Source organism: Gilliamella sp. W8136, assembly GCF_016101285.1.
Classification (GTDB): Bacteria; Pseudomonadota; Gammaproteobacteria; order Enterobacterales; family Orbaceae; genus Gilliamella; species Gilliamella apicola_N.
Genome location: NZ_JACFQU010000006.1, coordinates 115,344 through 173,014, shown reverse-complemented (window position 1 = coordinate 173,014; position 57,671 = coordinate 115,344). Strand labels below are relative to the sequence as shown.

At 34.3% G+C, this 57,671-nt stretch carries 47 protein-coding genes and 2 tRNA genes (2 of these 49 cut by a window edge); 37 read left to right on the top strand and 12 right to left on the bottom strand.

Features of this window, described 5'->3' with window-relative positions:
- On the bottom strand, positions 1–548 hold the 5' portion of the coding sequence (gene znuC, locus H3T96_RS05445) for a zinc ABC transporter ATP-binding protein ZnuC (RefSeq protein WP_086327307.1). It extends 199 nt beyond the left edge of the window; 548 of the gene's 747 nt are visible here — the first part of the coding sequence; it begins with the start codon at positions 546–548; its stop codon lies off the left edge, out of view.
- A gap of 93 nt (positions 549–641) precedes the next feature.
- Between znuC and znuA the strand changes: the two genes are divergently transcribed.
- The 9 genes from znuA to H3T96_RS05400 all read left to right on the top strand — a co-directional run bounded on the left by znuA (position 642) and on the right by H3T96_RS05400 (position 12,212).
- Positions 642–1,601 (top strand): zinc ABC transporter substrate-binding protein ZnuA, encoded by a 960-nt coding sequence (gene znuA, locus H3T96_RS05440; protein ID WP_198248612.1) that lies wholly within the window; start codon positions 642–644, stop codon positions 1,599–1,601.
- 28 nt (positions 1,602–1,629) lie between these two features.
- Positions 1,630–2,991: a murein DD-endopeptidase MepM gene (gene mepM / locus H3T96_RS05435; protein WP_144091717.1), complete on the top strand. Its 1,362-nt coding sequence runs from the start codon at positions 1,630–1,632 to the stop codon at positions 2,989–2,991.
- A 135-nt stretch (positions 2,992–3,126) separates the two neighbouring features.
- The gene (gene mrcB, locus H3T96_RS05430) at positions 3,127–5,460 is read left to right on the top strand and encodes a bifunctional glycosyl transferase/transpeptidase (protein WP_198248611.1); all 2,334 of its coding nucleotides are present in this window, start codon (positions 3,127–3,129) and stop codon (positions 5,458–5,460) included.
- 10 nt (positions 5,461–5,470) lie between these two features.
- A complete protein-coding gene (mutM, locus tag H3T96_RS05425; protein WP_144091719.1) occupies positions 5,471–6,280 on the top strand; it encodes a bifunctional DNA-formamidopyrimidine glycosylase/DNA-(apurinic or apyrimidinic site) lyase in 810 nt (269 codons plus the stop codon).
- 436 nt (positions 6,281–6,716) lie between these two features.
- A complete protein-coding gene (tolB, locus tag H3T96_RS05420) occupies positions 6,717–8,012 on the top strand; it encodes a Tol-Pal system beta propeller repeat protein TolB (protein WP_186279239.1) in 1,296 nt (431 codons plus the stop codon).
- Between the two features lie 167 nt (positions 8,013–8,179).
- The gene (gene pal / locus H3T96_RS05415) at positions 8,180–8,665 is read left to right on the top strand and encodes a peptidoglycan-associated lipoprotein Pal (RefSeq protein ID WP_086327393.1); all 486 of its coding nucleotides are present in this window, start codon (positions 8,180–8,182) and stop codon (positions 8,663–8,665) included.
- Between the two features lie 64 nt (positions 8,666–8,729).
- Positions 8,730–9,461 (top strand): tol-pal system protein YbgF, encoded by a 732-nt coding sequence (ybgF, locus tag H3T96_RS05410; protein ID WP_172398381.1) that lies wholly within the window; start codon positions 8,730–8,732, stop codon positions 9,459–9,461.
- A 131-nt stretch (positions 9,462–9,592) separates the two neighbouring features.
- Positions 9,593–9,668: transfer RNA gene (locus tag H3T96_RS05405), tRNA-Lys, on the top strand.
- Positions 9,669–10,094: 426 nt separating this feature from the next.
- Positions 10,095–12,212 carry a TonB-dependent siderophore receptor gene (locus H3T96_RS05400; protein ID WP_144091721.1) on the top strand — a complete coding sequence of 706 codons (2,118 nt, stop codon included), beginning with the start codon at positions 10,095–10,097 and terminating at the stop codon, positions 12,210–12,212.
- Between the two features lie 126 nt (positions 12,213–12,338).
- On the opposite strand, the gene pepT is transcribed toward H3T96_RS05400, so the two are convergent.
- Positions 12,339–13,568, bottom strand: a complete 1,230-nt coding sequence (gene pepT / locus H3T96_RS05395; RefSeq protein WP_144091722.1) for a peptidase T — start codon at positions 13,566–13,568, stop codon at positions 12,339–12,341.
- Between the two features lie 24 nt (positions 13,569–13,592).
- Entirely contained in the window at positions 13,593–15,152 is a 1,560-nt protein-coding gene (locus H3T96_RS05390; RefSeq protein WP_144091723.1) for an AbgT family transporter, read from the bottom strand.
- Positions 15,153–15,529: 377 nt separating this feature from the next.
- Here H3T96_RS05390 and H3T96_RS05385 point away from each other — a divergent pair, with 377 nt between their 5' ends.
- The 4 genes from H3T96_RS05385 (at position 15,530) to murJ (ending at position 22,124) form a co-directional block, all read left to right on the top strand.
- Positions 15,530–17,806, top strand: a complete 2,277-nt coding sequence (locus H3T96_RS05385) for an aconitate hydratase (protein WP_144091724.1) — start codon at positions 15,530–15,532, stop codon at positions 17,804–17,806.
- Positions 17,807–17,818: 12 nt separating this feature from the next.
- Positions 17,819–19,081 carry an NADP-dependent isocitrate dehydrogenase gene (gene icd / locus H3T96_RS05380; protein ID WP_144091725.1) on the top strand — a complete coding sequence of 421 codons (1,263 nt, stop codon included), beginning with the start codon at positions 17,819–17,821 and terminating at the stop codon, positions 19,079–19,081.
- 19 nt (positions 19,082–19,100) lie between these two features.
- Positions 19,101–20,456, top strand: coding sequence for a citrate/2-methylcitrate synthase (locus H3T96_RS05375; RefSeq protein ID WP_039128066.1), 1,356 nt, complete (start codon positions 19,101–19,103; stop codon positions 20,454–20,456).
- Between the two features lie 129 nt (positions 20,457–20,585).
- A complete protein-coding gene (murJ, locus tag H3T96_RS05370; RefSeq protein ID WP_144091726.1) occupies positions 20,586–22,124 on the top strand; it encodes a murein biosynthesis integral membrane protein MurJ in 1,539 nt (512 codons plus the stop codon).
- A 296-nt stretch (positions 22,125–22,420) separates the two neighbouring features.
- Here murJ and ulaG read toward each other — a convergent pair whose 3' ends face one another.
- Together ulaG and ulaR are read right to left on the bottom strand one after the other, a co-directional pair.
- Positions 22,421–23,488 carry an L-ascorbate 6-phosphate lactonase gene (gene ulaG / locus H3T96_RS05365; protein ID WP_039128071.1) on the bottom strand — a complete coding sequence of 356 codons (1,068 nt, stop codon included), beginning with the start codon at positions 23,486–23,488 and terminating at the stop codon, positions 22,421–22,423.
- 26 nt (positions 23,489–23,514) lie between these two features.
- A complete protein-coding gene (gene ulaR, locus H3T96_RS05360; RefSeq protein WP_144091727.1) occupies positions 23,515–24,276 on the bottom strand; it encodes an HTH-type transcriptional regulator UlaR in 762 nt (253 codons plus the stop codon).
- Positions 24,277–24,720: 444 nt separating this feature from the next.
- On the opposite strand from ulaR, the gene H3T96_RS05355 reads away from it, so the two are divergent.
- The 6 genes from H3T96_RS05355 (at position 24,721) to H3T96_RS05330 (ending at position 30,603) form a co-directional block, all read left to right on the top strand.
- Complete coding sequence (locus H3T96_RS05355; protein WP_144091728.1) at positions 24,721–26,487, top strand: PTS ascorbate-specific subunit IIBC; 1,767 nt, start codon at positions 24,721–24,723, stop codon at positions 26,485–26,487.
- Between the two features lie 27 nt (positions 26,488–26,514).
- Complete coding sequence (locus tag H3T96_RS05350; RefSeq protein WP_039128080.1) at positions 26,515–26,988, top strand: PTS sugar transporter subunit IIA; 474 nt, start codon at positions 26,515–26,517, stop codon at positions 26,986–26,988.
- Between the two features lie 4 nt (positions 26,989–26,992).
- The gene (locus tag H3T96_RS05345; RefSeq protein WP_086308816.1) at positions 26,993–27,685 is read left to right on the top strand and encodes an L-ribulose-5-phosphate 4-epimerase; all 693 of its coding nucleotides are present in this window, start codon (positions 26,993–26,995) and stop codon (positions 27,683–27,685) included.
- Between the two features lie 21 nt (positions 27,686–27,706).
- Positions 27,707–28,351 (top strand): 3-keto-L-gulonate-6-phosphate decarboxylase UlaD, encoded by a 645-nt coding sequence (locus H3T96_RS05340; RefSeq protein WP_025316471.1) that lies wholly within the window; start codon positions 27,707–27,709, stop codon positions 28,349–28,351.
- A 66-nt stretch (positions 28,352–28,417) separates the two neighbouring features.
- Positions 28,418–29,311, top strand: a complete 894-nt coding sequence (locus H3T96_RS05335) for an L-ribulose-5-phosphate 3-epimerase (RefSeq protein WP_144091729.1) — start codon at positions 28,418–28,420, stop codon at positions 29,309–29,311.
- Between the two features lie 329 nt (positions 29,312–29,640).
- Positions 29,641–30,603, top strand: a complete 963-nt coding sequence (locus H3T96_RS05330; protein ID WP_144091730.1) for a hypothetical protein — start codon at positions 29,641–29,643, stop codon at positions 30,601–30,603.
- Here H3T96_RS05330 and dusC read toward each other — a convergent pair.
- The 6 genes from dusC to H3T96_RS05300 form a co-directional block, all read right to left on the bottom strand.
- The gene (gene dusC, locus H3T96_RS05325) at positions 30,598–31,563 is read right to left on the bottom strand and encodes a tRNA dihydrouridine(16) synthase DusC (RefSeq protein ID WP_086308819.1); all 966 of its coding nucleotides are present in this window, start codon (positions 31,561–31,563) and stop codon (positions 30,598–30,600) included. The genes H3T96_RS05330 and dusC overlap by 6 nt on opposite strands.
- Before the next feature lie 5 nt (positions 31,564–31,568).
- The gene (locus H3T96_RS05320; protein WP_086327181.1) at positions 31,569–32,333 is read right to left on the bottom strand and encodes a molybdopterin-synthase adenylyltransferase MoeB; all 765 of its coding nucleotides are present in this window, start codon (positions 32,331–32,333) and stop codon (positions 31,569–31,571) included.
- A 79-nt stretch (positions 32,334–32,412) separates the two neighbouring features.
- A complete protein-coding gene (locus H3T96_RS05315; RefSeq protein ID WP_144091731.1) occupies positions 32,413–33,732 on the bottom strand; it encodes an amidohydrolase in 1,320 nt (439 codons plus the stop codon).
- A gap of 20 nt (positions 33,733–33,752) precedes the next feature.
- Positions 33,753–34,202, bottom strand: coding sequence for a hypothetical protein (locus H3T96_RS05310; RefSeq protein WP_039128093.1), 450 nt, complete (start codon positions 34,200–34,202; stop codon positions 33,753–33,755).
- 10 nt (positions 34,203–34,212) lie between these two features.
- A complete protein-coding gene (locus tag H3T96_RS05305) occupies positions 34,213–34,989 on the bottom strand; it encodes a DUF3100 domain-containing protein (RefSeq protein WP_039128096.1) in 777 nt (258 codons plus the stop codon).
- A gap of 29 nt (positions 34,990–35,018) precedes the next feature.
- Positions 35,019–35,564: a cysteine hydrolase family protein gene (locus H3T96_RS05300; protein WP_086308821.1), complete on the bottom strand. Its 546-nt coding sequence runs from the start codon at positions 35,562–35,564 to the stop codon at positions 35,019–35,021.
- A 285-nt stretch (positions 35,565–35,849) separates the two neighbouring features.
- On the opposite strand from H3T96_RS05300, the gene aspS reads away from it, so the two are divergent.
- From aspS to H3T96_RS05275, 5 genes are all read left to right on the top strand, one after another.
- Positions 35,850–37,607, top strand: coding sequence for an aspartate--tRNA ligase (gene aspS / locus H3T96_RS05295; protein WP_144091732.1), 1,758 nt, complete (start codon positions 35,850–35,852; stop codon positions 37,605–37,607).
- A gap of 10 nt (positions 37,608–37,617) precedes the next feature.
- On the top strand, positions 37,618–38,070 hold the full coding sequence (gene nudB / locus H3T96_RS05290; protein WP_086308823.1) for a dihydroneopterin triphosphate diphosphatase: 453 nt from the start codon (positions 37,618–37,620) through the stop codon (positions 38,068–38,070).
- Between the two features lie 10 nt (positions 38,071–38,080).
- Positions 38,081–38,497 carry a hypothetical protein gene (locus H3T96_RS05285; RefSeq protein ID WP_144091733.1) on the top strand — a complete coding sequence of 139 codons (417 nt, stop codon included), beginning with the start codon at positions 38,081–38,083 and terminating at the stop codon, positions 38,495–38,497.
- A gap of 90 nt (positions 38,498–38,587) precedes the next feature.
- Positions 38,588–40,054: a 4-hydroxy-3-polyprenylbenzoate decarboxylase gene (gene ubiD / locus H3T96_RS05280; RefSeq protein ID WP_222102794.1), complete on the top strand. Its 1,467-nt coding sequence runs from the start codon at positions 38,588–38,590 to the stop codon at positions 40,052–40,054.
- A 133-nt stretch (positions 40,055–40,187) separates the two neighbouring features.
- The gene (locus tag H3T96_RS05275; RefSeq protein ID WP_039129480.1) at positions 40,188–41,246 is read left to right on the top strand and encodes an SEL1-like repeat protein; all 1,059 of its coding nucleotides are present in this window, start codon (positions 40,188–40,190) and stop codon (positions 41,244–41,246) included.
- A 38-nt stretch (positions 41,247–41,284) separates the two neighbouring features.
- Here the strand turns inward: H3T96_RS05275 and ppc are convergent, their stop codons facing one another.
- Complete coding sequence (ppc, locus tag H3T96_RS05270; protein ID WP_144091735.1) at positions 41,285–43,930, bottom strand: phosphoenolpyruvate carboxylase; 2,646 nt, start codon at positions 43,928–43,930, stop codon at positions 41,285–41,287.
- A 351-nt stretch (positions 43,931–44,281) separates the two neighbouring features.
- On the opposite strand from ppc, the gene H3T96_RS05265 reads away from it, so the two are divergent.
- The 13 genes from H3T96_RS05265 to H3T96_RS05205 form a co-directional block, all read left to right on the top strand.
- Complete coding sequence (locus H3T96_RS05265; protein ID WP_086326673.1) at positions 44,282–44,773, top strand: NADH-quinone oxidoreductase subunit J; 492 nt, start codon at positions 44,282–44,284, stop codon at positions 44,771–44,773.
- A gap of 1 nt (position 44,774) precedes the next feature.
- The gene (gene nuoK, locus H3T96_RS05260; protein ID WP_065737828.1) at positions 44,775–45,077 is read left to right on the top strand and encodes an NADH-quinone oxidoreductase subunit NuoK; all 303 of its coding nucleotides are present in this window, start codon (positions 44,775–44,777) and stop codon (positions 45,075–45,077) included.
- Positions 45,078–45,184: 107 nt separating this feature from the next.
- Positions 45,185–46,921, top strand: coding sequence for an NADH-quinone oxidoreductase subunit L (locus H3T96_RS05255; RefSeq protein ID WP_186279234.1), 1,737 nt, complete (start codon positions 45,185–45,187; stop codon positions 46,919–46,921).
- A gap of 17 nt (positions 46,922–46,938) precedes the next feature.
- On the top strand, positions 46,939–48,483 hold the full coding sequence (locus H3T96_RS05250; RefSeq protein ID WP_144091737.1) for a NuoM family protein: 1,545 nt from the start codon (positions 46,939–46,941) through the stop codon (positions 48,481–48,483).
- 6 nt (positions 48,484–48,489) lie between these two features.
- The gene (gene nuoN / locus H3T96_RS05245) at positions 48,490–50,544 is read left to right on the top strand and encodes an NADH-quinone oxidoreductase subunit NuoN (protein ID WP_144091738.1); all 2,055 of its coding nucleotides are present in this window, start codon (positions 48,490–48,492) and stop codon (positions 50,542–50,544) included.
- 186 nt (positions 50,545–50,730) lie between these two features.
- On the top strand, positions 50,731–51,063 hold the full coding sequence (gene yajC, locus H3T96_RS05240; protein WP_065737824.1) for a preprotein translocase subunit YajC: 333 nt from the start codon (positions 50,731–50,733) through the stop codon (positions 51,061–51,063).
- 60 nt (positions 51,064–51,123) lie between these two features.
- Positions 51,124–52,980 carry a protein translocase subunit SecD gene (gene secD, locus H3T96_RS05235; protein WP_144091739.1) on the top strand — a complete coding sequence of 619 codons (1,857 nt, stop codon included), beginning with the start codon at positions 51,124–51,126 and terminating at the stop codon, positions 52,978–52,980.
- 48 nt (positions 52,981–53,028) lie between these two features.
- On the top strand, positions 53,029–53,991 hold the full coding sequence (gene secF, locus H3T96_RS05230; RefSeq protein WP_144091794.1) for a protein translocase subunit SecF: 963 nt from the start codon (positions 53,029–53,031) through the stop codon (positions 53,989–53,991).
- A gap of 125 nt (positions 53,992–54,116) precedes the next feature.
- A tRNA-Ala gene (locus H3T96_RS05225) sits at positions 54,117–54,192 on the top strand.
- Between the two features lie 552 nt (positions 54,193–54,744).
- Positions 54,745–55,059 carry a chorismate mutase gene (locus H3T96_RS05220; RefSeq protein ID WP_086327731.1) on the top strand — a complete coding sequence of 105 codons (315 nt, stop codon included), beginning with the start codon at positions 54,745–54,747 and terminating at the stop codon, positions 55,057–55,059.
- 13 nt (positions 55,060–55,072) lie between these two features.
- Entirely contained in the window at positions 55,073–55,588 is a 516-nt protein-coding gene (locus H3T96_RS05215; RefSeq protein ID WP_144091741.1) for a ClbS/DfsB family four-helix bundle protein, read from the top strand.
- A gap of 46 nt (positions 55,589–55,634) precedes the next feature.
- On the top strand, positions 55,635–55,868 hold the full coding sequence (locus tag H3T96_RS05210) for a Pathogenicity locus (RefSeq protein ID WP_086336860.1): 234 nt from the start codon (positions 55,635–55,637) through the stop codon (positions 55,866–55,868).
- A gap of 1,061 nt (positions 55,869–56,929) precedes the next feature.
- Positions 56,930–57,671: the 5' end (the start) of a type VI secretion system Vgr family protein gene (locus tag H3T96_RS05205; protein ID WP_186279235.1), read on the top strand. The gene runs 1,982 nt beyond the window's last position; the window shows 742 of its 2,724 coding nt (coding positions 1–742); its start codon is at positions 56,930–56,932; its stop codon lies beyond the right edge, outside the window.

The following is a 57,671-nucleotide window of genomic DNA, read 5'->3' as shown; positions in this document are numbered from 1 at the left end:
AAATGTAGATCATGTGAAACCATTAAAACACCACAATTAAACTGTGTTTTCGCATTACTAATTAAATCATATAATAAAACCTGTCCATTAACATCTACCCCCTGCGTCGGTTCATCTAGGATTAATAATTGGGGGCGTTTAGCTAACGCCTGAGCAAGTAGAACTCTTTGCAGTTCACCGCCAGACAGTTGGTGCATTGATTTATCAATTAAATATTCTGCTTTTACCAAAGATAGGATGTTTAGAACATTTTTACTGTTTAATTGTTTATTCAAACACATAAAACGCTTTACAGTAATGGGTAAGGTCGGATTAAGTTTGATGGATTGTGGAACATAACCAATTGTTAAGTTAGTTAAACGGGTGATTTTTCCTGATGTATAAGGCATTAATCCCAAAATGACTTTAACTAATGTTGATTTACCTGCACCATTTGGGCCAAGTAACGTTACAATTTGATTTGTGCTAATTGATAACGAAACATTATGTATTATTTTTTGATGTTTTATTTCAACCGAAACATTATCTAGCGAAATTAGCTGAGTCATATTAACGTAAGTCCTTGCTCACCTATATGTTATGTTATACTATAACAATAATGTGATCTATTCTACCATAATTTATAACTATAGGATAATAATGTGAAAAAAAATGCACAAATTAAATCTAATCGATTATTGCGATTCTTAAAAATGCTAAGTCCATTGCTTATTATTAATGGTTTTATTTTAGATGCTAATGCAGACATTATTTCCTCTGTTAAACCCATTGCTTTTATAGCTCAAGCGGTTTCTGATGGTGTAACAAATACTGATATTTTATTGCCTGATGGAGCTTCTCCGCACACATATTCTTTAAAACCATCGGATTTAGCTAAAATAAAAACAGCAGAATTGATTATTTGGGTTGGTGAGGACTTAGAAACATTTATGCCTACAGTTTTAAAAAGTATTGATAAAAACAAACAGATTGAATTAATGGATATACCCACCATTAAAAGTTTACTACGAACCAGTACAAATAATCATGATCAACAAGAAACCCATTCTCATAACAACGATTCTGATCATGATCATCATGGTGAATACGATGAGCATATTTGGCTTTCCCCAAAAATAGCCAAAGAGATTGCTCAAGCCGTACATGATAAACTTATTACTATATATCCCGACAAAAAAGATATTATTGACGAAAATTTAAACGGATTCACCGTTAAACTAGCTGAAACAGAACAAAACATTGCAAAAAAACTCATTAACGTACAAAATAACGGATATTTTGTTTTTCATGATGCCTATGGGTATTTTGAATCACAGTTCGGATTAAAAAATCTAGGTAGTTTTACCATAAATCCAGCAGTACAGCCCGGTGTTCAAACCGTTTATGCTATCAAACGAGAATTAAAAGAACATCAAGCAGTATGTATATTTAGAGAGCCACAGTTTAGCCCTGCAGTTATTGAAAAAATAGTGAATGGAACAGATGTTCGTATTGGCGAATTGAATCCCTTAGGTACAGATATTACTTTATCCAAAAATGCCTATTCACAATTTTTATTAAGATTAACACAGCAACTGTTGGATTGTTTAGATAAAAAGTAATTTAGATAATAAATAGTTAAGGTTAATTTTGGCAAGTAAGATTAAATCCCCTGATATTGAAAAGAATAAATCAAATTTTCCCTATTTTTCACTATTAGGTGTTCTTCTTGTGGTTATCTTATTTACCGTATTATGGCGGCCTCTTAATTTGGATCGCACGGTATATGTTCCTTTGACTCCTCAAGTTGAAACGACAGTAACAGATAATATTAATTCTCCAGTTGTTGTTGGAGATGGTCGAATTGAAGTTGTTGGCGGTAAGTCAAAAACAGATCAAGTTACTGAATCATCAGATGTTCCTGAGGATGAAATAGTTAAAGATGAGCTAGATGACATTATTGAAGATAAGGGTAATACTGTGCAATATACTGTTGCACGGGGTGATACTTTACATGATATTTTACTGAGATATAACATAAATAGAAGGGATGTTTACCAATTAACAACTAACTTTAAACAGCTAGCCAATTTAAGAATCGGTCAACAAGTTAGTTGGACTACTGATGATTCCCATAATTTACAAAGTTTTAGTTGGATAATATCCAGTAACAATATCAGAATTTACGAAAAATCAGGCAATAAATTTATTGAAAGTTCTGAAACTATAGAAGTAGTACCTCAGGATGTAGTTATAAAAGGGGATATAAAAACCAGTTTCGTTGCTGATGCGCGTAAAAGTGGATTAACAAGTAGTGAAATTGGAGTTATCACTCGAGCTTTACAATGGCGCTTAGATTTTCGTCGTTTAAAAGTTGGTGATAAATTCTCGGTAATTTTATCGCGCGAAATGCATGGTAAGCGCTTGTCTAATAGTCAATTAATCGGTGTTCGCATTAAAAATGGTAGCAAAGATTATTATGCTATTTTAGCTGATGATGGTCAATATTATGATATTAACGGCGGCAGCTTATCACAAAGTTTTTTCCGATATCCTCTTGAAAAACAAGCTCGTGTATCATCAGGATTTAACCCACGTCGATTAAATCCTGTTACTGGTATTGTTACACCTCACAATGGCGTTGACTTTGCCGTATCACGAGGAACACCTGTTTTATCAGTAGGTAATGGTGAAGTGGTTATTGCCAAGTATAGTGGTTCTGCGGGTAACTATATTGCTATTCGTCATGGTCGTCAGTATATGACAACATATATGCATCTGGATAAAATATTGGTAAAACCTGGTCAGCAAGTTAAGCAAGGTGATAAGATTGGCCTATCAGGCAATACAGGGCGATCGACAGGTCCTCATCTACACTTTGAGTTACATATTAATAATAAACCTGTTAATCCGTTAACAGCAAGTTTACCTATTTCAGAAGGGTTAACGGGTAAATCAAAAAAAGCATTTTTGTCAAAAGTTAAAGATATTCGTCCGCAGCTAAATTTTTAAAAAATTAAAGGTTAATTTTATACTGAAACGTACCCATTTCCTGAAACTTTTTAACGAAAAGAAGGTCAAGGTATCCTTAAGAAATTATGTTATTATAAGGTTAATTTTGATTGAATAATAAATGTTAGGTGTAGCTTGAATAAATCAACAAAAACAGCCAAAACAAACAAAAAACGATCCGCTAAAAAGGTTAAGAAAAAAACTTTATGGCGACGGCTTTGGTCGTTTCTGTTTAAAGTCTTTCTAGTTTTTGCTGCTGTAGCTATAATTTATGGTATCTATCTTGACCAGCAAATCAAAGAACGTATTGATGGTAATGTTTGGGAACTGCCAGCTGCAGTTTATGGTCAAATTATTGATCTTGAACCAGATAGTGAATACAGTTTAAGTGATGTAGTCACTATGCTAGTTGGGGCTCAATATCGACAGCAAGACACCAAAGCAACGCGCCCAGGCGAATTTATTGTTACTAACGATACAGTACAAATTTATCGTCGACCTTTTACTTTCCCTGATGGTGAAGAAAAAGCGTTTCGTGTCAAAATTTCATTTTATGAAAATCATATTGATCGTATCACTAATTTAGATACAGGTCGTGATTTTGGATTACTACGCATTGATCCTAAATTAATTACTATGCTGCATTCTCCTAATGGTGAGCAGCGATTATTTGTGCCGTTAAAAGAATTTCCTGATTCACTCATACAAACATTAATAGCCACTGAAGATAAACGTTTTTATAATCATTATGGAGTGAGTTTATACTCTATTGGGCGTGCGATTTTTGTTAATTTAACGACAGGTCGTACGGAAGGTGGTAGTACCTTAACGCAACAAACAGTAAAAAATCTTTTTTTGACTAATGAACGTAGCTTAAGTAGAAAGATCCGCGAAGCTTATATGGCTTTGATTTTAGATGCCCGATATAGCAAAGAAAGAATCTTAGAATTATATCTAAATGAAGTCTATTTTGGACAAGCAGGTAGTGAAGAAATTCATGGTTTTCCACTCGCTAGCCTGTATTATTTTGGACGTCCTGTCAATGAGCTTACATTAGATCAGCAAGCAGTTTTAGTTGGAATGGTAAAAGGCGCATCACTTTATAATCCTTGGACACAACCAAAACAAGTTCTTGATCGTCGTAATGTTGTTTTAAAACTTACTCAACAACAAGGTATTATTGATGAAGAGTTATATAACTTATTAAGTCAGCGCCCACTCTCTGTATTACCTAAAGGGGGGGTCATTTCTCCTCAACCTGCATTTATGCAAGTTGTACGCAGTGAACTGAGAAAGCAGTTAGGAGATAAAGCTGATCATCTGTCAGGAATGAAGATCTTCACTACTTTTGATCCAGTTGCTCAGGCAGCTGCCGAACAAGCAGTAACCAATCAAATAGAATCATTACGTAAATCTACGAACAAAGATTTACAAACTGCAATGGTCATTGTTAGTCGGGAAACGGGTGAAATAAGGTCAATTATAGGTAGTGCTGAACCACGTTATCCTGGTTACAATCGAGCATGGTTAACAAGACGGTCAATTGGGTCTTTAGCTAAACCTTCAACCTATTTGACTGCGTTAGGGCAACCAGATAATTATCAACTAAATAGTTGGCTTAATGATAATCCATTGTCAATTAAAGTCGATAATGGAAGCTATTGGCAACCGAAAAATTTTGACCGGAAATATCGTGATCGTGTTATGTTGGTGGATGCTTTAGCGCTCTCACTTAATGTACCGACTGTTAATCTAGGAATGGAATTAGGACTTGATGCGAGTAAAAATACTTTAGAAGCATTAGGTGTACCAGCAGATCGCATACCTAATTTACCATCAAGATTACTTGGAGCTTTAGAATTAACGCCATTAGAAACAGCACAGATGTTTCAAACTATTACTAATAATGGCCAACGTTCGCCATTAACTATTCTCCGATATGTATTAACGGATAAAGGAAAGTTGGTTTATCAAAGTTATCCACAGCAACTACAAGCTGTGTCAGCACAGTCCGCTTATTTAACAACTTATGCAATGCAGCAGGTTGTTGAATCAGGTACATCGCGTTCGTTAAAAGCCAAATATGGACCATTTAAACTCGCTGCTAAAACTGGGACAAGTAACGATTCAAGAGATAGTTGGTTTACAGGAATTGATGGTAAAAATGTTGCTGTCATCTGGATTGGGCTTGATGACCATTCTCCTATGAAATTAACAGGAGCAACGGGAGCGCTAAAAATTTATAGTGAATATTTACAAAATAATCCACCTAAGAAATTAGTTTTGCCTATGCCACAAAATATTTTTATGATGCCAATTGATAGCAATGGTCAGTGGCAATGTGGTGGAAGTGGTGTACGTACTTTGCCTGTATGGACCGCTAATCCACAAGGTTTGTGTTCTGGCAGTAACCAATCGGTGTCAGATAAATCGGCACCATCTTGGGTATCTGAAATGTTAAATAACTAAGTAGGACTCTATGCCTGAATTACCAGAAGTCGAAACAAGTCGTCGTGGTATTTTACCTTATTTGAAAGGTCAGACTATTAAACAAATAATTGTTCGACAGCCTAAATTGCGTTGGCCAGTTGATGATGCAATTAAGAATGCTCAAGGACAAGTTATTTTAGATATTCAAAGACGTGCGAAATATCTGTTGTTACAATTGTCTTATAACTGGATAGTAATTCATTTAGGAATGTCAGGTAGTTTACGCATTTTAAAAAATCATCAAGAAGCTGAAAAACATGACCATATTGATTTGGTTTTAGAAAATGGTGTGATTTTACGTTACACAGACCCAAGACGTTTTGGGTCTTGGCTTTGGGCTAATTCACTCGATGATGTATTCCAATTGCAACATTTGGGACCAGAACCTTTGAGTGATGAGTTTTCAGCAAACTATTTATTTGAAAAAGCAAAAAACCGACAAATACCCATTAAAAGTTGGATTATGGATAATCATATTGTGGTTGGCGTTGGCAATATTTATGCTTCAGAATCATTGTTCATGGCAAAAATTAATCCCAATCGAAAAGTGAATTCTATACAATTAGTGGAATTTGAGAGATTAGTTAATGCTATTAAGCAAGTACTTACTAAATCAATTACACAAGGTGGTACCACGCTTAAAGATTTTCTGCAATCAGATGGAAAACCAGGCTATTTCGCTCAAGAACTTCAAGTTTACGGTAGAGTCGGTGAAAAATGCTATATTTGTAATGCAGAAATAAAATCACAAAAAATTGGGCAACGTAACACGTTCTATTGTGAACAATGCCAAAACTAATTGTCTATTTTTTATGTGACTAATTACTTAAAATAGTCGATGTAAGTTAACAATAATATCAATAACCTAATTGAGCTAAAAAACTAAAATTTATACAAATAACATCTATTTTGTTTCTTTAAACCATCATCAACGCAGATAAGTATACATACCAATTTTTCAATTAATTAGTGTTTACTAACTGAAATGCTAATTATTGGAATGCAGCAAAGAAGTAAATATTCGAAATGTTTTTGCTTTGAAGTGGCTAGACTTGTTACGCGATATCGGATATCTTTTAAGAGTATAAAAGTATTTGTCTTTTATAAAGTTTATTATGTAGCGCTAATTAATTAGTGATAAAATATTAAACTTCAAAGATGTTTCAATCGCGTTATTTCTAATTTGCATTGATTTTAATGTAATTTATTTCGCTTTTATTAAGGAATTTAAGATGATCAAATTTGCTTGTCGCTTTTTGATAACTTTATTTGTTTTATTTTATACGATGATTGCTAATGCAGATGTTCGCATTATTATCACCGATGGCGTTAGTTCAGCTAAACCGATAGCAGTTGTACCTTTTAAGTGGACGGGATCGGGTGTGCCTCCACAAAATATTGAAGATATTATTGCTTCAGATTTACGCAATAGTGGTAAATTTAATCCTATTGATGTTAATAATATGCCACAAAAGCCAGCCACTGCTTCAGAAGTTACCCCTGCTGTTTGGGATCAACTTGGTGTTTCAGCAGTGGTTGTTGGTTCTATTCAACCTGATGCTTCCGGAAAATATTTAATTAATTATCAATTAATTGATACCGTTACTCGTCCAGGTGCAGTTTTAGCACAAAATCAATATTCTATTGATAACCGTTGGATTCGTTATGCAGCTCATACGGCAAGTGATGAAATTTTTGAGTCACTAACAGGTATAAAAGGCGCTTTTAGAACACGTATTGCTTATGTGGTTAAAACTACCAGAGGACCTTTTTCTCACGAATTAAGAGTGTCTGATTACGATGGATATGATCAAATGACTGTTCACCGTTCTAAAGAACCATTAATGTCTCCTACATGGTCACCAGATGGTAAAAAACTTGCTTATGTAACTTTTGAAGGAGGTCGTTCATCATTAGTTGTTAAATCATTAGAAACTGGCGCTGTTCAAACAATTGCAGCTTTTCCTAAACATAATGGCGCACCTGCTTTTTCTCCTGATGGCAGTAAATTAGCTTTTGCATTATCCAAAGATGGAAGCCTAAATTTATATACTATGGATTTGAGTTCAAAAAAATTAACTCAAATTACATCAGGTCGTAGCAATGATACTGAGCCATCATGGATGCCAGATAGTCAAACAATTGTTTATACTTCAGACCAAGCAGGACGTCCTCAACTCTATACCATTAATATCAATGGTGGAACTCCGCAGCGTTTAACATGGGATAATACACAAAATCAAAATGCCCGTGTTGCTCCTGATGGTTCTTTTATTGCAATGATCTCGACAAATAACGGCGAACAACATATTACTCGATATGATATGGAAACAAATACTTATCAACGATTGACGGATTCATTTTTGGATGAAACTCCAAGCATAGCACCTAATGGAACTATGATTATTTATAGTTCAACACAAGGATTAGGCACAATTTTGAATCTTGTTTCAACCGATGGTAATTTTAAAGCTAAGTTACCTGCGACTGATGGACAAGTAAAATTTCCGGCTTGGTCGCCATATTTATGAATAAAGGACTGAAATTTATTCTATATTCTGAATATTAAAATTGTACAAAATGTAATAGCGTTATAATATATAGCGCTATTATTTCTAATTGATAAATTGTGTTATTTTTATAATTAGTAAGAGATATAATTAAGTAATATTTTTTAAAACACAAAGGAGTTAATACAATGCAATTTTCTAACTTTCTTAAAGTAGCTGCGGTTGCTTTACCATTAATGGCAGTTACTGCATGTTCTTCAAACAAAACCACTACTGACGAAGGTGGAACTACAACTGTTAATGCATCTCAAAAAATTTTAGAGCAAGTTCGTAAATTACAACAAATAAATATCGTATATTTTGATTTTGATAAATATAATGTTAAACAAGAATATGCAACATTATTAGATGCTCATGCAGTTTTCATGCGTGCAAATTCGGGTATTAAAGTTGTAATTGAAGGCCATGCTGATGAACGCGGTACGCCAGAATACAATATTGCATTAGGCGAACGTCGTGCGAATGCAGTTAAATCATATCTACAAGGTAATGGTGTTCCTGGTGGACAAATGGATGTCGTATCTTATGGTAAAGAAAAACCAGCTGTATTAGGACATGACGAAGAAGCTTATTCTAAAAACCGTCGTGCAGTAATAACATACTCTGGTTTCTAATTAGTTTATTTAACGGCTGCTTATGCGGCCGTTTATTTGTCAAGTTCACGCCGAGTATAATAATATGCATAAAAAAGCACTGATATCATTCTTATTTCTTCTATTAAATAGTTATAATTGTGCCGCAAGAAGTTCAGATTTAGAAAGAACGATTCAAGCACAAGGTCAATTACTAGTTGAAAGTCAACAGAAGATTAGTGAATTACAAGCAGATGTCGATACACTTCGTGGTCAATTAGAAGAAACCCAATACCAGCTTAATCAGACTATAGAACGTCAAAAAATAATTCTTCAGCAACTGATGAATGGTACAGGACTCTCTTCTAATACTAATCCATCCAAGGAGGGTATATCTTTACCTACATCTCATGCTGAAGACCAACCACCATCAGATTTATCAAGCTGGACAAATTCTGGTAATGATAAAACTGATTATGACTTCATTGTACAATTTATTAATGATGATAAACAAAATGCTGATACAATAGCTGCCTTTCAGAAGTTTATAAAGAATTACCCTAAATCAACTTATTTAGCCAATGCTAATTATTGGTTAGGTCAACTTTATTATAAGGAAGGAAAGAACGATGAAGCTTCATTTTATTATGCTACTGTTGTAAAAAATTATCCATCTTCTTCCAAAGCAGCTGATAGTCTTTATAAAGTGGGCGTTATCTTATTGGATAAAGGTGATAAAAAGAATGCTAAAAACGTTTTTCAACAAGTTATAAGTAAATATGCTAAAGATAAAAAGGTTGTTGATCTTGCGAAGCAAAAATTAGCATCGCTTAAATAAAATGTATAAATAACCAACTATTGAATTAAAATACTAATAAAAGGGTTGCGCTACTTAACAATTATAAGTATTATAGCAACCCGAAATCGCTTGTAGCGTTAGTTATTAAGCATAAAGATTTCATTCAATATGGGTTGTTAGCTCAGTCGGTAGAGCAGCGGACTTTTAATCCGTTTGTCGAGCGTTCGAATCGCTCACGACCCACCACTTTCTCTCTTCATCTTGAAATCATAAAAGCAGTCTTAAACTAATACACTTAACCTAATAAGAAACATTAATGTTAGTCAAAATTTATCTTTAACAAATTTAAATAACACGTATTCTTAATTCCAAATAGGTTAGGTACAAAAAGTGTCGAATAATCAAAATTAATTCCTATCATCTTCATTCACCCTTTCTTAATTTGACAAAATCACTTTGAATAGAAATATTTAACCGTTGTAAAAATATTGTTTAATAAAATCGCATTACTTATATTTAATAATATTAATATATTTCAACAATATATAATTAAAAACCTATTTTACAGAGCTAAAAAACATAAAATAAGTTGTGCGTGCGAATAATAATCATTATCATTATTATTGTTGTTTTAGCATTTATCAAATAACACAACAAATAATAGGAAAAATAATGAAATTAGTTAATCAAGTCTTCTTACCATGCTTATTGAGTTCTACCGCTTTTATCGCTTACGCTCAAGAAAAAGTCAATGATGATAATGATATTGAAACTATGAAAGTTGTCGCAACAATTAAGGATAATAATGATCTGCGAATAAAAAAATCATCAACAGCAACTAAAACATCCTTTGATATAAAGGATATTCCTCAAACTATTAATTCGGTTGATCTTCAACAAGAGAAAATTTATGGACAAAATGATCTGAGCATCATAGTAAATAAATTACCTGGGGTAGATGCAACTTATGATATGCGAGATGAAGGTATCAAAATCCGAGGTTTTTCCGCCAGCTCTGGCGATATTTATCGTGATGGTGTTCGCGCGAGTGGACAAGTTAGACAAAGCACCGCTAACATTGAACGAATTGAAGTGTTAAAAGGACCCGCCTCAGTACTTTATGGCAGAGGCTCAGGTGGCGGAATGATAAATATGATTAGTAAACAAGCAAACTTTGATTCACCCACTACGTTAAGTTTGAGAGGGGGATCTTGGGATAAATACGGCGGAATGGTAGATATAAATCATGTTTTACATGATAATATTGCTATACGCATGACAATTGATCATCAATCAGAAAAGAGTTTTCGTAAAGGAATAAAACAACGCGATACAATGGTTTCACCAAGTATATTGTATGATAATTTGGCTGGATTTAATTGGTTAGTACAATATACTCATGATAAATTATGGCGTAAGCCAGATAGGGCGCCAGCCTATTATAACCTACCTAAAGGTGTCTCAATTAAAACAGCTTATGCTCACCCTGATGACTATGTAAAAGATAATTTTAATTCATTACGTTCAGTTATGGGATATGAATTTAATCATGATTGGTCTATCAAGCTAACTAATCTATATCGTAAAGCTGATCAGAATTTCGATCACCTTTATGCAGGTAATTATTGTGATTTAAGTGGTAAACTTAGTAATCGCGCACCTTGCGACTACAAAGGTAAATTAAAATTCCGTCGAGCTTGGCAAGAAACATCGAATAAAACTTATAGTAATACCCTTGATTTAGTGGGTAAGTTTAATTCGGTGAGTATTTCTCATGATATGTTAATAGGGTTCGAATATAATATTGAAAAACGAGAACCTAGATTAGCTTTAACTAGCCAATATCCGGAAGCAGTTGATCCATATCATCCTCATTGGAACTCAAAAAAAACTCGATATAACAAATTAAGTACTAAGACTAATCATAAAGCTACATCCAAAGGGGTATATTGGCAAGACCTAATCAGTTTTACAGAGCAGTGGAAATTACTTGCAGGATTACGTTATGATAATTATGAGTTTGCATCGGATAATAAATTGAATCATCAAAATCGGTCATATGATGGACACTCTCTAAGTCCTCGGTTCGGATTAATTTGGCAGCCGATAGAATCCCAAAGTTTTTATGCTTCGTATAGTAAAAATTTTGCTCCATATGGGGGACGTGGTTTAATCACACTTGCGACAGACTCTAAGACTGTTTACGATGACAAACCTCAATATTCTCGTCAATATGAAGTTGGTGTCAAAAGCGATTGGCTTAATGACAAGCTTTCCTCTCAAATCGCGCTTTACGACCTTGAGCTTTATAATATTCGTTATCAACCTGATGCCGTTAACGATCCTTATAATTGGCAAGTTAGAGGCAGTGATAGAAGCCAAGGTATAGAATTAAGCGTAATAGGAAAATTGAGCAATAATTGGTACATCAATAGCGGTATTGGCTATCAGCAAGCAAAAGTTCATAAAGATAAAAAAACACCTGCTAACAAAGGCAAATATTTATCCAATACAGCCAAACATAGTGGTTATTTAAACGTACGTTATTTGCCTTATGAAAATTGGTTTACTGAACTGGAAGTTAATTATAAGGGCTCAATGTATAACGATGATAACAATCAGATTAAACGTCCTGGCTATGCATCATGGAATGCGGCAATTGGTTATCAAACTCAATCCGTTGATGTGACTTTAGCGATAACTAATTTATTCGGTAAAGAGTATTGGCGTTCAAGTAGTATGCCTGGTACACCTCGAGCCTTTTTATTAACTGCAAGTTATAAATTATGATACTTAATTAATGTTTTTAGGATTTAAAGATAATCGGTTAACTACTTATGTATTCGTAAAAAGTAAGCATAAATAATAAGTTGCTACAGTAAAGAGGGAATAGCATTCCCTCTTTTTTTATGATGTTTAAACTTTAGCTGCTAATTCAATAATTTTCATTGTTACTTCAAATGATTTTACAAATGATGATAATGGTAAAAATTCGAAACATGAATGAAAGTTATGTGCACCAGTAAAGTAGTTTGGTGTCGTCAGGCCTCTTGCCGATAGTGCTGAACCATCTGTTCCGCCACGCATAGCAATTGTATTTGCCTTAATATTCAATTGCTCAAATGATTGATAAATTAAATCAATTGAACGCTTATCTTCACTTAAATAATTAGCAATATTGCTATAAGTATCGGTTATTTGACATTCGATTTTAGCTCTTGGATATTTACGGCTTATAAAACTTATCACTTCTTGGATATAAGTTTTACGTGCTTCATATTTAGCTAAATCAAAATCTCGGATACTCATTTTTAACGTTGTCGTACTTTGGTTACCAATAATATCGTTAAACCAGAAATAACCTTCTTTACCTTCAGTATGTTCAGGCGTTTCGAAACTATCAAAACAGTTAATAATATCGTTAGCAATACCAATAGGGTTGATTAAAACATTTTTAGCTGACATTGGGTGTGCAGTTACACCTTCAATTTCAATAATTGCTGAACCTGCATTAAACGTTTCATAAACGACTTCACCTAATTCGCAACAGTCAATTGTGTAAGCAAAATCGGGTTTAAAACGATTCAAGTCAAGTTTTTTCGCGCCGTTTAAACCGACCTCTTCATCAGGTACGAAAGCAACATAAATATCACCATAGGTACAATTTTGCTTTTGTAATTGATCTAACATTGTCATAACAACAGCTATTGCAGCTTTATTATCGGCACCCAGCACACTTGTCCCATCAGTAACAATTAATTCTTCATTGATGTATTTATTCAATTCAGGATGCTCAGCAACTTTAAACCAGATATTTTTATCTTTATTTAATAAAATATCTTCACCGGTAAAAGTGACTCGTTGTGGGTTAATTTTATCCGATAAGGCGACATCAACCGTATCAAGATGAGCGACGTAACCAATTTTAGGCGCATTTGGATTATTTCCAGGTAACTTAGCAGTTACAATACTGTGTTCATCAAGATGAACTTCTTGTAGATTAAGATCAATTAACTCTTGTTTGAGTAAATTGGCTAATTGTGTTTGTCCTGACGTAGAGGGAACATGCGCACAACCCATCGCACTTTGACTTGGTATACTAACGTAACGTAAAAAACGTTCAACTAATTGTTCGGTAATATTCATATTGTCTTGACTCCTTATTGATGACTAATGATTTACGGGTGGATAAACATAACCACTATCAAAGCCAATAGGCAGTCCTAGGAACCAAAATAGCAGTAAATTAATTGTTAAAGCAATAAGTAAGCCCGCAGTATATGGGATCATCATAGAGCTTAAAGTACCCACTCCAGTATTTTTACAATACTGCTGACAATAGGCAATGATTAAAGGATAGAAAGCAAACATTGGTGTACTAACATTGACTGCTGAGCTAATACGATAGGCCGCTTGTGTTAGTTCTGGTGAGATACCAACAGACATGAGCATAGGAACAAAGATCGGCGCTAAAATAGCCCATTTTGACGAAGCAGAAGTAATTAATACATTTAACATGCTAGTTAAAATGATCACACCAAATATAGTGACAACCGATGGTAAATGTAAGGCTTTTAAAAATTCAGCACCACCAATGGCAATCAATGTCCCTATTTGGGAGTGTGAAAAAACATATAAAAACTGTGCACAAAAGAATGCAAAAACAATAAAAGGAATAAGAGATTGAGTAATCTTTTCCATTGATTTGACAATATCACGTGATGATTTAAATGTGCCAGTGATTACGCCATGGATTAAACCAGGAATAGCAAAAAAAACAAATAATAAAGGTACAATGATTTGCATAATCGGTGCTTGATTGCTGGTTAAACTACTATCAGGTGCACGCAGTAAAGAATTTTCAGGTAATAGTAACAATACTAATCCAATAGCAATAATCAAAAATACACAAGAAGCGATTTTAAAAGCACGATTTTCTAAAGGTGTAATAGCTGGTGAATTAGCCAAATTATTAAGTACAAGATCGTTATTTAGTGGCATCGTTGCTTTTAAGCGAGGTTCAACAATTTTATCTGTTATAAACCAACAAGCAATTAACACAAAGAATGTACCTCCAAAACTTAAAAAATAGTTACATAAAACATTAACTTGATAAGATGGATCGATAATTTGTGCCGCACTTTGGGTAAAACCTTGCATGATCGGATCGATGATTGATGGCGTATAACTTGAACTAAAACCACCTGCTAATCCTGCAAATGAGGCCGCTATCCCAGCCAGAGGATGACGACCTGTTGCATAAAACATCATTGCCGAAACGGGCATTAAAATAACATAAGCCGAATCAGCCGCAATATGACAAACCATACTGACAAAGATAACAGATGGCGTAACTAATTTTTTTGGGGTGATAGCCAATAACTTTTTAAGTAACACATGAATATAGCCACTGCTTTCGGCAATTCCTATACCTAATGTGGCAACAATAGTAATACCCAGTGGTGGAAAACTAACAAAATTGGGGACCATTTTAGTAAAAAATGTTACTAAATGATCAGGCGCTAGCATATTAACGACCGCCAGTTTTTCTTTAGTTACTGGATTTATAAAATCGAAGCTTACAAAGGAAAGTAATAATGAAGCAACAAAACAGATAATTAAAGCGAAGAAAAAAAGTGTAGTGACATCGGGGATTTTGTTTCCAATTCGTTCTATAGTATTTAAAAAGCCGCCGGTTCTGATCGGTGACGAATTTGTAGTTTGATTCATAAAAAAATAAGTATATATGTTGTTCGGACCGACAATTTAGCACATATCAATGCGGTAGGTAAACCAAGTGTTAGTTAAGTTTTATTCTGTTTCATTAAGTTAATTTGAACGCTCTCATCATTACTATAATTTATATAACTTGTTATTTTTAAAATATCTTTGATATGCATCTTAATTCATATTTCGTTAGTATAGCCTATATCACCGCTCATCTTTCATGCAAATTATGCTCAATTATTATTAACAACAATGTAATTGCATAAAAATTTTTTAGTGATATATTGATTGAATATTTAGTCATAAAAATAGCATAAATATTCAATTAGGTTAAACGTAATACTTTAGGAAATATTATAATACACGCAGTGGGGGTTATCATGGTTTTCGATATTGATTTAATTAAATATATCTATCAGCACTATCCACAAAAAATTGACCTCATTCGGCAAAGAATCGGAAAACCATTAACCTTAACAGAAAAAATTCTTTATGCACATCTAGCACCAGGAGAAGAGCTTAAAAATTATAAACGTGGTGAAGATTATGTTAATTTTGCGCCAGACCGAGTGGCTATGCAAGATGCAACGGCCCAAATGGCGCTCTTACAATTGATGAATTCTGGGAGAAATAGAGTTGCTGTACCATCAACAGTTCATTGCGATCACTTAATTCAAGCGTATAAAAATGCTCATGATGACTTAATTATTGCTGAAAGTAATAATCAAGAGGTCTATCAATTTCTACGAGATGTATCAAACAAGTATGGTATTGGGTTTTGGAAGCCTGATGCCGGCATTATTCACCAAGTTGTTCTTGAAAATTATGCTTTTCCGGGTGGGATGATGATAGGTACGGATTCACATACTCCAAATGCAGGAGGCCTTTCAATGATAGCTATTGGCGTCGGTGGAGCTGATGCTGTTGATGTCATGGCTGGTATGCCATGGGAATTAAAAATGCCTAAAATTATTGGGGTAAAATTGATTGGTAAATTATCTGGTTGGGTTTCACCTAAAGATGTTATTTTAAAACTTGCTGGTATTTTAACGGTTAAAGGTGCAACAAATTCAATTATTGAGTATTTTGGTGAGGGTGCTCAATCTTTATCAGCAACAGGAAAAGCAACAATATGTAATATGGGGGCAGAGGTTGGTGCTACAACATCCATATTTGCATATAGTAAAAAATCTGCCGATTACTTGGCGATAACTGGTCGCCAAGAGGTAGTTGATTTAGCGAATAAATTAGTTGACTGTTTTAATCCAGATTCTGCTGTTTTAGATCAACCAGAAAAATACTATGATCAAGTAATTGAAATTAACCTTTCCGAACTTGAGCCTTATGTAAATGGACCTTTTACGCCAGATTTGGCTTATCCAATCTCACAACTTGCAACAGCAGTTAAAGAACATAATTACCCAGATAATATGGAAGTTGGATTGATTGGTTCATGTACTAACTCTTCCTATGAAGATATGATGCGTGCCGCATCGGTGATTAATAATGCTAACCAATTAGGGCTCACCGTAAAAGCCAAATTAATTATTAATCCAGGATCCGAGCAAGTAAAATATACTTCCAAGCGAGATGGTATATTAAATCATTTTGAACAAGCTGGCGCTGCCATCATGGCAAATGCTTGCGGACCTTGTATAGGACAATGGCGCCGTGATGAAGTAGCCGATGAACATAAAAATTCGATAGTAACATCGTTCAATCGTAACTTTGCTAAACGTAATGACGGCAGCCCAAACACTTATGCTTTTGTGTGCTCTCCTGAAATTGTAGTGGCATTATCTATTGCTGGAAAATTAAGCTTTAACCCATTAACCGATAACCTAATTAACGACAAAGGACAAAAAGTCAAACTTCAAGAGCCAAGTGGTGATGAATTACCGAAACGTGGATTTGAGGTAGATGACGCAGGTTATGTTGCTCCAATTGCTGATGGCAGTTTAGTGGAAATCCATATTGCTACAAATTCTGAACGGCTACAGCAACTTGCACCTTTTTCACCTTGGGATGGAAAAGACATTATATCGCAACCGTTGTTAATTAAAGCGACGGGTAAATGTACCACAGATCATATTTCAATGGCAGGTAAATGGCTAAAATTTCGCGGTCATTTAGATAATATTTCAAATAATATGTTGATCGGCGCTATTAATGCTTTTAATCAAAAAAGCAACTCAGTGTTAGATACCCAAACAGGAGATTACATCGAAGTTCCAGCATTAGCTCGCAAATTGAAAGCACAAGGCATTGGTTCAATAGTAATTGCCGAAGAAAATTATGGTGAAGGTTCATCACGAGAACATGCTGCGATGGAGCCACGTTTCTTAAATGTTAAAGCGATAGTTGTTAAATCATTTGCTCGAATTCATGAAACCAATCTTAAAAAACAAGGAATGTTAGCTCTGACATTTGTTGATAAGTCTGATTATGACAAAATTCGTGAAGATGATCAGATTAGCATCACCGGTTTAACTGATTTTGTGCCTGAAAAACACCTAACATTAACGCTTCATCATCATGATGGTACAACTGACTCTTTTGCTGTTGCTCATACTTATAATCAATCTCAAATAGATTGGTTTAAAGCGGGTAGTGCTTTAAATAAAATGAAAGAACAACTTAATGAAGACCGAAAATAAGAGGAATATAAAATGAATCAGCAAGTTTTGATTGAAAATGGACAACTCATTGTACCTGATAACCCGATAATTCCTTTTATTGAAGGTGATGGTATTGGTAAAGAAATTTGGGCGGTAGCGAATAAGATCTTTGATAAAGCGATAGAAAAAGCCTATCAAGGTAAGCGTAAAGTTGAATGGCGCGAAGTACTTGCTGGTGAAAAGTCATTTAATTTGAATGGTAATTGGCTGCCCGATGAAACTATGAATGCTTTTAAAAAATATTTGATTGGTATAAAAGGGCCATTAACAACCCCCGTTGGTGGGGGCATTCGTTCTCTTAATGTTGCACTTCGCCAAGAGTTAGATCTCTATGTATGCTTACGACCCGTTCGCTGGTTTAAAGGTGTTGAATCACCTGTAAAATACCCAGAAAAAGTCAACATGACTATTTTTCGAGAAAATACTGAAGATATTTATGCAGGTATTGAATGGATGCAAGGAACACCAGAAGCCGAAAAATTTTATCAGTTTTTATCTGAACAAATGGGTGTAAAAAAAGTGCGTTTCCCTAAAACTTCATCTTTTGGTGTCAAACCCGTTTCAATTGAAGGATCTGAACGATTAATAAGATCCGCAATAAACTACGCATTACAACATAATCTGCCTTCAATTACCTTAGTTCATAAAGGGAATATTATGAAGTTTACCGAAGGAGGATTTAAACAATGGGGATATGAACTTGCTGAAAAAGAATTTACTGATGCGGTTTTTACAATGAATCAATATGCGAAGATACAAAAAGCAGATGGAAAGGCCACAGCAGATAAAGCTTTAAATGATGCTATATCAGCCTCTAAATTGATTGTAAAAGACGTGATTTGTGACGCATTTTTACAAAATACCTTATTAAATCCGCAAGACTATTCAGTCGTCGCTACATTAAATCTAAACGGTGATTATGTATCAGATCAACTGGCAGCCATGGTTGGTGGTATTGGTATAGCGCCTGGTGCAAACATTAATTATTTAACTGGACATGCCATTTTTGAAGCAACACATGGCACAGCCCCTAATATAGCGGGTCAGAACCAAGCAAATCCCTCATCGCTATTACTTTCTGGTGTTATGATGTTTGACTATCTTGGCTGGTATGAAGTTGGTCAACTGATTACTAAAGCTATGGAAACTTTATTTCAACAAGGAAAAGCTACAAATGATTTAGCTCGTTTTATGCAAAATGGACAATCCTTAACAACCACTCAATTTACTCAAGCAGTAATAGATAACTTATAAAATTAAGGAGCAATTACAAATGAAAGAAAAATTTTTAGTTTATAAGCTATCTGAAACTGTCAAAAACACCAGTAAGATTCAATCACAATTATTTGAAAAATTTAATGTAAAACGTGGATTACGCAATGCCGATCACACTGGCGTCCTAGTCGGCTTAACTAAAATTGGTGATGTATTGGGTTATCAACATTTGGATGATGGCACATTAGAACCAATACCAGGGAAATTATTATATCGAGGCATAGATATTGAAGATCTGGTTCACAATGCTCAAGAAGAACAACGCACAGGTTTTGAAGAAACCATCTATCTACTTTTATCAGGACGGTTACCGGATACAGAAGAACTCTGTGACTTTTCTAGATTACTTGGTGAATCAATGGCATTGGAAAAACAGACAAAGATAGCCATTATGGAACTCGAAGGCCACGATATAATGAATATTTTGGCCAGAACGGTTCTAGAAATGTACACCTATGATTCACAAGCGGATGATACTTCGCGTGATAATCTTATGCGTCAATCTATCGACCTTATTGCTAAATTCCCTGCAATTATTGCTTATGCTTACAATATGTTGAGCCATAGTGCTAAAGGTAAATCATTGCACATCCGCCATCCTCATGAACATTTTTCAATAGCAGAAAACTTTTTATATATGATGAAAGGCTCGGATGGATATACTGATCTAGATGTGCGTGTGCTTGATTTAGCTATGATTATTCATGCTGAACATGGCGGTGGTAATAATTCAACATTTACCGTTCGTGTCACGAGTTCAACAGGTACTGATACCTATTCATCAATTGCAGCAGGTATTGGCTCATTAAAAGGACCGTTACATGGCGGCGCTAATTTGCAAGTTGGTAAAATGTTAAAACATCTCGCAGAACAAATAAAAAACTGGGCGGATGTAAACGAAATTGACAACTATCTACAGCGGATATTGAATAAAGAAGTATTCGATAAAAAAGGGTTGATTTATGGTATCGGCCACGCAGTTTATACTGTATCGGATCCTCGTGCCGTATTACTTAAAGAGATGGCACATGAACTAGCAAAAGAAAAAGGACGAGAAAAAGAATATAACTTCTTAAATCTGCTTGAAGAAAGGGCAATTAATGCTGTTGTTAATCGAAAAAATGCCAGAACAAAAAAACTAGTATGTGCCAATGTTGATTTTTATTCAGGCTTTGTTTATGACATGATTGGTTTACCTAGAGAAGTTTATACACCACTATTTGCTATGTCTCGAATCGTTGGATGGTGTGCACATCGAATTGAAGAACTTAATTTTGATGATCGACGCATAATTCGACCGGCCTATAAAAATATTGGTGAGCTTATGCCGTTTATTCCATTAAAAGATCGTTAAAATTATCATCCGTCAGTTTGATTCTGACGGTTTGCACAAAAGCTTATTTTATTAAAAAAAGCATGGTGATTTAAAGCAATAGTTTGTAGACTATCCCACATTGTCGGTTTTTGACTCTGTATTATATAAATGAATCTTTTAAAATCTTTAGCTACAGTAAGTTCCATGACCATGGTATCTCGCGTATTAGGTTTTGTGCGTGATGCTGTCATTGCTCGCTTTTTTGGTGCCGGTATGGCTACCGATGCCTTTTTTGTTGCCTTTAAACTCCCTAATTTATTGCGGCGTATTTTTGCTGAGGGCGCATTTTCACAAGCCTTTGTACCAATTTTAGCTGAATATAAGAATCAACAAGGAATAGAAGCAACGCGGACTTTTGTTGCTTATGTCGCTGGTTTATTAACTTTAGTATTAGCCATTGTTACCTTAATTGGCGTAGTGTGTGCTCCTTTTATTATTATGATAACCGCGCCTGGATTTATGCAAGAATCTAGTGATAAATTTGATCTTGCCACAACGATGTTGCGTATTACCTTTCCTTATATCTTTTTTATTTCACTTGCATCATTGGTTGGAGCAATATTAAATACTTGGAATCGTTTTTCTGTCCCAGCTTTTGTTCCAACCTTGTTAAATATTAGCATGATTACGTTTACGCTATTTTTGACACCTTACTTTAATCCACCAGTATTAGCACTCGCGGCATCAGTTGGGGTAGGAGGCATTTTACAATTACTTTATCAGCTTCCTTATTTAAAAAAAATTGGAATGTTGGTTTTACCAAGAATTAACTTTAAAGATAGTGGCGTTTGGCGAGTATTAAAACAGATGGCACCTGCTATTTTAGGGGTATCAGTTGGACAAATTTCTTTAATTATTAATACGATTTTTGCTTCATTTCTTATTTCTGGTTCTGTATCGTGGATGTATTATGCCGACCGACTTATGGAATTTCCTGCTGGCGTACTAGGGGTTGCACTGGGCACTATTCTATTACCTTCACTATCCAAAAGCTTTTCTAAAGGTGATTATAAACAATATTCAGAGTTGCTAGATTGGGGATTGCGACTCTGTTTTCTTTTAGCATTACCAAGTACTGTCGCTTTAGGTGTTATATCTCGTCCACTTATATCAACCTTATTTGAATATGGGCAATTTACCTTAAATGACGCCTTGATGACTCAGCGAGCATTGGTTGCTTATTCTGTTGGTTTACTTGGCATGATTTTGATTAAAGTATTAGCCCCTGCTTTTTATTCACGACAAGATATTAAAACTCCCGTCAAAATTGCAATTGTTACCTTAATTTTAACGCAACTGATGAACCTTGTTTTTATTGGGCCATTACAGCATGCAGGACTTTCACTCTCAATTGGTCTTGCGGCTTGTTTCAATGCAGCGTTATTATTCTGGCAATTACGCAGAAAACAACTATATCAACCACAGCCAGGATGGTATAGCTTTTTAGCTAAAGTAATTATTGCTGTTATTTTAATGTCTGTTGTTTTATGGTTTGGCGCGCAACTATTACCTGATTGGTCAACTGGATCGATGTTAATGCGTATTGGAAGACTACTGGTGTTAGTCATAGCTGGTATTATTATTTATTTTGCATCATTAATCGCAATGGGCTTTAAGATAAAACATTTTATTAAACGTATTGATTGATAACAATTATTACAGTTAACAAAATTTTGTCAAAAAGTTTCAGGTTAACATAACGTTTCAGTAAAAAATGTAATCAAATTAGAGATTAGATCTGATATTTCAACATTAATGAATAATTAGACATTTATGATTTTAGAATTAATTTTTATTTTCTTATAAATATCTAATTTAATTATCATGGACCGATACAATTATCGGTCCAGCTATTTATGAAAACAATCGATTAAAATTATTTTTAAATTGATAATATTATATTGTTCAATCAAATAGATAGGTTTAAATAATTCCTATTCTTTTTACAAGAATGAACGATATGGCAATTCTGGTTCATCAGTAAAGATATCTCTAAATCCTCGATAATGCTGATAATGCATTTTATGTTGATCAGTAGGATATGTATATTTACCCCCAACTTGCCAGAAAAATGGTCTAAATTGATATTCAAGACGATCTTTTTTCATTTCCCAAAGAACTTCAATTTCACGAGGATCACTTTGGAAATTTGACCATATATCATGATGGAATGGAATCACCACTTTGGTATTAAGCGATTCAGCCGCACGTAAAATGTCTGACGAAGTCATTTTATCGGTAACACCACGAGGATTTTCGCCATAAGAAAGTAAAGCCACATCAATTTTATAATCATTACCATGTTTTGCATAGTAGTTAGAGTAATGTGAATCTCCAGAATGGTAAAGTGATCCTCCAGAAGTTTCAAATAAATAGTTAACCGCACGATCATTCATACCATCTAGAATCGATTTATCGGTAGAAGATACACCTTTTGGTAACGTAACCAGTGATGTTCTATCAAAAGAATCTAAAACGCGAATTGTAATATCACCTACTTCAATTGTTTCGCCAACTTTAGCAACGATACAACGATCTTCTGGAACCCCCCAACTTTTCCACAATTCAACACAAGCTTTTGGACCAATGAATTTAACTTTTGGAGAGCAATTTTGAATTACAGCAGCAGCGACGTTGACATCAATATGATCGGCATGATCATGGGTTGCCATTACTGCATCAATTTCCTTAATCGCAAATGGATCTAATACAAATGGACTGGTTCTTAAATTAGGTTGCAATTCACGAACGCCACCCATGCGCATCATTTGATGCTGTTTGTTCATTAATGGGTTAGCATGTGTTTTTTTTCCTGTACCGCACCAAAAATCGACAGAGATATTAGTATTACCTGCTGATTTTAACCAAATCCCGGTACAAGCTAACCACCACATGGTGAAAGTATTTGGTTTCACAACGGTGTTTTCAATCTCTTCATTTAACCAAGTTCCCCATTCAGGAAAAGTGTTCAAAATCCAAGAATCTCGGGTAATTTCATTTACTTTACTCATACTATGTTCCTTTTTTTATTTAATAGTTAGACTAATATCACTTCAACTCCCTGCTTTTTAATGCATTCAATTACTTCCTTATTTGCTTGCGCCCCAGTAATCAAAATATCAATTTTATTTACTGGGCAAAAAAGCATGCCAGAGTTTGCTTTGGTATCGATCTTTGAGCTATCAACCACTACGACTAATTTTTCTGCTTTTTCTAATATCTGTTGTTCAGCAACAGCACTTAAAATTTCGCTTTTATAAAGACCTGTTGATGTTAATGTTTTTCCACTAGTAAACATCCATTTTGCGGCATAAGAATCGGTGATACTTGCAATAGGATTGAGTATGATATTTTGTGTTTTATTATATAACCCACCCATAATGATCACATTTTCATGGTCATGTTCAATCAAATAACACGCTAAAGGAAAATAATTAGTGATGATTGATACACTTTTTCCACAAAGTTCTCGCCCTAATAAAAATGCCGTTGAGCCACAATTAATCACTATATTTTCATCACTACCGCATAACTTAGCTGCTCGAATCGCAATCCGTGCCTTTTCGTGATAATGATCAGTATTGTTATTACCTATTGGGGCCCAAATTGGTTTCTGTTCTTCAAGACGCATAATGCCATTGCGTACTTTTTTGACACGACCATCTTGATCTAATTTTGTGATATCTCTTCGAGCGGTAGCGGGTGATATTGAAAAATGACTGATAAGTTCGGTCACTTTTAATTCACCTTTCTCGTTAACCAAAGCGACGATCTCGTTATGTCGCGTTAATTCATTCATTAAAATTCCTCATTTTAATTTGAGCACTTTTGATTATTTTGATAATAATTTTCATTATTAAAATTGTCAATTATCTTATTGTTTTTATTTGTTAATATTTATTTAATTTATTGATAATTATAAATATAGGTTTAAATTGATGTAGTTTTTTTTCATTATTATGTGAAGTTGATCACAGATATGGTTTCTGATTTTATAGAAAAGTGATCTCCATCAAAATAATCATAAATAATCATTGTATGATTTATTTTGATTATAGAATATAACAAGCGTTAATCAAGCCATCTTAATTTGATTAACAAAGTATAGGGTTAATTTAGCTCAAAGATTCACTCGACAGTGAACAACTATATAAAAAGGGCATTAGGAAAGTTTTATTATCGCTTTGTAAGCACGATATAAACTTCAAATTTTAAAAAAGCCCATAACCAATGAGAGGGGCATATGGAAGTAATCTATAACGTATTTTATATTTTTTATAGTCAAGTCATGACTAAAGCACCATTGTTACTCGGCTTAGTAACAATGTTAGGTTATTGTCTTTTACGCAAAGATATTACCACTATTTTGAAAGGAACCATCAAAACGATTGTTGGTTTTATGTTGTTACAAGTTGGCTCAGGTGTACTGGTTTCAACATTTAAGCCAGTGATTGCCAAATTGGCTGAGTATCACGGTATTAATGGATCGATTATTGATGTTTATGCTTCTATGATGACTGTAGAACATAATATGGGTGATAAATATTCTTGGGTAGGCTATGCCGTATTACTCGCATTGGCTATCAATATCCTTTTGGTCATTTTTCGCCGTATCACAGGTATTCGCACCATTATGCTAACAGGTCATATTATGTTCCAACAAGTGGGATTAATTGCCCTGTTTTATTTTCTGTTTGGTTACAGTATGTGGGAAACAATAATCTACTCTGCCATTATTACCGCATTATATTGGGGAATATTTTCTAATATGATGTTTAAATCTACAGAAGCTGTTACTGGAGGAGCGGGTTTTTCAATTGGTCATCAACAACAATTGGGGTCTTGGATCGCTGTTAAATTAGCACCTAAATTGGGCGATAAAAATGACACAGTTGATAATCTAAAATTACCTAAATGGTTACATATTTTTCACGATAGTATCGCTGCAACAGCGATTGTGATGACATTCTTTTTTGGCATCATCCTTCTTTCATTTGGTTTGGATAATTTGCAAACCATGTCAGGGTCAACCCATTGGACAATTTACATTTTAGAAACAGGTCTTAAATTCGCTGTCGCAATACAAGTCATCGTCGGTGGGGTCAGAATGTTTGTGGCTGAATTATCTGAAGCGTTTAAAGGTATTTCTGAAAAATTAATTCCTAATGCCGTATTAGCCATTGATTGTGCTGCAATTTATGCTTTTTCACCAAATGCAATGGTATTTGGTTTTATTTGGGGGGCATTAGGACAATTTTTAGCAATTGCCTTGTTACTTATATTTAAATCACCAATTATGATCATTCCTGGTTTTATACCAATGTTTTTCTCTAACGCAACTATTGGGGTATTTGCTAATCACTTTGGTGGTTGGAAAGCCGTCATGAAAATCTGTTTTGTTATGGGAATGATTGAGGTATTTGGTTCAGCTTGGGTCATTCATATCTTTGCAAAAAATGGCACTCCAATTGACTCTTGGATGGGGATGGCTGACTGGGCGATATTATTCCCACCTATTATACAAGGTTTATCTTACTCCCACTTATTTATCTATCTGATTATTGCATTGGCTTTAGTGTACATGTTCTTTGCCGCTAAACAATTACGCCAAGAGGAAGCAAACGCAAAAATTGAACCAGAACAAAATAATATTCATCAAGATGTTAATGAAAATGTTGTTGAAAAAATGGATGAAGTGGCAATAAGCGAAGGGCGAGCAGTACGAATCTTAGCTGTGTGTGGTAGCGGACAAGGTTCATCTATGATGATGAAAATGAAAATAGCTAATTATTTAGATAAGAAAGGCATTGCTAATGTCATGGATTCTTGCGCGGTGACAGATTACAAATCACGGTTACCTAATATTGACATTATTGTGGCGTCTAAACATTTAATTAACGAGATTGAAGTTAATGAAGGACAACATGCTTTAGGTGTCCAAAACATGTTAAATCCAAATACATTTGGTGAAGAACTTATTGAACTTATTAAAAAAGTGCTTGCTCAATAACGAATTGATTAAAAAAGGAGTACAACAATGGCATTGAAAGAATCATTAATTGAAAATAACTCTATTTTACTAAAAGCGGATGCATCAACTTGGCAAGAGGCGATCAAATTAGGTACAGATATGCTTGTTGCTTCCAAAGCGATTAACCCTTCTTATTATGATGCAATTATTAACTGTGTAAAAACAATGGGGCCTTACATTATTATTGCACCAAATTTTGCGATGCCTCATGCCAGACCGGAAGATGGTGTAAATCGCACTGCTTTTGCTTTAGTGACATTAAATTCTCCAGTCTATTTTGAAGGTGAAGAGCAACCTGTTGATGTGTTAGTTACCTTAGCAGGCAGTACCTCAGATGAGCATATGCAAGGCTTAATGGAAGTCACGCAAATATTAGATGACGAAGATAGCCCAACAGGTATCGATCTTGATAAGTTGAGAGCATGCAATAGCAAAGAAGATGTTTATGCTGTTATTGATAAGGCGTTATTAGGAGACTAATGTTATGTATCAAGCATTAAAAGAAAGAGTATTACAGGCTAACTTAACCTTACCTAAATACCATTTAGTCACTTTTACTTGGGGTAATGTTTCTGAAATCGACCGCGCTAAAGGTGTTATTGCTATCAAACCTTCAGGCGTTGAATACAACAACATGAAAATTGACGATATTGTGGTCGTGTCATTAACGGGTGAAATTATTGAGGGTAAATTAAATCCGTCTAGTGATACTGCAACCCATATAGAACTTTATAAAGCCTTTGAAAATATTGGTGGTATTGTTCATACACATTCTCGCTACGCAACCGTTTGGGCGCAAGCTGAATTAGATGTTCCTGCTTTGGGTACGACTCATGCCGACTATTTTTATGGTGATGTACCTTGTACTCGTCGTTTAACTGATAGCGAAATCAATACTGATTACGAAAAAAACACTGGTTTGGTCATCATTGAAGAGTTTAAACGAAGAGGCATTGATCCTACAGCGATGCCAGCAGCCGTTATTTCTGGACACGCTCCATTTTGTTGGGGAAAAAACGCTTCGGATGCTGTACATAACGCTGTGGTTCTTGAAGAAGTAGCCATGATGGCAATATCAACCAGACAACTTAATAAAACAATTAAAATTCAACAAACTTTATCTGATAAACACTATTTTCGTAAGCATGGAGCAAATGCTTATTACGGACAAAAATAGTATTTATAAGGGAGAAATAAAATGACAAAACCAAAATTACAAATTGCATTAGATCAAACAGAATTAGAGCCAGCTTTAGCGGTAGCCAAGAACGTAGCTGGATTTGTAGATATTATTGAAGTTGGAACCATTCTTGCCTTTGGCGCAGGTATTAATGGCGTAAAAACTTTAAGAGAAAAGTATCCAAACCATATTTTGGTTTGTGATTTAAAAACCACTGATGGGGGTGCTATTTTAGCAAAAATGGCTTTTTCGGCGGGTGCTGATTGGTTAACGGTTTCAGCTGCCGCTCACATTGCAACAATTGAAGCTTGTAAAAAAGTGGCTGATGAATTTGGGCGTGAAATTCAAATCGAACTTTATGGACATTGGACTTTTGATGATGCAAAAGCATGGCGAAAACTGGGTATCAAACAGGCAATTTATCATCGATCTCGTGATGCTGAATTAGCTGGTGTTGGTTGGGGTGAAGAAGATTTAACTAAAATGCGACAACTTTCTGATTTAGGTTTGGAACTATCAATAACAGGTGGCATTGTTCCTGAAGATATTCATCTGTTTGCGGGTATTAAAACGAAAGCTTTTATTGCTGGACGAGCTTTAGCCAATGAAAATGGTCAAAAAACTGCTCAAGACTTAAGAGAGCAGATTGCTAAATATTGGTAGGGTGCGTACTAACAGTCGGGAAATCGGCTGTTAGTTTTTTTACCTTAATATTATCGGATCTAAATTATGACAAATAATACAATCAATATAACCAGACAAACTCCATGTATGGGTATTTATGAAAAGGCACTACCTAATACACTTTCTTGGCAACAAAAAATGCTAGAGGCAAAATCTTTAGGATTTGATTTTATCGAACTTTCTATTGATGAGTCTGATGAACGTCAAGCTAGGCTTGATTGGTCTGATGAAGAAATCTATTCATTGCGTCATCTATGTGAAGAAAATGGCGTTTTTTTTCACTCAATATGTCTTAGTGCACATCGCAAATATCCGTTTGGTTCTGCTGATGCAACGATCAGAGAACACGCTAAAAGTATTATGTGTAAGGCTATTACCCTTGCTTATAAACTTGGTGTTAGAGTGATTCAACTTGCTGGGTATGATGTTTATTATGAGCCAGCTAACTTACAAACCCATCAACGCTTTATTGCCGGTATGCAATGGTGTGCAAAACAGGCAGAAAAAGCAGGTGTTATGTTAGCTGTTGAAATTATGGATACTAACTATCTAAATTCACTGAGTAAGTTTGAAATTTTAAAAGCCGAGATAAATTCACCTTATTTTATGGCCTATCCTGATGTGGGAAACATATCCGGTTGGAATTATGATGTTAGTACTGAGCTATTATTAAGTCGTAACCATATTGTTCAAATTCATTTGAAAGATACCTATAAAGTAAAACCCAATTATGCAGGACAGTTTAGAGATTTGGTGATTGGTGAGGGTGAGGTTGATTTTTCAGCAGTATTTAGAACACTTAAATCTATTGATTATTGTGCGCCATTAGTGATTGAAATGTGGGCAAAAGATAATCAGTGGAGAGAAAATATTATTACTGCCCAACAACGTTTAAAATCCATTGCTGGTCAAGCCGATTTTCCACTCTTTAACGCTTAGATTGAAGCATACAAATAAATTCTTATCTTATAATTTGCTTCATCATACTTTAAATGATGAAGCATTAATCCTGTTTTACATAATAATTCACCGAAAATAGCGCTGCTTATTAAGGTAATCATCTAAAAAATATAATGTTTTATACAAATTATCAATAATATAAGTTCTGATGATCATTGTTGATTAAAAAAGTCTTTGGTATTATTGTGAACATATTTTAGCTCAATATGACCTTTTAATGGCTCAATAGGACATTGCCGTTGAGTTTAATTTTTGTTGTTATCAAATTTTTTTAAAAAAGAGAGAATTGACTGATTTTGAGTATCAAAATGGAAAAATTAGCTTTTTTTAAGCTACCTTTTATTTTTATTGTACTATTTTTTTTCTGTAGTGCTTTTATTTTTATTATTAAATTTGGTATTACCTTTATATCAACCTTTCATGATTATAAATTCTTATGGGGTGTATTATATAAACTTGCTCCATATCAATTACTACGTTCAATCCCAGAATGTTTATTGTTATTCGGTATCTCAGCGATCAGTTTATATCGAGTTAATGTTCATCGAGTGACATTTAAAAATGTTACATTGTTAATTTTTAATGTCATTATTGTTTGTACAATTAGCTATTTTATCAATGCGATAGCTGAAGCTATTTTTGATAATGTATTAATCAACATGATTAATGTGGCTTCATGGTTATTTATTTTAGTCTTATGTATTATCCCCAGTTGTCTATTTTACTTATTTGCAGGATTATTTACCTATTTTTATATCAAAGTATTAAATAATCATTTTGATAAAAATAAACAGACTTTTGAACTGACTATAATCAACAGTACTAAAATTCATTTTATTTTGTTTTTAGTATTTTTCTTTTTTATTTTAATTGCTTTTCCTTCTTTTATTTTAGATGTCTTAGTACACAACAGTTACTATTTTATTTCATTTGGGAAGCATATTTTCTTACCAATTTGTTGTTATTTATTTAGTTTATTAGTTGTTATTTTGGTTAGTAAAAATATGTTTACCCAAATGTTTGTTGTATTACAAACGGATAGAATAATTAAGTGTGCCGTCTCCTTAAATATCATTATTTTTATTTTAAATTTTATTTTATGGAGAGTGGCCAATTGGTTAATTAATCATGCGTTATTACAAAATACAGCCCTAACATCCATAGTGATCATATTGTTAGGCTCTACATCATTTATTCTATCATGCTTAATGATTCGAAAATTAACTAAGTATTATTTTCATCCATCAATTAAATATCAGATTAATTTATAGTATTGGTTTTAACATTTGTTGTTGTTTTAAGAATGTATATATCTCTTGTTGCGATTTTAGTGTTCTAATATTTTGTAACATCTCAGATGCTTCTACATAATAGTGCCTTAAATAAGCAAGCCATTGTTTAATGCGAGCAGAATGATAAAGCGGTTTTACATCATCAATAGAAGAACTTGCATAGCGGATTAAAATTTCCAATACTTGCGACCAACTTAAGGCTGGTTGTTTGTTGCGGATCATATTGGCTAGATTGGGGATAGTTAAAATCCCTCGTCCTAACATAATGTCTTGCGTTTGACTTTGAGCAATGCATGTTTGTGCATCTTCAATAGAGAAAATTTCACCATTGGCAATTACAGGAATTGTTAGGTTTTGTTTGATTTTTGCTATTGTTTGCCAATCAATTTTATCCGCTTTATAGCCATCCTCTTTGGTTCTGCCATGAATTGCAATTTCATTAGCTCCAGCACATTCAATTGCATTGGCGATTTCATAGCAATGAGATTTATCTGACCAACCTAAGCGAATCTTAACGGATAATATTTCCGAGCGACCAATAGCTTGTCGAACTTGACTAACGATATTAAAAATTTGTTCAGGATATTGTAATAAATAAGCTCCTCCTTGACTGCCAACTACGGTTTTAGCGGGGCAACCAAAATTAATATCAATACCAAATGAACCAAGTTCAATCGCTTTTACTGCATTTTCTGCCATCCATTGTGGTGATTGACCAAGAATTTGCACTCGAATAGGGGTACCTGAAGCAGTCTTGCCTCCATTATGGAGTTCAGGACAAAGGCGATAAAAGGTGCGATTGGATAATTGATGATGCGTGACTCGCACAAATTCTGTTACACAATAATCAAATTGATTAATCTCAGTTAAAATTTGTCTTACTTGATAATCAAGTACCCCCTCCATTGGAGCTAAAATAATTCGGTTATTTTGTTTCATACTGTTTATTGGTCAGTTTGGTGATTACCACAGACAGGGCAATTTGCCTGCTTAGATATAGTAAATTGATTAAATTGCATGTTCATTGTATCAATCATCAATAATCGACCTGATAACGGGCGACCATAATGAGTAAGGATTTTTATTGCTTCTATGGCTTGCATTGAGCCAAACATACCAACTAAAGGCGCCATAACACCGGTTTCAACACAAGTAAGCTGATCATTCCCAAATAGACGACTTAAACAGTGATAACATGGTTCGTTAGATTGGTAAGTAAATACACTTAGCAAACCTTCCATTCGTATTGCAGCGCCTGAAACTAAAGGTTTCTTTTCTTGAAAACAACAGCGATTAATCTGTTCACGGGTAACTAAGTTATCTGTACAGTCAATAACAATATTATGTTGCTTAATAAGTGAAATAAGATCGCTGTCCTTTAGTTGCTGATTAACCGTTTCAATCACTATATTGGGATTTATATTGGTTAAAGCGTGTTTAGCCACATCAACTTTATTTTGATTAATTGATTTATGGGTATATAAAATCTGACGATTTAAATTTGAAGCCGATATGGTATCAAAATCATTTAAAGTTAACTTACCAATGCCTGATGCAGCTAAATAGAGAGAAACTGAACAACCTAATCCCCCTAATCCAATAATTAATACTGCACTATTTTTTAAAATTTGCTGCTTTTCAATGTCGAAACCCTGCAAAGTTATTTGCCTGTCATAACGAAACAATTCTTGATCGGTAAGCGTTAACATATGAAGTGATTATTGTTGTTGATAATGAAGTGGGTAGTATAACAAAAACTTGGCACAAGGTTGTGCCAAGTTTTAAACTTTATTTGTCAAAACCAGATAGGAATTTTAAATATTCCTCTTTTGTCATAAGAGGTTTGTAATTTGTCATGAGTGTTTGAGCGGTTTGAGCGTCATCATATAGCAGGTCAATAATTGTACAAGCCATCATTTGTGCAGGGCGTATATAAGCCATCTCTTCATCAAATACGGTGTAATCTTTACCATGTAAAATCCCTCTAACCGAACCAATCCAAGGATGACTTACTGGCATAATATGTGATAAATCACCCGTATCTGTACTTCCTGTCATATGCGGTGCGATTGAAACGTTTTCTTCACCAATTAAATTTTCAGCGTTTTGTTTTAAAAGATCATTAAGGGTTGAATTATTATGTAACGGTAAATAACCTGGTAAATCTTTAATTTCACAAGTTGCACCAACAGCCATTGCGCCAGCTTTTAACGCTTGATTAATTCTTTCATTGGCATCAATCATGGCTGGAACATTGCCCGCTCGTACATAGCTTTCCATTCTTACATCGCTTGGTACAACATTCACTAAATCACCGCCTTGGGTAATAATTGGATGGAATCGAATGTAATCTTTTTCTTGAAATGTTTCACGAATAGCATGCACGCCCATCATTCCCATCATTGCGGCATTTAAAGCATTTACTCCTGCGTGAGGGGCTGCTGCAGCATGGGCTGCTTCACCTTTATATTTAATTAACTTACCGATAAAGCCATTACTTGTTGTTGAAATTTCTATAAAACCGTCTTGGCGTTCATTTGGTACACTCGTTAAATGTATCTGCAATGCCATATCAATATCATCAAAATCACCACGTGAAATTAACTCTGGTTTACCGCCAATGTATTTGATTTTACCTTCTTCAATTAATCGATTGCGATAGGTTATTTCAACATATTCTTCTGCTGGGACTGCAAATGGTACCACATCACCGGCTAAAAATTGCATCGCACCTGAGTCAATTAATCCCATAGTAACCGCCATCATATTAGCGATTTGCGCATTATGACCACAACAGTGAGCTGCTCCTGATGTCTCATCGGCAGCAGGGTGGTCGGCACAAATAATTGCATCAAGTTCTCCAATAACTGCGACGCTGTATTTGCTTCCTTTACCGCCTTTAAGACGACCTTTAACCCCTGTGAGCGCTAATTTATTTTTAAAAGGAACACCCAATTTTTCAAAAGCATCTTCTACTTTTTTAGCCGTTTTGTGTTCTTTATAGCCAAGCTCTGGTTCGGACCAAATCGCTTCAGCAATCGATTTGATGTCTGCTTTTCGGTTTGCAATCGCGTTACAAACTTTTTTCTTTAGTTCATCTTTAGTCATAAATTAAATCCTTATCTAAATTAGATAACGCCTTCCCAATGCAAAGTGACTTGAGCAATTAAGGCTGCAAAAATAAACGTACCCGAAAACACAGCCAAAGATACGGGAATAATGCGCCAAGAGATATTTTTAAATAGTGCAAGATCTTTACCTATGGCGAGTCCTGCATAAGCAAGTACTGGTGTACAGACTGCAAGTAGCGAAACTTGATCTGTAATTGCAACCAATTCTGTATGGTATGGAAATATTGGTGAGGAAACTACGGCTGCAACAACCGATACCCATAAAATTACTGGAAATTTTTCAAGTCCGGGTAACTTACTTAGTAAAAATCCTATAATAGAGATAACAGCTAGCACAGCTAATGCTTCAAGTGATGAAATAATATCAATTTTATAACCCACACTGTTTCCAGCAGCCATAATAATGGCGACTAAAATAAGTACAAAAATTGTTTCTAAAATCTTCATTGCTGGATCCTTATTTATTGCGTCGAAGACGGGCTAACGTGTTATACATAAAAGAAGCAAAAGGTAAAGAAAAGAGCGTATAAATATATATACCAACCATACTAGACATTAAATTTGCTGTTGATGCATAAGCTTTAATATTTTCTGATAAATCTGGATATAAATCACTTATCGGGGCAAGTGATGCCGCCATCATACTTCCACTTCCTACGCCGGCCCCCATGGCTAAAGCATAAGGATGAAGAATATTCAAATGAGCCATTATACTAGCAAGAATACTCATCCAAATTGCACCATAGAGAGTGCCACATATATACATAGCCATTACACCACGACCTTCTGGTGAATCTAAACCATATTTATCTGCTACAATGGCTATATTGGGTTCGCGAGCAACAGAATAAGTTGCCCCAACAGCCTCTCGTTTCATACCTAATAGCATTGCTAGTGGCAACCCGAGTAAAATTGTTCCAGCAAAATGACCTAATTCTTGAAAAATTAGAGCTAATTTAGCATCTTCTAAAATCATATCAATTTGGGGGCCTACCGCTACACCAAGTTTTGCAACAAGTAGCATTAATGTAACCATCATAACGATACTTGCATTTTGCATATTTTTATTGGTGAGTATTTTAAGCTTTGGCAAGCTAATAATTCCGCCAAAAACCATCGCATATAACATTGGGTAAACGGCAATAATCCATATCGATTGCTTGCCGATAAGTTCACAACTAACTACTACTAAAAGTGCAATTATATGCAATTTAAAGTCTCGTAAAACTTCCATTCCTGCTCCTTTTTTTAATTGTTATCTTTTTATATTAACGTTGCCCCTAAGGTATTTTGAAAGTGTTTTAAAGCCCATTGATGGCCAATAGGATCAAAACTTGCAACTGCATTTTGATGAATAACTATTTTATAACCTAAGTTATAGGCATCTACGGCTGTATGCAAAATGCAAATATCCGTACAAACACCAATTAAATGGATTTCGGTAATATGTCTTTCGCGTAAACGTAGATCGAGATCTGTACCACAAAATGCTGAGTAGTGGCGTTTGTTGATCCAGTATATATTGGTTGAATTTTGATATCTTTGATAAAGTTGATGTAATTCACCGAATAATTGTTGTCCAACAGTTCCAACAATATTATGAGGTGGAAAAAGTGAATTTTCAGGGTGATATTCATCCGACGGATCGTGGGCGTCAATTGCAAAAACAATAAATTGATTATTTTTAATAAATGAGTTAGTTATGTTTAACATTTCTGATTCAATTTGTTGACCGGCTAAGCCCGTAGTTAAAGCGCCATCATCCGCAATGAAATCATTCGTGTAGTCAATTGAAATTAAAGCTTTCATATCAAGTTAATAATATTTAAATAATACTTAAGCTTATTAATAAATATTTGATATTACAAGTTAATAAAACAAACATTTTTCAAGCACAACTAAATAATCCGAATTTAGATTAATTATCTTATTGAATTTCAATAAAATTATAAAAAGACATATAAAGTAAAATTATTATCATAAACTGAGTATAAATAAAATAAATAGCGATTATTTTAAAACATAGTCTTTATACCCTGATAAATTGCTCTATAATAATTATTATTTTCGACAATTGTACACAGGATATATTTAATGAGAACAATTTATTGCGGACAATTAAACGCAAGTTATGTTAATCAAGAAGTTACACTATGTGGATGGGTTAATAAACGCCGAGACTTAGGCGGAATGATTTTTATTGATATGCGTGATCGTGAAGGAATTGTGCAAGTTTTTTTTGATCCTGATTATCCGCAAGCATATCAATTAGCTGGCGAGTTACGCAATGAATTTTGTATTCAAATTAAAGGAAAGGTAAGAGCCAGACCTGAAGGTCAAATTAATAAGGATATGGCAACCGGTGAGGTTGAAATTTTAGCGACCGAACTTACTATTTTCAATCGTAGTGATGTATTACCTCTCGATTTTAATCAAAATAATAGTGAAGAACAGCGTTTAAAATATCGATATATAGATTTACGCCGCCCAGAAATGACCTCAATCTTTAAAACTCGTGCACAAATTACCGCATTTGTTCGTTCATTTATGAATGAGAATGGTTTTTTAGATATTGAAACTCCTATGTTGACCAAGGCTACACCAGAGGGTGCTCGCGACTATTTGGTACCGAGTCGAATCCATAAAGGTGAATTTTATGCATTGCCACAATCACCGCAATTATTTAAGCAATTGCTTATGATGTCTGGGTTTGATCGTTATTATCAAATTGTTAAATGTTTTCGTGATGAAGATTTACGTGCCGATCGTCAGCCAGAATTTACACAGATAGATGTTGAAACTTCATTTATGACAGCCGAACAAGTGCGTGAAATCATGGAAAAAATGATACGCGAACTTTGGTTACATGTTAAAAATGTTGATTTAGGTAAATTCCCAATTATGACTTTTAGCGAGGCAATGCGTCGTTATGGTAGTGATAAGCCAGATCTACGTAATCCGCTTGAAATTATCGATGTGGCTGATTTGGTCAAAGATGTCGATTTTAAAGTATTTTCAACTCCAGCAAATGATCCAAAAGGTCGAGTAGCATTGCTTTGCGTGCCAAATGGTGCTCTATTAACACGTAAACAGTTAGATGAATATACTCAGTTTATTTCTGTTTATGGTGCAAAAGGTATGGCTTGGATCAAAGTCAATGAACGCAGTAAAGGTTTAGAAGGTGTACAAAGTCCAATCTCTAAATTCTTTAATGAATCACAAATGGAAGCGTTGTTAAACCGTGCTAATGCGAAAGATGGTGATATTTTATTATTTGGTGCTGATAGCTATAAAGTTGTTAGTGATGCATTAGGTGCATTACGCTTGAAAGTTGGCAAGGATTTAGGCCTCACAGATGAAAACAAATGGGCGGTACTTTGGGTCGTTGATTTCCCTATGTTTGAAGAAACAGATGAAGGTTTAAGTGCTATGCATCATCCTTTCACATCACCAAAAGATTACACACCTGAAGAGTTAATTAACAATCCTCAAAATGCTATGGCAAATGCTTATGATATGGTAATCAATGGCTATGAAGTCGGTGGAGGATCGGTACGTATTCATCGCAGTGAAATGCAACAAGCGGTATTTTCAATATTAGGAATTGGTGAACAAGATCAACGTGAAAAATTTGGTTTCTTACTCGATGCATTAAAATATGGTACACCACCTCATGCAGGTTTAGCTTTTGGGTTAGATAGATTAAGTATGTTGCTCACAGGAACAGATAATATTCGCGATGTAATTGCATTTCCTAAAACAACAGCGGCGACGTGTTTGCTTACTGATGCGCCAAGTCCAGCAAATTCTGCTGCATTAGTAGAACTTGGTATTGAAGTGGCTAGAAAATAACGATATTTTGATGCGAGAATATAAAAAACCTGAGTCGGTTCTGGTGGTGATTTACTGCCAGACAACCAATCGTTACCTTATGTTACAACGCAAAGATGATCCATTATTTTGGCAATCAGTAACGGGTAGCATGGAAACAGATGAATTGCCACGTCAAACAGCAATTCGTGAAGTTTTGGAAGAAACAGGCATTGATATTATAAAGGAAAATCTTGAACTAATTGATGCTAACCATACGGTTGAATTTGAGATTTTCCCACAGTTTCGACATAGATATTCGCCAGAAGTTAAGATAAATAAAGAACATTGGTTTTATTTACCTCTTGCTAAAGAAGTAATTCCAGTTCTAACCGAGCACTTAGCTTATCAATGGCTGACTATGGGTGATGCAGTTAACCTAACCGCGTCGCCTAATAATAGTCAGGCTATTTGTAAAATTAACAACTTTCTTAAATTGAGTTAAGAGGTAAAAAATGAAATTAAGCCAGTATATCATTGTATTTTTTTGTTTATTTTTTTCAATAACGTGTAGTTATGCCGAAGTTAAAATTGAAAAATGTAAAACAAATGATAGTGATTATATTATTTTTGATGAATATGATTCTCAAATTGCTGAAAAAATAATTGATTATAAACTACATAACCAACCAGAAAAGCGAGAAAGTAGTATTATTAAAATATTTGCGAATGAAAATAGTGATGATCGTAATTATTGGTTAGCTTCTTTCCAATTTGATGATCAAACTCAACAATATCTTTTTTACCAAGTTGAACCCGACACATTTATCGAAATTGATAAAAACCAATTTGAAGCTTTACTACCTAAAATTGTAGAGTGTAATCAAAATCAACAAACACCCATTTACAGTGAAAATTTTGATGAAGACTAATTGCGATTAAAAAGATAACCACTTTAAGGATTAAAAGGTACCTTTGGATATGATCTACAAAAGATCAATAAGTAATAGAGAGTGATAATAATGAACTTTCCTGATTTTCGTGAATTTTTAGATTATCTTGAACAACAAGGCGAATTAAAAAGAATTACTTATCCTGTTAATCCTTATCTTGAAATGACAGAAATTGTCGATCGGGTATTACATAATGAAGGGCCAGCCTTATTGTTTGAAAATCCGATTGGTTATGATATGCCAGTCTTGTGTAATTTATTCGGTACGGCTAAACGTGTGGCTATGGGGATGGGACGCGAAGACACTTCGGCTTTGCGTGAAATTGGGGAATTGTTAGCGTTCTTACGTGAGCCCGAACCACCTAAAGGCATTCGCCAATTTTTTAATGTATTACCTAAATATAAACAAGTCTTAAATATGCCAGTTAAACAACGATCGTCAGCACCCTGTCAAGAGGTGGTCTTTGAAAATGATGAAGTTGATTTAACGCGTTTACCCATTATGCACTGTTGGCCCGAAGATGTTGCACCTTTATTATCTTGGGGATTGACTATTACCAAAGGTCCTTATAAAGATCGACAAAATGTCGGTATTTATCGCTTACAGCTCTTGGGTAATAATAAATTAATTATGCGCTGGTTATCACATCGTGGCGGTGCGCTGGATTTTTCTGAGTGGCAACAAGCACATCCTAATGAAAAATTTCCAGTTAGCGTAGCCATTGGCGCTGATCCTGCGACCATTTTAGCTGCGGTCACACCCGTACCCGATACTTTACCTGAATATGCTTTTGCAGGATTGTTACGGGGTAAACGAACAGAAGTAGTTAAATCATTATCCAACGATTTGGATGTACCAGCAACGGCTGAAATTATTCTTGAAGGTTATATTGACCCCAATGAGTTAGCACAGGAAGGCCCTTATGGTGATCATACTGGTTATTATAATGAAATTGAACAATTTCCCGTCTTTACTGTAACTCATATAACACATCGTAAAGATGCGATTTATCATTCAACTTATACTGGGCGACCACCTGATGAACCTGCAGTCATGGGACTTGCATTAAATGAAGTGTTTATTCCAATTTTGCAAAAACAATTTCCTGAAATTGTGGATTTCTATTTACCACCGGAAGGATGCTCATATCGTATTGCTATTGTCACTATAAGAAAGCAATATCCTGGGCATGCCAAGCGTGTCATGATGGGCGTATGGTCTTATTTACGTCAATTTATGTACACTAAATTTGTGATTGTTTGTGATGATGATATTAATGCTCGAGATTGGAAAGATGTCATGTGGGCGATTTCAACACGTATGGATCCACATCGTGATACGACTTTTATCGACAATACTCCGATTGATTATTTAGATTTTGCTTCACCTATTTCTGGGTTGGGTTCTAAAATGGGGTTAGATGCAACCAATAAATGGGTAGGTGAAAGCAGTCGAGAGTGGGGGAAAATAATAAAAAAAGATCCCAAAATTGTTGCCCATATTGATGAAATTTGGGACAAACTTGGAATATCATGAATTAAATATTGCAAGTGAAAAATAATTATAGTTAAAATTAGATACTGTAGATAAATGAATCAATAAAATAAAAACTATTTTTTTTTAGATGGTTATGTATAATTATCGACCATGGCATGGTAATAAAAAAATTATGAAAAAATTTCAAATCTTATTAGTACTAGTTTTATCCATTTCTTATGGTGCTTTGGCAAATGAAACTAAAGTGCAATCAGATACGGATCTACAAGTTGCCGAACCTGGGGCATTGATTCCATCTTTGCGTGTATCTGCAGAAAATGGGAATGCTGAGGCACAATATTCTCTGGGTACTATTTATAAACAAGGATTAGGTGTTGAAATTAGCGATATCAGAGCATTATTTTGGTATAAAAAAGCCGCAGAGCAAGGTTTAGCGAAAGCACAAAATAATTTGGCCTATATGTATCAAAACGGTTTGGGAACCGTTGCTGATCTATATGAAGCGTTCAAATATTACAAACTCGCTGCAGATCAAGATTATGCATTGGCCAAATATAATTTAGGCTTAATGTATAAAAATGGTGAAGGCACCGACAAAAATCCATCAAGTGCGGTTAACTACTTTGTTGAAGCAGGTAATCAAGGTGTTTTAGATGCTTATCTAAATCTAGGCATTATGTATTTTTTTGGTGATGGTGTCCAACAAGATCGTATGCTGGCTGCCGATTGGTTCAGTAAAGCTGCGACAGAAAGTAATCCAGAAGCCCAATACTATTTGGGATTGATGTCAGAACATGGTGATGGGTTGACTAAAGATTATGTCGCGGCTATCTATTTTTATACTCAAGCAGCTACACATGGTCATGTGCTTGCCATGTATAATTTAGGTATCATGTACGCAACGGGTACGGGTACTAAACCTGATAATGTACAGGCTGCAAATTGGTTTACTAAAGCTGCGGAAGCCGGTAATGCTGATGCTCAATATAATATTGGGGTTATGTATGATGTAGGTGGAGGCGTTTCAAAAGATATTGCAAAAGCCATTGAATGGTATATCAAAGCGGCTGAACAGGGTAGTGTTGATGCCCAATATAATCTTGCTATTAAATATTTAGATGGTGAAGGAACAGAAAAAAATATTAATAAAGCGATATATTGGTTTACTAAAGCGAGTGAGCAAGGTGACCAAGATGCTAAAGTTTATTTAGATGAATTATTAGAAAAATAAAAAGAGCAATTGCTCTTTTTATTTTTTCCTGCTTTTAACTATCCTGAGTTACGCATACCTGCAGCAATACCAGAAATAGTGATCATTAATCCTTGTTCAACGTTACTATTTTCAGCCTCATTTCGATTACGCGAACGACTTAATAATTCAGCCTGTAATAGATTTAGTGGCTCAATGTAGGTATTACGCAATGCAACAGATTCTGCAATCCAGGGTAGATCAGCCATCAAGCTGATATCATCGGTGATAGTAAGTACCGTGTTGATATCTTGAGTTAATAGGTTTCTTAACTCTTCTCCCAATGGCCACAAGGCTGGATCGACAAGCCTTTGCTCATAATATTCATGGATATTTGGTGCTGCTTTAGCATATACCATTTCGAGCATACCTAAACGTGCATTAAAGAAAGGCCAATTATGATACATGTCTTTAAGTAGATTTTTGTTACCTGCTTCAATAATTTGTTTAAGTGCTGTTCCTGCACCAAGCCAAGAGGGAACCATCAAACGATTTTGTGTCCAAGCAAAAATCCATGGAATAGCTCTTAAACTTTCAATACCGCCACCTGTTCGTCTTTTTTGTGGACGAGAACCGAGTGGTAATCTACCTAATTCAGTTTCTGGCGTTACCGCTCTAAAATAATCAACAAATTCAGAACGTTCACGAATGTAACTGCGGTAACAACGACAAGAGATATCAGACATTTCGTCCATAATATCTCGCCAGTCCTGTTTAGGTTCAGGAGGTGGTAATAAATTCGCTTGCAAAATGGCTGATGCGTATAACATCAAACTACTGAGAGCCACTTCAGGCAAACCGAGTTTAAAACGAATCATTTCACCTTGTTCGGTGACTCGAAGTCCTCCTTTTAATGATCCTGGTGGTTGTGACAATAATGCAGCATGTGCAGGCGCACCCCCACGACCAATTGAACCACCACGACCATGAAATAAAACTAAATTAATATTATATTTTTCGAATAATTTAACTAACTCTTCTTGTGAACGATACTGAGCCCATGATGCAGCAAGCGTTCCAGCGTCTTTAGCTGAATCAGAATAGCCGATCATAACCATCTGCTTACCATGAATCTTTTCGCGATACCATGGAATATCAAGCAGTTTTTGCATAACGGTCTTAGCATTATTTAAATCGTCTAAGGTTTCAAATAATGGTGCTACAGGAATCACTTTTTGACAGTCAACTATTTTTAATAGTAAGTAAACAGCCAAGATATCTGAAGGTGCTTTGGCCATTGAGATCACATATGAAGCAATGGATTCTTCACCTGCTTTTTTAATAACTCGACAGGTATCCAAAACTTCTTGAACCATTTCATTTGGTTGCCAATGGTAAGGTAACAGTGGACGATTTGATTGCAGTTCAGTTAACAAAAAAGTTTGTTTTTCTTCTTCTGACCACTCAGCATAACTGCCTAAGTTAAGTTCTTTGGTTAATGCATCCAGCGCTTCAGTGTGCACGGAACTATCTTGACGAATGTCTAATCTAACCAGTTGTAGACCAAAACTTTTTATACGTCGTAAAGTATCAAGCAATGGTCCGTGTGCAATCGTTGACATGCCATTTTCGATTAATGATTCATAACACGTATAGAGTGGCATCCATAATTGTTCGTTTTTAATTAAAATATCCGCTGGAGGTAATACTTGTTCATTATTTAATAATGACACTATAAAACTGTGGGTTTTTACTAAACGTGCGCGCAATTGTTTCATTACCGCGCGATAAGGTTCAGTTGCTGTTTTATTATTTTCATCTAATAGATCAATGACAGATTGACTGCACTCAGTCATGGATAATTCACGAACCAGAATTTGAATATCCGCTAAAAAAAGCTCAATTGCTTTTAATCTGGCTTGCAACATGACTTTTTCAGTCACTTTTGCTGTTACATTAGGGTTGCCATCGCGATCACCGCCCATCCACGAAGTAAATTTAATTGGAACGTGCTCAACAGATAATTGTTCATTAAATGCATCGACTAACTGATCATTAAATTCACGCAAGAAAAGTGGTACACCTTCCCAAAGACTATCTTCAATAACCGAAAAGCCCCATTTAGCTTCATCAAGTGGTGTTGGTCTTTTTTTACGAATCTCATCAGTGTACCATGCTTGACAAACTAACTGTTTTAAACGGCGCATAATTCGCTCTATTTCATAATCAGCTAAATCGTCATGATCAAGTTGCGATAAACAGTTATTAATCGCAGTGTACGTATTTATCATAGTTCGACGATTGATTTCTGTAGGGTGTGCAGTTAACACAAGTTCAATCGAAAGGTCATTAATGGCTTGAGTAATCGTCTGATTTGAGAAGTTAAGATTTTTTAACGTACTAAATAGTTCTGTCATTTTTTTGGGGCTGCTTGATGCTTCACCATGAGGGGATATTCCATAATATTCTGCCGCGGTGTTAACTAAATTCAAGAACTGATTAAATGCACGCGCCACATGTAATAAATCTTCATCGTTAAGATTTTCAATGAGTTTAAGTAATTTATTATGAGCTTGCTGATTACCTTGTTGAGCTGATTTTGATAATTGTCTGATTTGTTCAACTAAATCAAAAGTATCATTGCCTGCTGCCCGTTTAATTGCATCACCTAGTAAAGTACCTAGCATATTGACGTTGCTTCGCATAGAGGAATATTCACTGTTCATTATCTTCTCGTTTTTATCTTTATTAAGTCAAAACAAACTTTAAGCTGCCTAATGAGCATGACAATTTAAAGGTGTTGGGATAAATGTTAGTTAATGTGCTTAACTTATACACTTTATAACAATACTATATTGAATTTAAATCATAAAATTTTATAATTTTTATTTTTTTTAAGGTTTTAATTATATTTGTCATATTTTATTGATTGATAAAAACAAAATTTTCTATCATTTTTTAACCAAATTGCATTTTTTTATGTTTGTTTTCTGTTAACACAATGTCAGCAAACTGTATCTTGATATGATTTGGGTATATACTAACAAAACTATAAATGCATATTGGATTATTATTTGATGCTTATTGTTTTCTATATTGCGTCGATTATTGCGGTGTTTGCCGGTATAAAAGCAATTAGTTGCTTACGTGTTGATAAGGCTCTTTTGTACTTTATGGTTTCACTTTTTTCTTCGGCCTTAATATTTATTTTGCTTGATGCCTATTTTTCTGTTGTTTTATACATTCTATTATTTATTGCTGGCACAGTGACTTTGTTTTTATCTGTTGCCATTGTATTGCGAATTCGTATAGATAATGTTGAAAATAGGAAACGAGGTATCAGCCCTAAAATTTGGTTAGGGCCTTTAGTCTTAGCATTTATTTTACTCGTTGTCCTTATTTATGGTGTAGTTAGTACTGACTATTCACAGCTCAACGAGTCGCATGAATTGATGCACGAAATGTCAGTATATGCTTACATTTTGATATCTGAACTCGCTGGTTTTTTATTATTAGGTGCAATTGTGATCTCTTATCATTTTATGCATCGACTCTTGTCGGAGAAGTAATATGATTCCTCTTATGTATAGCCTTATTCTTGCCTCAATTTTATTTGTGATAGGTTTATTAGGGGTAATGATTCGACGTAATCTCTATTTTTTGTTACTAAGCCTTATGATTATGAATAATGGTGCTATTGTTGCATTAGTTTCTGCAGGTAGCTATTGGCAACAATCGGAAGGAGAACTCCTTGCTATTTTAGCGGTGATTACTGTATTAGCTCAAGCCTGTGTAGGACTTGCGTTGCTTACGAAATTAATTTATCGCCGAAAAATCTTTAACATTGATTCATTGAGTGAAATGAAAGGATGAATTTACTTTACTTAACTATTATTATTCCCTTGCTGTCTTTTTTATTGCTAGTTTGCTTGGGTAGACATCTTCGACCGATTAATGTCATGATTATCGGTTTTAGTACAATGCTAATAACAAATCTTATTACTATGTTTACCTGTATTGATTTTATAAAAAACACAGTACCGGATATGTTGTTAGTGTACAGCAGACCATTATGGACTTGGTTTTCAGTTGGGGATTTTGTCGTACCTTTATCATTAACATTAGACGGTTTATCGTTAACTTTCTTAGTGATAATTGCCTTTTTGGGATTACTAATTTATTTCTTTGCGGCAAGTTATTTAACATCAAAAAAAGATGTTTATACTTTTTATGCCTATAGCAATTTATTAATCGCGAGTATGTTAACCATTATATTGGTTGATAATCTATTGGTTATGTTAATTGGTTGGGAGGGTGTGAGTATAAGTACTTACTTACTTATTGGCATCTATTATAAACAATTGCGCAATGGTTATGCTGCCGTTAAAGCTTTTGTGCTTATGCATTTAACGGATATCTTTTTAATCATTGGTGTATTTTTACTTTATCAAACTTTAGGTACTTTAAATATACGTGATATTTTAACCCAAGCTCATGATAATTTAGCGATTGATTCCGATATTATCTTTTGGATCACATTGATGCTATTTTTGGGTGCCATTAGTAAGTCTGCTCTTTTTCCAATGCAATCTTGGTTTGTCGAAACAACATTAGCGCCAATGCCTGCAGTAGCTTTAATGCAATCATCTACTGTCATATTATCTGGTGTATACTTGATTTTAAGATTAAGTAACTTGTTTATCATGTCTAGTGATACGTTAGACATCATGACTATTTTCGCTTCGTTGACAATCTTATTTGCAAGCTCAATCGCCTTAGTACAAAGTGATGTTAAACGAATTATAACATATATTAATTTAGCTCAAATTAGTTATTTGTTTTATGCTTTTGCAACTCAAAGTTGGTGGTTATCGCTTAATTGTTTAATTAATTATGTTATAACCAGTACTTTATTAATTTTAGCATCGGCAATATTACTCAAAAAATGTCAAGGTGAGCGAAATATTAATAAACTCGGCGGACTTGCAAAATCATTTCCAGTTCTCTATGCCATATTTTTGATTATTATGTTATCGTTAAGTGCGATTCCTTGGATTTCAGCTTCATTTTATATTAAAGGTGATATTATTTGGGGATTAATGATAAAAGAACATTTAATGGCAGGAACGATAGGTTTATTAGGTATTTTGCTATCGAGTTTAAGTATTTGGCGCCTAATTTTTATGGTCTTTTATCATAAACCAAAAATTGCTGAATTTGCGAAAACTAAATGGATTAGTTATTGTCCAATCTTTATCTTACTGATATTTACAACGGCCATTTTTATCTATTTCCCAATACCGGCTCAAAATATTATTCCAATTGCCAAACTGGATACTAATAGTCTGTTATCGTTTCAATTATTGTTAGCAGCAGTAACCATATTAAGCTTTGTTATTGCTTATATTTTTTATGCACACCCAAATAGTGAAGTGCAAGAGGTATTAAATACGCCAATCGTTAAATTTATCGTAAGATTATGTAATTGTGATTGGCGATTTGATTATTTACTGAATATCATTTTTGTAAAACCTTATGTGTATTTAGCGAACATGCTTAAAAAAGATCCACTGGCGATATGGGACAATTGGATTATGTTGGGCATAAAAAAAATAAACTCATATATTGTCAGCTTAGAAAATGGGCATATTCGATGGTATATGGTATCTATTGTTATAGGTAGCATTATTATATTAATGTTACTGGTTTTTATTTAATAAAGGTGTAATCACTCATGTTGTTATGGCTTGTTTTTTTACCTGTTATAGGTGGATTTATTAGTTGGTTATGCCATGTATTTTTATTGCGGATTGTAAGATCCTCTCGAATGGTATCGCGTTGGTATCAATTACCGATGATTATTGCTTTCATGTCCATTTTTATAACTTTATTGTTATCACTTAGCTTATGGCAAGAAGGGATAACTGTTTTACAGCAAGGCAATAATTGGAAAGAAGAAGTTAATATTGAGTGGATTCCTTTGCTTAATATTCACTTTCATTTAGTCTTAGATGGCTTATCCTTAGTTCTAATTACCTCAACTCTATTTATTGTGTTACTAACGATTGGTTATTCAAGTAAAGAAAGCCCTAACAATTTTGGTTTATTTTATTTATGCATTTTATTTATGACTTCTGCCATTATGATGTTATTTGTCATAACCGATCTATTTTTAATGTTCTTTTTTTGGGAAGCAGTGGCAATACCGATCTATTTCCTAATTTCTTTATGGGGAAGGCGAGACTCAAATTCTCAATTACGTTTTAATGGAGCAAGTAAATTTTTAATTTATACACAAATTAGTAGTTTACTGATGTTAATTTCAATTGTTTCATTGGCTTTAATTAATTGGACTTTATCTGGCCATTGGACATTTGATTACCAAGAACTAACCAAAACACCTATTTCAAGTTACACTGAATTTATGTTAATGTTAGGTTTTTTAGCTGCCTTTATTATACGTATTCCGTTTGTACCTTTTCATAGCTGGTTTATTGATGCGCACATTGAATCATCAACTACAGGTTCAATGATGATAAGCGGATTATTACTCACAACCTCGACATTCGGTTTGTTACGTATTGTTATTCCGCTCTTTCCTAATGCTTCAGTTATGATTATGCCGTTAATTATGATAATGGCACTTCTTACGGTTATCTATTCGGCATTACTGACATTTATTCAAACCGACATTAAAAAATTAATTGCTTATGTACATATCGCTTTAATGGGATTTGTAACTGCAATTATCTATAGTGGTTCTGTTATTGCTTATCAAGGCATTGTAATACAAATGATTGCTATTAATTTAGTTATCGTTGGCATGTTCATGATTAGTGGCTTGTTAGTAGAATGTTATTCAACACGCAACATTAATCAATTTACGGGTCTTAAACAACAAGTACGCTATATCTCTTCTTTTACCTTATTTTTTATGTTAGCAATTTTAGGTATTCCGGGCACAGCTAATTTTGTTGGAAATTATATGATGTTGCTTGGCAGTTATTCATCATTTTCATCTTATACAATTTTGCTTGTTGTTGGTCTATTACTATTGTCTATTTCTTTTATTATTCGGATGCAACCTATATTTTATGGCATTGTTGAAAAAAACTGTGTAACAAAGCATCAACTTGATAAAAGAGATATTTTGTTACTTGCTAGTGTATTTATTGTACTTGTCTTTATTGGCTTATATCCGCAAATAGTTTTAGATATGTCTTATTCAGTGGTGAATCAAACACAGCAAAATATAACTGCAGAACGAGTAGGAGAGTAATAACTTATGATAGCATTATCGCCTATATTTATAATAAGCTTGACTATCATTGTTTTGCTTATCTTATTAGTTTTCTTAAAAATAAATACAAAAACATGCGCCTTGATAACCATATGTGGTTTAGGATGTGCGTTAGCCTGTGCTATTACCATTGGCTACAATATTTCATCTAGCACCCAAATGATTACTAATATTAGTAATGATAATATGCAAATGTCAGACAATTCTGATTCTGATGCATCAACTCAAGACGCTGCGCTTTCAAATGAAAAAACTATTGCAGTAGATGCTGTTCCAACTGAAACTGGTGCCTCGTCTAATGAAAATAGTGTTAATTCGCAAGTTGATACCAAGACCGAAAATAATAATACCGAAATTAATACTAATTCAGGAGCCAACACTAATACTGAAGCTAGTACTAACATTAAAAGCGAAACGAATACTCATTCAGAAACCAATACTAATACTGAAGCAAATACTAACATTAATAGCGAAACTAATTCAAAAACCAACACTAATACTGAAGCTAGTACTAACATTAAAAGCGAAACAAATACTCATTCAGAAACCAGCACTAATAATGAACCTAGTACTAACATTAATACCGAAACGGGTACTAATACTGTAACGAACGCTAATACCGAAGCGAGTACTCCTGCTGAAAGTAATGCTAATACTGATGCGACGACTATGACGGTTGATAGCAATAAAAATGATATCAATCCACAAACAGATTCTTCTGAAGAATACTGGAAAGCTCGTCAAATCACTGCACTTTTTACCTGTGATGGTTATGGATTATTATATACTAGCTTAATTTTAATTATAGCCATTACCGTATCTAGTTTGGCTTATCGTTGGTTTGTAGAAGAGCATTTACCTCATGGTCTTTTTTATGTCATTTTATTGTTTATGACCTTGGGTGGTATAACGCTAGTGTATGCTAGCCATTTAATTGCATTCTTTATTGGTATTGAATTGCTTTCAATACCTTTTGTCGGATTAATAGGATATCAATATATTCAAACGCACTCATTAGAAGCCGCTGTTAAATATATGATTTTATCGGCTGTGGCGAGTGCATTTTTATTAATGGGAATTGCTTTTTATTATGCGTCAACAGGCGAGCTTACTTTTAGTGGTTTAAGTTATCAACTCTCAACGATGTCTTATCCAAGTAATTTATTACTAATGGGAGTTTGTTTAATACTCGTTGGTATAGGCTTTAAACTATCATTGGTTCCATTTCAGCTTTGGTTACCTGATGTTTATCAAGGTGCGCCTACTGTTGTGGCCTTACTATTATCAACTGTTGGTAAAGTTGCATTATTTTGTGCCATTGCAAGATTGTTTTTATTGGCACCGATTGTTAATAATGAAACCATTCGTATGATTTTGGTTATGATGGCCTTTTTGTCTATTTTATGGGGTAATTTAGTCGCGTTAATGCAAACCAGTTTGAAACGGTTGCTTGCTTACTCCTCAATTGCACATTTCGGGTATTTATTGATCGCTTTAATCTCTGTTCAATATCAAGTGCTTGCTTTAGAAACTATTGGTGTCTATTTAATCGGTTATATTTTGGCAAATATCTGTATTTTGGGTGTTATTAGTCTAGAGTCTCATTCAAACGAGCTGCAAGATCATGAAAACGAAGTTGACCTCTCAGGCCTATTTTGGCGTAGACCGATATTAGCATTAACCATGGGAATAGGCTTATTATCATTAGCGGGGGTTCCGCTTACAGCAGGCTTTGTAGGTCGATTTTTACTGGTATTATTAGGTGTCACTGCGGAATTGTGGTGGTTGATAGCCGCTGTAGTAATAGGTAGTGCATTAGGACTCTATTTCTATGCACGTTTGATAATCAATCTTTATATCAGACCAACTTATCGCGATGATCAATTGCTAAACAATCCAGTAATTAAATTGAAATGGCAAGATATAAAAACAAGTGAACTTATTATTGGTTTATCTGCACTATTAATTTTGATTTGCGGCATTTATCCAAAATGGTTATTCAACTTGGTAAGCATGGCGCAATACTTAACAACCGAATAAATACGTTTCCGCCTTCATTATTATGTTGGCGGAATTACCATGGTATTATCTAATATAGAATGCTATTTTTTATACTTAAACGTATAGTGAACCTGAAACTTCTTGACAAGAAATAGTTAATAACAGATTTGTTTCTTGTGTTATAATTCTGACCTTTAATATTTTATTTGAATCAAGAGGACCTGTATGGACTTTTTAATCTCTAATGCTTATGCTGCTGATGGCGCTACAGTTGAAAATAATCCTTATTTCTTACCTATCATGTTAGTTGTATTTGGTTTGTTTTTCTATTTTATGATTATGCGCCCACAACAAAAACGTGCTAAAGCTCATCGTGACTTAATGGCTGCTATTTCTAAAGGTGATGAAGTATTAACTAATGGTGGACTTATTGGTCGAGTAGCAAAAGTTAACGAAAATGGTTATATTGCGTTAGAATTAAATGATTCAACCCAAGTTGTGATCAAACGTGACTTTATCACATCTGTTTTACCAAAAGGGACAATGAAATCACTATAATAGTGTGTTTCCTATTATAGTTCATTGTGTTAATTATCTAATCCCACAAGAGAATACGTCGTGTTAAATCGCTATCCTTTGTGGAAGTACATTATGTTGGTCGTCGTGATTTGCGTCGGCCTTCTTTATGCACTTCCAAATATTTATGGTGAAGATCCTGCTATACAGATTTCTGGTTCAAATACTTCTGACATTGATATTACCACGCAAGATAAAATCAGAAAAATTTTGGCAGATAACCACATTGAAACCAAATCATTTGTTTTTGAAAACAAATCTGTCTTAATCCGTGTTGGTGATAACGATACCCAGCTAAAAGCTAAAGAGCTGATTTCCAAAGAACTAGGTGACGCTTATATTGTTGCTTTGAATTTGGCACCAGCAACACCAAAATGGCTTACTGTATTAGGTGCAGAGCCGATGAAACTCGGTTTAGACTTACGAGGTGGTGTTCACTTCTTAATGGAAGTTGATATGACCACTGCATTAAGTAAACTCACTGAACAATCCATCGAAAATTTAAAATTTGAATTTAATAATAGCAAATTAAAATATAAAGCACTTAATAAAGACGGTAACCAACAAATTGTTATGCAATTTGATAATACCGAAGACCGTAACAAAGCCATTACTAAGATCAATGGCCTTCCAGATTTCAAACTTATCTCTCAAACTGAAAACAGTATTACCTTAAGCGTTAGTGAACAACGATTACAACAAGCTAAGAATGATGCAGTCCAACAAAATACGACCATTTTACGCAATCGTGTAAATCAATTAGGTGTAGCTGAACCGATCGTCCAACGCCAAGGTGCAGATCGAATTGTCGTTGAATTACCTGGTATTCAAGATACAGCATTAGCTAAACGTATTTTAGGTGCAACGGCCACCCTTGAATTTAGACAAGTAAATGAAGAAAACACCGCCAATTTACCAGCCATGCTTGCAGGTGAAATGCGTGTACCTTACGGATCTGAAATCAAATATATGGAAAATGGACGTCCTGTTTTACTTTATAAACGTATCGTTTTAACGGGAGATCATATTACCGACTCGACGTTCAGAGTTAATGAATATGGTCAACCAGAAGTTTCCATTACCCTTGATAGTTCAGGTGGTAAGGCAATGTTAAACTTCACTCAAAAAAATATTCATAAAGCAATGGCTACATTATTTGTTGAATATAAAGATACCGGCAAACGTGATGAAAATGATAAACCGATTCTTGAAAAACAAGAACGAGTTATTAACGTTGCGACAATTCAAGGTATTTTTAGTGAACGATTCCAAGTAACGGGCATTAGTAGCGTTGATCAAGCTAAAAACTTATCCCTATTATTAAGAGCAGGGGCACTGATTGCACCAATTCAAATTATTGAAGAACGTACAGTTGGGCCATCAATGGGACAAGAGAACATTACACAAGGTTTAGAATCTTGCGTATGGGGCTTATTAGTTTCTGTTATCTTTATGTTAGTTATGTATCGTTTGTTTGGTGTATTTGCAAGCCTTGCATTAGTCGCTAATCTTATTTTAATTGTCGGAATCATGTCCCTATTGCCTGGAGCCACATTAAGTATGCCAGGTATTGCTGGAATAGTATTAACGGTCGGTATGGCAGTTGATGCCAACGTTCTGATTAATGAGCGAATAAAAGAAGAGCTCAGTAATGGTCGTGGTGTTCAACATGCAATTAATGAAGGATATGCAGGAGCTTGGAGCAGTATATTTGATGCTAATCTAACGACATTAATTACTGCGATTATCCTTTATGCTGTCGGTACGGGATCAATCAAAGGTTTTGCGATAACATTGGGTATAGGTATCATTACATCAATGTTTACATCGATTGTAGGTACTCGTGCATTAGCCAATCTTATTTATGGCGGTCGCCGTGTTAATAAGTTATCAATTTAGAGGTTTATTGTGACTGTTAATAAAAATGAAAATCATGATGTAAGAGAAATGAATCATGGCCGCAGAGTCCTCGACTTTTTAAAATTTGGCTTTGTTGCTTTTGTTATCTCAATGTTATTGGTAGTGGCGTCATTTGTTATTATCTTTGTTAAAGGTTTTAATCTTGGACAAGATTTTACAGGCGGTACGACTGTTGAAATAACCGTGACCAAAGACGTTAATCTTGATGATCTACGTAATAGTTTGCGTAATGCGGGTTATCATGAACCGATTGTACAATACTATGGTAGCAGTAAAGATATTATCATTCGATTACCTTCCGCTAAACAAGAGGACGGTGATACATCATCAGTAATCGATAATGCACTAGGTACAAAAATTTCTAATTTAATACATAAAGAAATTGATGAAGATGCACAAATTAAACGAATTGAATTTGTTGGACCAACGGTTGGTGCTGAACTTGCTCAAGATGGTATTTTGGCAATTTGTGCAGCATTAGTGTGTATTCTAATTTATATCGCATTTCGTTTTGAATGGCGATTTGGTACTGGTGCTGTAGTTGCATTAGCGCATGATGTTGTAATAACTGCTGGGTATTTATCACTGTTTGAACGCGAATTAGATCTAACAATTATTGCTGCAATGCTATCAATAATAGGTTATTCACTTAATGATACCATTGTGGTATTCGATCGAATCCGTGAAAACTTTAGAAAAATACGTCGAGCATCACCTTATGATGTTATTAACATCTCTTTAACTCAGACATTGCATCGAACCTTAATGACATCAGGTACAACACTTGCCGTGGTTGTTATCCTTTATATTTTTGGTGGATCTATGTTGAAAGGCTTCTCAGAAACATTAGGCGTTGGTATCGTACTTGGTACGATTTCATCGATTTATGTGGCTGCGTACATGTCACTTAAACTAGGTGTTAAACGTGAGCACTTTATGCCTCCAAAAGTAGAGGCTGAAGGCGCCGATCAACCTTCAATATTACCTTAAACCCATATTCTGCCACATTTATTGTGGCAGAAATTTTTTGATTAATTATCAGACAAATAAAATCAAATAGATTGACACTTAATCTTTAGTTGCATATCATTAACCGCAGTTTCTACCTTTCTATTGGGGCCATAGCTCAGCTGGGAGAGCGCAACGCTGGCAGCGTTGAGGTCAGGGGTTCGATCCCCCTTGGCTCCACCAATTCAATAATCAGTAACATTCTTTTAAACCCTACAAAGTACACCAAACCCAGTAATAACAAGCCTTAAAGTCTATTTTATTGCCCATTAAGTATCAGTAAGGTACATTTACAACCGAATTTTTAGGTATATGTTGAGTCATACTGACAGTATTCCTTTAAAAAATATATCATTCTATAAATAATGGTTGTGCTTAAATTAAATATAAAACTAAATTAGCGGTGCATAAAATGAAATTTACACGTAGTGTATTTAACAAACAAAATTTTGTGGTCAACCTTATTAAATTTATGTTATTCGACACAAAAACTAATAATGTTAATAATTTTATAATTGAGTTACTTATTTGAAGTAACGGTGTAGTATATTTGTTGCTGTTATTATTATATTGAACAAGCCAAAAATTATATTGTGGATAAAATAAATGAACTTTGTTTCTTGAAATCAATTTAATTGAAAATTATGGACTAATTAAACTTTAGTAATAAAGTTTTAGAGATAACATACCATCACTATCGCTACAATATTAATAACTATCTGAAGGTTAAATAACATGGAATATAACTCTACCCGATCGCCTAAACAATGCTATGATATGAATGATATTCGTACTGAGATCGATAAAATTGATCATACTGTTATTAAACTATTTGCTACTCGTTTTGAGTATGTCAAAGCGGCCAGTAAATTTAAGAAAAATGCTAATGACGTACAAGCAAAAGCCCGTTTTGACAGTATGCTTGAACAACGAAAGCTTTGGGCAAATGAGTTAGGGCTAAATGGTGATGTGATTAAAGAGTTGTATGCTAATTTGGTTCGTTATTTTATTGATGAAGAATTAAAACAATTTAATAATAATGAAAAATAAGGATAGTTTCTGTATGGCTTATGCAAGTAAACAACAGTTATTGGATGAAATAAATAAAACCGCCAAGCTATTTATCAATGAATTTACTGATTTATCAGAATCTGAAAAAGATCTTTTAATTGATGGTGTTGATCGTACACCTGCCCAAATGATTGCTTATCAGTTAGGTTGGTTAAAATTAGTTAAATCTTGGGATGATGACGAACTAGCAGGAAAAACACCCGAGTTACCTGCACCTGGGTATAAATGGAATCGTTTAGGCAGTTTATATCAAACATTCTATGATACCTATCAAGATCTTCCTCTATCAGAATTAATCCAATCATTTAACCAACAAATTGCGATCTGGAACAGTTGGATTGAGACTTTAAGTGATGATACCTTATTTATTAAAGATGTTCGTAATTGGACTAAACCTTATCCTGAATCTTGGACAGTCGCTCGTTTTATTCACATTAATTCTGTTGCGCCATTTAAATCGTTTAGATCGAAAATCAGAAAGTGGAAAAAACTCAACAATCCAGTTTAAAAGTAACTTAATATTAAATATAACTATATAACCTAATAGGATGAATATGGCTTTTTCAGAAACCGAACGCCAGCAATTATTAGAACTAAAATTTGTTGGCACTAAAATTATTGAAAGACTTGAAGAAATGCAACTTGATTCTTTCGATAAATTACGCAATGCTTCTTTGGATGAAATTCTTAACAAGGGTGCATTATTAACAGGCTCAACTTGTTGGAAAAACAGTCATCAAGCAAAAACTGCAATACTCAATATTTTGCATTTAGTCCAACAAAAATAATTAAAACATTTTTTAACATATTGATAGTTATAAGTTAAAGATAAAATATAACAAAACAGGTGTAATTAATGATTTTAATTGTTTTTTTACGGTTGAAATTTAGATCGATATATTAAAGTCAATTATATATTTTTATAATAATTAATATAAATAACAATGTGCGAATTATGTGTGATAGTTTGCTATAACAAATTATTGCTCGCTTACCTATCTTGTTTTTGGTCTTTTCCTATATTAAAAGAGTATTTTTTACTGATAAATACTTTTTACAACTTTACTTAATTCATTATCTCAAACATCAGAAAGAATCAATTCCCCGATTTGGATAAAGAATTTTCAGGTCATGGGTAAGTTTCAATAAAAAATCGATATAGTTACAACACATATTAATATAAATTTTTCTGAAATATACCTAACAAAAAATTTATAAAATTCAGATACAACTACTTTTTCATTAATAAAATTCGCAATAAAAGCTGAATCAGTGTGTTTTAATAATCAAATGGTATAGACTCCTGAATATTTTTTACAAAACAAATTATAACATATTGATAATTAACCATTTTAAATGGAGATCAACCTAATTATTTATTCAAACTAAAACCCTACTCACTATCCTATCAATAGTTTAAAAACTATTTTTTATCGCTGTGCAATCAGTTATTTCGTCAAAAAGTTTCAGGTCATGGCTCTGTTTGAGTAAAAATGAATTTTTATGCATAGTGATTTTATAAAATTTTCAACAAAAGAGTTAATATAAAATCCATATAAACCTTTTTCGATAATGTATAGCTAACAAACATCAATTATATTTTATTAATTATATCAGTAAGTTATTTATGTAATTAAATTTAAAGAAATGTAAAAAAGATTGCAAAATACACAAAATAGTGTATTTTATATTCATTTTTAGATTATTTTTTAAATCTGATTAATTTTAACACCTTACTGCCTATTGGCAATTTTATAATAATAATTAAATGGTCAGATAAAAATAATAATAAATAGTTCAATAAAACATTATGTTATTTGAAGGGTACATTAAATATATTGAGGATAGCATGGATAAAGGACTAACCAATTTAATGGATCAATTGGGCAATGGTTTAAGTCGGGGCTTAAAGCAAGGTTTAGTTAATGGAGCAGGTCATAATCGTTATACGTTAAATATTGATGGTTTGTCTGCTGAGGTTTCAATCTTACAGGTTGAGGCTAATGAGCAACTTAACCAGCCTTGGCACTATACGATTACTTTCACCTGCTCGGATAAACAACTATCTGTTGAGTCATTTCTTAATCAAAATGCCCGTTTGAGTTTTAATCCTGCTAATTCTGGCAGTTTAAGCGACTTTGCAACTCAAGGACTTAATACACTTAATTCCTTAACTTCGGCTAATCCATTAGATGCATTAAAACAGTCTGAGCCATTAAAACAGTTAGATAAACTTAAACAATCTAATCCACTCGATTCACTTAATTCTTTAACCCAGTTTAATCCGCTTAATCCGTTAAATTCACTATTATCTCAAGGTGGCTCACGCACCCTTTATGGTGTGATAACCCAGTTCAGTCAATTATCGGTCAGTAATGACGAAGCTCGTTATCAGGTTGTCTTATCCTCGCAATTAGCCAAACTGGCATTAAGTCATAACTGTGCTATTTTTCAGAATCAAAGCGTTATCAGCGTCGTTGAAGAGGTCTTGCGTGGTCATGGTTATACCGGGATTGATTATCGTTTAGCACTTAAAGAGCAATACCCTGAACGTGAGTTTATCACCCAGTGGCAGGAGAGTGACCTTGAGT

Excerpts from the sequence above, each read along its gene's own strand:
- mutM (WP_144091719.1), top strand. The coding sequence starts at position 5,471 with ATGCCTGAATTACCAGAAGTCGAAACAAGTCGTCGTGGTATTTTACCT.
- pal (WP_086327393.1), top strand. The coding sequence starts at position 8,180 with ATGCAATTTTCTAACTTTCTTAAAGTAGCTGCGGTTGCTTTACCATTA.
- ybgF (WP_172398381.1), top strand. The coding sequence starts at position 8,730 with ATGCATAAAAAAGCACTGATATCATTCTTATTTCTTCTATTAAATAGT.
- H3T96_RS05400 (WP_144091721.1), top strand. The coding sequence starts at position 10,095 with ATGAAATTAGTTAATCAAGTCTTCTTACCATGCTTATTGAGTTCTACC.
- pepT (WP_144091722.1), bottom strand. The coding sequence starts at position 13,568 with ATGAATATTACCGAACAATTAGTTGAACGTTTTTTACGTTACGTTAGT.
- H3T96_RS05390 (WP_144091723.1), bottom strand. The coding sequence starts at position 15,152 with ATGAATCAAACTACAAATTCGTCACCGATCAGAACCGGCGGCTTTTTA.
- H3T96_RS05385 (WP_144091724.1), top strand. The coding sequence starts at position 15,530 with ATGGTTTTCGATATTGATTTAATTAAATATATCTATCAGCACTATCCA.
- icd (WP_144091725.1), top strand. The coding sequence starts at position 17,819 with ATGAATCAGCAAGTTTTGATTGAAAATGGACAACTCATTGTACCTGAT.
- H3T96_RS05375 (WP_039128066.1), top strand. The coding sequence starts at position 19,101 with ATGAAAGAAAAATTTTTAGTTTATAAGCTATCTGAAACTGTCAAAAAC.
- murJ (WP_144091726.1), top strand. The coding sequence starts at position 20,586 with ATGAATCTTTTAAAATCTTTAGCTACAGTAAGTTCCATGACCATGGTA.
- ulaG (WP_039128071.1), bottom strand. The coding sequence starts at position 23,488 with ATGAGTAAAGTAAATGAAATTACCCGAGATTCTTGGATTTTGAACACT.
- ulaR (WP_144091727.1), bottom strand. The coding sequence starts at position 24,276 with ATGAATGAATTAACGCGACATAACGAGATCGTCGCTTTGGTTAACGAG.
- H3T96_RS05355 (WP_144091728.1), top strand. The coding sequence starts at position 24,721 with ATGGAAGTAATCTATAACGTATTTTATATTTTTTATAGTCAAGTCATG.
- H3T96_RS05350 (WP_039128080.1), top strand. The coding sequence starts at position 26,515 with ATGGCATTGAAAGAATCATTAATTGAAAATAACTCTATTTTACTAAAA.
- H3T96_RS05345 (WP_086308816.1), top strand. The coding sequence starts at position 26,993 with ATGTATCAAGCATTAAAAGAAAGAGTATTACAGGCTAACTTAACCTTA.
- H3T96_RS05340 (WP_025316471.1), top strand. The coding sequence starts at position 27,707 with ATGACAAAACCAAAATTACAAATTGCATTAGATCAAACAGAATTAGAG.
- H3T96_RS05335 (WP_144091729.1), top strand. The coding sequence starts at position 28,418 with ATGACAAATAATACAATCAATATAACCAGACAAACTCCATGTATGGGT.
- H3T96_RS05330 (WP_144091730.1), top strand. The coding sequence starts at position 29,641 with ATGGAAAAATTAGCTTTTTTTAAGCTACCTTTTATTTTTATTGTACTA.
- dusC (WP_086308819.1), bottom strand. The coding sequence starts at position 31,563 with ATGAAACAAAATAACCGAATTATTTTAGCTCCAATGGAGGGGGTACTT.
- H3T96_RS05320 (WP_086327181.1), bottom strand. The coding sequence starts at position 32,333 with ATGTTAACGCTTACCGATCAAGAATTGTTTCGTTATGACAGGCAAATA.
- H3T96_RS05315 (WP_144091731.1), bottom strand. The coding sequence starts at position 33,732 with ATGACTAAAGATGAACTAAAGAAAAAAGTTTGTAACGCGATTGCAAAC.
- H3T96_RS05310 (WP_039128093.1), bottom strand. The coding sequence starts at position 34,202 with ATGAAGATTTTAGAAACAATTTTTGTACTTATTTTAGTCGCCATTATT.
- H3T96_RS05305 (WP_039128096.1), bottom strand. The coding sequence starts at position 34,989 with ATGGAAGTTTTACGAGACTTTAAATTGCATATAATTGCACTTTTAGTA.
- H3T96_RS05300 (WP_086308821.1), bottom strand. The coding sequence starts at position 35,564 with ATGAAAGCTTTAATTTCAATTGACTACACGAATGATTTCATTGCGGAT.
- aspS (WP_144091732.1), top strand. The coding sequence starts at position 35,850 with ATGAGAACAATTTATTGCGGACAATTAAACGCAAGTTATGTTAATCAA.
- nudB (WP_086308823.1), top strand. The coding sequence starts at position 37,618 with ATGCGAGAATATAAAAAACCTGAGTCGGTTCTGGTGGTGATTTACTGC.
- H3T96_RS05285 (WP_144091733.1), top strand. The coding sequence starts at position 38,081 with ATGAAATTAAGCCAGTATATCATTGTATTTTTTTGTTTATTTTTTTCA.
- ubiD (WP_222102794.1), top strand. The coding sequence starts at position 38,588 with ATGAACTTTCCTGATTTTCGTGAATTTTTAGATTATCTTGAACAACAA.
- H3T96_RS05275 (WP_039129480.1), top strand. The coding sequence starts at position 40,188 with ATGAAAAAATTTCAAATCTTATTAGTACTAGTTTTATCCATTTCTTAT.
- ppc (WP_144091735.1), bottom strand. The coding sequence starts at position 43,930 with ATGAACAGTGAATATTCCTCTATGCGAAGCAACGTCAATATGCTAGGT.
- H3T96_RS05265 (WP_086326673.1), top strand. The coding sequence starts at position 44,282 with ATGCTTATTGTTTTCTATATTGCGTCGATTATTGCGGTGTTTGCCGGT.
- nuoK (WP_065737828.1), top strand. The coding sequence starts at position 44,775 with ATGATTCCTCTTATGTATAGCCTTATTCTTGCCTCAATTTTATTTGTG.
- H3T96_RS05255 (WP_186279234.1), top strand. The coding sequence starts at position 45,185 with ATGCTAATAACAAATCTTATTACTATGTTTACCTGTATTGATTTTATA.
- H3T96_RS05250 (WP_144091737.1), top strand. The coding sequence starts at position 46,939 with ATGTTGTTATGGCTTGTTTTTTTACCTGTTATAGGTGGATTTATTAGT.
- nuoN (WP_144091738.1), top strand. The coding sequence starts at position 48,490 with ATGATAGCATTATCGCCTATATTTATAATAAGCTTGACTATCATTGTT.
- yajC (WP_065737824.1), top strand. The coding sequence starts at position 50,731 with ATGGACTTTTTAATCTCTAATGCTTATGCTGCTGATGGCGCTACAGTT.
- secF (WP_144091794.1), top strand. The coding sequence starts at position 53,029 with ATGAATCATGGCCGCAGAGTCCTCGACTTTTTAAAATTTGGCTTTGTT.
- H3T96_RS05220 (WP_086327731.1), top strand. The coding sequence starts at position 54,745 with ATGGAATATAACTCTACCCGATCGCCTAAACAATGCTATGATATGAAT.
- H3T96_RS05215 (WP_144091741.1), top strand. The coding sequence starts at position 55,073 with ATGGCTTATGCAAGTAAACAACAGTTATTGGATGAAATAAATAAAACC.
- H3T96_RS05210 (WP_086336860.1), top strand. The coding sequence starts at position 55,635 with ATGGCTTTTTCAGAAACCGAACGCCAGCAATTATTAGAACTAAAATTT.